The organism is Zoogloea sp. LCSB751 (assembly GCF_002028455.1).
Classification (GTDB): domain Bacteria; phylum Pseudomonadota; class Gammaproteobacteria; order Burkholderiales; family Rhodocyclaceae; genus Zoogloea.
Genome location: NZ_MWUM01000034.1, coordinates 1 through 48,412, shown reverse-complemented (window position 1 = coordinate 48,412; position 48,412 = coordinate 1). Strand labels below are relative to the sequence as shown.

Genomic DNA, 48,412 nt, shown 5'->3' with positions numbered 1-48,412 from the left:
CGGGGAGATGCTACCCCATCGCTGGAGGCCGGATTCAGCCTGACGCTCGGTCAAGAGGGGATCGCCGGGTGCTTACCCTGCTCAGGTGTTAGCCTTGAAAGGAACGACACATGAGTACGGCGATGGAAACGTCCCCATCGACAACAACTGGATCGAGAACCAGATCCGGCCGATTGCCATCGGCCGCAAGAACTGGCTCTTTGCCGGCTCGCTGCGCGCCTCAACGGGCACGAACCGTGCGCTTATCTGAAGAACATCCTCACCCGCCTGCCGACTCCGCCGCAGAGTCGGATCGGGGACCTGTTGCCGCATCGGGGCGGCTGGAGTCACCCTGAGGCTCGGTCAAGAGGGGATTACCGGGGGCTTACAATGGAAGTGCACTTCTGTCGAACCAAAGCGCCAGTTCGTCCGGTGCGCGCCAGATTGACCGCGCGACCTCTATCGTCCGAATGAATGTCGTCATCATCCACAAAGAGCCCCCGGTCTGCGAAGCTTTCTATCCCACTGTTACCTGCGGGCCGAACAAAGTACGCCAGCCCTCGCGGTTGCACCGCTGGTGGCCTCGAGCGCTCTGCCCCAAGTGATCTGCGCTTGCCCGGTCGACCAGGCACGGTCGAAGTCGACGCCCGTTACTTTGGCTTCACGGGCCAGGGCATCGAGGGCCTGATTCACGCGCAGAATCTCGGCCTGGATCGTCGCCGTGCTGCGCACGCCCACCACGCCGAAGGCGTTGTTGATCGCACTGCCGGCCGCGCCAACCTCGACGCTGGAGTGTTTGGCCGCTTCGCCGCCTTGGCGTTGGTGACCCCTGCGACGGCCTTGGAAGCATCGGCCGCGATGGTGACCTTGAGTTCGAGATCCCTGGACATCCCGCGCGGTCTTCCTTACGGCGTCTCGGTGAGGGGATCGACGAGGCCGCCGGGGACCCCGATCCGGTCCAGCTCGGCCAAGGCCTCGTTGATCATAAGCAGTTCGTGCTCGTGGCCGGGCTGAAACTCGACCGTCGCTTCGTTGAGCGTCCAGGCGACGCTTTTGACACACTGGACCTTGCCGAGCGCCACACGGCACACTTCGAGGGCGGTGCGGATTTTCTGGAGGTTCGCGCTCATAGTGCAGGCGGTCCTGGTCATTCGGGCAGGGTGTTCACGATTCGCTCGATGCTGCGGTCCGACAGGCTGTATTCGCGGCTGAGGAGGAACACGGCCTTTCTGAAGGACAGCGCGTCCTTCGCGGTCAGCTCGTCAAAGCGGGCGCGGGTTGTCCTGGGATCCAGTGGAGTCGTTCAGGGGGGGTGATCTTGAAGCTCGCGAACATCTGGATGGACAAGGCCAGAATTGACATCATAGCCATACTTGCCAGTTCGCTGCCGCCAGACAAGTTGCAACCTATATTAATGGAGCTATCACGGCAGATCCGAAAATAAGCTGAACTGCTATGATCGGCTTGATCACTGGTTGTGCTATACGAGCCACGTTGTTCTTTGCCATGACAAGGCTTGGAGAGGTGATTTAAGGCGTCGAGCGCTCCCTTTCGTACTGCATTGCGGTAGTTCCCCATGACTATCCGATGGCGGCTACCGCTGGGCGCACGACTCGATAGCGCCAAAGGGCGCCTATGAGCACACCGCCTTCAGCTTAGCAGCATCGGTTACGAGTGGATTCCCGCTCCCCTGCCAACGCACGATCCGGGCGTTCCGCTCTCGCTCCCAGGCGTCCACCGGGTAGGTCTTGGCCCAGGCGCACATCAGCTTCTTGTCCGCGGCACTCATCTTGAGACCATAGGCCTGGTACATGTAGAGCGTGATCCGGGCAGCCCGGCCCCGCACTTCCTCGCGAGGCTGAACACGCTTGCCCTTGAAGTCGACAATGGTCTGGCAGGCGCCGTACATCGTGGAACGCTCCCGCGTCCAGGCGCTGTACGCGAAGTTGTTCCGGTCGCCATTCACCTCGCCCACCGCCGGCACAAGGTTATTCAAATCGCCCTCAGCCTTCTGGAAAACCGGGTCGGTGTCGGTGCAGTTCTTGCGGCCACCGTCCTGCCAGCACTGCCGCTGGTGCCCCAGCACCCACGCCGGGACCACGTGCTCCCATTCGATCCGGCCCGCCCGTAGCGCATTCTTGCGGGGGGTATAGCCACAGCTGTCGAAGCTCACCACCGTGCGGACATAGCGGCAGCCACAGTAGAAGTCCTCCTCCAGCCCCTCGAAAACTTGCGGTAGAACCTTCTTGGCATTGGCAAAATCCCGATGACCAACGGCACGCGTGTTGTTGACCAGGGCGGGCGCCTGCGACGCCGGGGCTTCCTGGGCCGTGACCGGGGTCGGACTGGACGTAACGGACGGGGAACGAGAAGTGGTGTTGGCTGCATGGCAGCCGGCCAGCACGCTGGCGATCAACAAGGCGAAATGACGCATCACCGAGAGTTTAACCGCAGCGTGCCCAATATCGCCCTGGCGTCGTCGTCGCGGCCATAGACGAGACGAAGCAAGGCCGGAAGCCAAGGTGACATGCTGCGTCCCTGCTCATAACGGCTTCCGCCTGACTGCGTCATGAACACATTACCCCAGAACGCTCGCTGGCTGATCCCCAGGCGCTCCCTGAACGTTCTCAGTAACGGGCCGTCGGACACCCCAAACGTTGGCAACGCGCCCTGCCCGTCCTGCTCCGGGAAGGTCCGCAGGTAGGTCAGGAGTTCGTCGGCCTCAACGTCTGACCCGTAGCCCAGGTGCAGCAGGATGCGGACGACATCGGGGATGGTGCGCCCCGATTCATAGCGACTACTGACGGCCTGCGAGACTGAAACGACATGCCAGAACTTCGGCTGGGATAAGCCCAGGCGCTTTCGGAGTGCTTTGGCCTGGGCGCCGTTTTCAATCAACAGCGGTGGCAACGGGCGGACGATGTCGTCCTCCTGGATCTCCTCGCCCACGAACTCGGCCAGTTCATCGAGCGAAACCACATCGTCCGCCGAGTCCGCCTCAAGCAGTTCAACGTCGTCCGCGCAGTAGGCCGGCACGCAGCAGCAGAGTAATTGGAGTGAGTGGAGACGATGGGCCTCGACGTAATGCGCCGTGCCCGCTGGCACGCCGATCGTGTCACCTCGTTGGACCTGGATTCGATCCTCGTCGATCATCATCCAGCCCCGTCCCTCGGTGACGTGATAAACCTTCTCGGCCCGCTGGTGGCGATGCCGGAGGGTGCGTTTGCCTGACGGGATGAGGATACCGACCAAGCTCTGGGATTGAATGCCGTGCGCGACCGGGTGCATCAGTTCACGAACCAGCGCGCCATCCTTGGTCCGGTAACCTGGGCTCCCTTCGTAGTCTTGCGCCAGTGGAAGCGTTTTGGCCGCTCTGCCCCTGCCACGCCGCGTCATACCCTGTTCGCTCCCCATTGAAGTCTCTACTCACCAATGCAAATCGGCACACAGGGTATTCCGTTATCGTAACTGACTCAATGCGAAAGACCACCCCATATCCTTCCGCGGGCTCCAGCGAAGTCGCTTCCTTCGGAGCGAGTGCCACACATAGCCTCAAGCAACTTAGCTTGAACCCAGTTCCTTCAACGCAGTCGATCCCTAGGGAACGAGTGTCACCCTGCTTTCCGAGGTGACCGTGAAACCGATGGAGATGCTTCAACGAAGTCGCTCCCTCCAGAGCGAGCGTCACGCAAACGTCTGCACACGTCCGCCGTGCCATGAAGAGCTTCAACGAAGTCGCTCCTTACGCAGCGTAGTGTCACGCTCATGCCCCAGGCCCCGCCCGCGAAACTCGGGGCTTCAACGAAGTCGCTCCCTACGGAGCGAGTGTCTCGACACTGGCTCGGGCTTCCAATCGCTTGGTTTACCCCCTTCAACGAAGTCGCTCTCGCTCCCTTCGGAGCGAGTGTCACACGCTGGCCTTCATTTCCTCGGCCTTGTCCGCATTGCTTCAACGAAGTCGCTCCCTTCGGAGCGAGTGTCACCTGTTCAGGCCTCTAACTACGACTTCGACACCAAGCTTCAACGAAGTCGCTCCCTCCGGAGCGAATATCACGCGGCTTGGCGCGCCAGTTGAAGCTGCTGCCACTTCCTTCAACGAAGTCACTCCCTCCGGAGCAAGCCTCACGGCGGCACCCAGACGCAAACCAATCCGTATTTCACGCTTCAACGAAGTCGCTCCCTCCGGAGCGAGTGCCACAAAAGCCGGCTCGGCTGTCTCGCTTCCTTGGGCTGCTTCAACGAAGTCGCTCCCCCCGGAGCGAATGCCACGCCAGGAGTATGTGCGCATCGTCGATCGCAAGCCTCTTCAACGAAGTCGCTCCCTCCGGAGCGAGTGTCATACGCCCAAGCAAACGCTGGCGTCGTGCCTACGGATACTTCAACGAAGTATGCTCCGTACGGAACAAGTGTCACGTAATTCAGTGCCTGGCCGACCCATGCGTCAAAGCTTCAATGAGGTCGCTCCCACCGGAGCGAGTGCTATGACACTGAGGCGGGCTGCCAATCGTTTGGTTTACCCCCTTTAACGAAGTCGCTCCCTGCGGAGCGAGTGTCACGGAGACGCAGTCGGTCCTCGGGAAGTATTACTGGCTACTTCAACGAGGTCGCGCCCTTCGGAGCGAATGCCACATACGTCACGGGACTTCTGCGCGTGCAACTCGTCGCTTCAACGAAGTCACTCCCGTCGGAGCGAGTGCCCCAACACCGGATCGAGCTGCCAATCGTTTGTCTTACCCCCTTCAACGAAGTCGCCTCTCCGGAGCGAGTGTCACCAAACGGAGTCTTGGGCTTGAGGTACGCGGGCTTGCTTCAACGAAGTCGCCCCCTCCGGAACGAGTGCCGCACGGAATTGCCGAATTTTTCGAGCTGCAGCGTATTCCTTCAACGAAGTCGCTTCCTTCGGAGCGAGTGTCACCCGCAGCGCGGCGCCTACCGTCCCATCGCTCTTCTTGCTTCAACGAAGTCGCTCCCTTCGGAGCGAGTGTCACCCGCCAAGCAATGGCTCGATATCGCGGATATCGGCCCTTCAACGAAGTCACTCCCTTCGGAGCGAGTGCCACAGGACCGCAGTGGCTTCTTCGATTTGCTTGGCGTTGCTTCAACGAAGTCGCTCCCTTCGGAGCGAGTGCCACGGGCATCACTTTAGTAACTGCACAACTCGTCGGATGCTTCAACGAAGTCGCTCCCTTCGGAGCGAGTGCCACAACGATGCGCTACTCTGATCGCCATCCATAAAAAGCTTCAACGAAGTCGCTCCCTTCGGAGCGAGTGCCACAACGATGCGCTACTCTGATCGCCATCCATAAAAAGCTTCAACGAAGTCGCTCCCTTCGGAGCGAGTGCCACAACGATGCGCTACTCTGATCGCCATCCATAAAAAGCTTCAACGAAGTCGCTCCCTTCGGAGCGAGTGCCACCAGCAATTCAACACCACGTCCGCGAACGACATGGCGCTTCAACGAAGTCGCTCCCTTCGGAGCGAGTGCCACGCTCGGCTACGACGGCGGGCCAGCGGGCGACAAGCTGCTTCAACGAAGTCGCTCCCTTCGGAGCGAGTGCCACCGCTACCGATGTTGTTCACGTTGTTGTACACGTCCAAGCTTCAACGAAGTCGCTCCCTTCGGAGCGAGTGCCACGAGATCCCGCCGGCCAGGCCAGCCAGAAATCAGCGCTTCAACGAAGTCGCTCCCTTCGGAGCGAGTGCCACCAGCACGTCAGGCGGCGATATCACGCTGACGACCGGCTTCAACGAAGTCGCTCCCTTCGGAGCGAGTGCCACCTTTCGAAGCGCAGCAGTTCAACGCCAAGCAAATCGCTTCAACGAAGTCGCTCCCTTCGGAGCGAGTGCCACTCTGACGGCGGACGTGGAGGTGCCCTGGGTCGGTGCTTCAACGAAGTCGCTCCCTTCGGAGCGAGTGCCACACCGGGCCAGCTTGGCCAGGGCGTAGCGCAGAAGGCTTCAACGAAGTCGCTCCCTTCGGAGCGAGTGCCACAGGGCAAAGATGTTTCCGTGATCGATTACGGCAAGGCTTCAACGAAGTCGCTCCCTTCGGAGCGAGTGCCACGACGTTCAAATTGACTTTTACGGAGCGCAAGCGGGCGCTTCAACGAAGTCGCTCCCTTCGGAGCGAGTGCCACCCCGCGTGGTCTTTTCGTTCGCCGTGTCCATGGTGCTTCAACGAAGTCGCTCCCTTCGGAGCGAGTGCCACCGGCATGCGAATGCCTGTTCATCAAATGCTTCGATGGCTTCAACGAAGTCGCTCCCTTCGGAGCGAGTGCCACCGCTGCCGTGACCAGGGTATTCACCTGGTCGGATCGCTTCAACGAAGTCGCTCCCTTCGGAGCGAGTGCCACCACTTCGTCCACGATCATCTGCGCCAATTCGCCGGCTTCAACGAAGTCGCTCCCTTCGGAGCGAGTGCCACCCATTTTTTCCCCGTGCACGAGGCACTGACACATGCTTCAACGAAGTCGCTCCCTTCGGAGCGAGTGCCACCTTGTCGAGCTGGCATTTGACATTGGCGCAAAGGGCTTCAACGAAGTCGCTCCCTTCGGAGCGAGTGCCACGGGAATTGTTGGCCCGGATGGGCGAGACAACTATGCTTCAACGAAGTCGCTCCCTTCGGAGCGAGTGCCACGGGCGTTTCAGGAGTATCTGAAGCTGACCAAGAAGCTTCAACGAAGTCGCTCCCTTCGGAGCGAGTGCCACGGGCGTTTCAGGAGTATCTGAAGCTGACCAAGAAGCTTCAACGAAGTCGCTCCCTTCGGAGCGAGTGCCACGGGCGTTTCAGGAGTATCTGAAGCTGACCAAGAAGCTTCAACGAAGTCGCTCCCTTCGGAGCGAGTGCCACAGGTGAAGGACTGGCGCTGTGCCTAGAGACCTGCCGCTTCAACGAAGTCGCTCCCTTCGGAGCGAGTGCCACCAAGACCAGGTCGCGCGGGCGCTACATCACAGACGCTTCAACGAAGTCGCTCCCTTCGGAGCGAGTGCCACTTTTGTTCTGAAGGTTGCGAGTTCGCCCACTACATGCTTCAACGAAGTCGCTCCCTTCGGAGCGAGTGCCACCTGTAGTCATCACCAAGCAAGCCGCCGGCTTCGCGCTTCAACGAAGTCGCTCCCTTCGGAGCGAGTGCCACGTGTTTGACGTCCAGAACGAGGATGACGAATTCGCGCTTCAACGAAGTCGCTCCCTTCGGAGCGAGTGCCACACGAGATGGTGCGTTCTGGTCATCCGGGAATGGAAGGCTTCAACGAAGTCGCTCCCTTCGGAGCGAGTGCCACGATTGCCGAGGCCGGTGTCGTTCAGCAGCTTGGTGCTTCAACGAAGTCGCTCCCTTCGGAGCGAGTGCCACGGTGCGGGGCGACGTTCATACCAAGGGACCGGGCGCAGCTTCAACGAAGTCGCTCCCTTCGGAGCGAGTGCCACCGGGTTCTGGAGATGGATACGTTGCCGGCCTGGTGGCTTCAACGAAGTCGCTCCCTTCGGAGCGAGTGCCACAAGCGCTCACGTCCAGCCTGTCCACTGCGCTGGCGCTTCAACGAAGTCGCTCCCTTCGGAGCGAGTGCCACCGCTCACCTTGCGAATTGCCGTCAGTCGAGAGATTTTGCTTCAACGAAGTCGCTCCCTTCGGAGCGAGTGCCACACTTCAGCCATACCCGATTGATTCCCCTGCCGGATTTCCCTGCACCGCGCGAACCCCTCGCAGACGTTCATCGCTTTCACGATCCCGCTCCAACCACACCCGTAGAATCAATGCGCGGCCCCCGCGCGAACCTCCCGGCCTCGCGCCGTCCACTTGGGGTTCGCGCAAGCTCAAACCAGCTTGCTTTCCAACGCCCCCGATTGTCAGCCCTTTCGGTGCCCTCCGGAATCCCCTTTCACCCCGGAAACCGCTGCCTCGACCTTCCGCCGCACTCTTCACCCACCGTCTGAACGCAGACAGCCCCACAGACCCCGTTACTACCCCGTTACTTTCCACGATCGGAGGGCCGGATGCCCACAGGGTGCCCCCACCCCGCAAAATCGCGCCACGACCCTGTATTCACATTTTGACATTCTGGGGGCTGAAGAGAGTCCACATTGTTCCGCGTCGGGACTATACTCATTTCGGGTATACGAATCGATTATGCGGAGCCATTAATGCTGGACGCACTGTTTCGCGCACTGTTTGACGCCCCACCCAACGCCTGGCAACGGGCGGCCTACACGTCCTTCGTCGCCGGCACCGTGCCCCCGTTCATCAAGGTGCCAACCGCCGGCGGCAAGACCGCCGTGCTGGCGATCTTCCTGGCGGCGCTGGCCACTCAGGCCCAGCGGGGCGCCGTCACGCTGCCCCGTCGTCTCGTCCTGGTCGTAAACCGCCGCGCGCTTGTCGATCAGGCGAGCGGGCTGGCCGAACGCCTGGCCGAGCTCGTGGCGGCCGATGCTGTCCCCGGCCTCCGCGAGGCCTTGGCCGGCCTGTCGTCCCGCGGCACACCGCTGGCCGTATCCACCTTGCGCGGTGCCTTCGCCGATAACGGCGACTGGAGTCTCGACCCAGCCACCCCCGCCCTGATCCTCGGCACGCCGGACATGATCGGCAGCCGCCTGCTGTTCCGTGGGTATGGTCTCGGCCGCTCGCGCGCAGCCACGCACGCGGGGCTACTCGGCGTCGATTCGCTGATCGTGCATGACGAGGCCCACCTGGCGCCGGCCTTCTCCGGCGTGCTGCGGGAGATTGAGGCGCTGGCCCGGCCCAGCGCCGTGGCCGTCGGGCGGCCGCCGCTGCAGGTCATCGAGATGACGGCCACCTTGCCCCCGCATATGGACCATTCACAGGCCCTGGTCGGCTCGGTGGCGGACGACCCCGTACTGGCCCAGCGCATGGGGGCCGCGAAGTGGCTGACGCTCCAGGCCGTGACGGTTGTCGCCAAGGGCAAGCCCGCCTCCCTGGTGGTCCAGGCCCTGGTGGAACGTGCCCTCACCTATAGCAACGCATCCAGGGCGGTGGCCCTCTTCGTCAGTCGGCCGGACGACGCGGCCCGGCTCGCCGAGCGCCTGGTCCAGGGCGGCGTACCGGTCGCACGGATCGCGCTGCTGACCGGCACACTGCGGGCCTGGGAGCGGGAGCAGCTGACCCGCTCCGATGCCTTCCAGCGCTTCTCGCCGGCGCGGACCGAGGAGACGGGCCCCACGGCCTATTTCATTTGCACGTCGGCCGGCGAGATCGGGCTCGACATCGATGCGGATGTGGGCCTGATGGATCTCACCACGCTGGACCGGTTCATCCAGCGGGCCGGCCGCGTGAATCGCCGAGGCCTGCACGTCGGGGAGCTGGTGCTCGTTCATGCGGGCGGCGCCGAGTGGGGCGAACCGCTCCAAGCCCGCTGTGCCCGGACGCTGTCCCTGCTGGAGGAACTGGACGTCCAGGCGGCCGGCCGCGACGCGAGCCCCCTGGCCTTGTCCCGCCTCACCGACGATCCACGCTACGCGGAAGCCGTGCCCCCCGCACCGCCGCGCCGTTCCCTGGAGCCGGCCATCCTCACCCAATGGGCCATGACGTCCCTGCGCCTCGACGCACTGCGCGTACCGGCACCGGATCTCTTTCTACATGGCCTCGACGACGAGGACCGGGACGTGGAGCTCGTGTGGCGCCAGTTCCCCGGTGATGCCGCACGGCTGGCCGATTGGTTCGAAGCCTGGCCGGTATTGCGCCAGGAGCGCGCCCGGCTCCCGATCTACCAAGCGCGGGAACTGGTCGAGGTGCTGTGGCAGCGTGCCCAGGTGGGCAAGGAGGCACGGCCGGCCTTCGTGCTGCTGGATGGCCAGGGCCGCCTGATCGACGACGGGGTGTTCAGCACGCAGGATGCGCTGCGCGCCATCGAGCGGAGCGTTCAGCCCGGGCGCACCCTGGTCCTCCGTCCGGACCTGGGCGGGCTGTCCGTCACAGGACTCCCCGATGCGACGCAATCGGCCGTCGTGGCAGATGTCTCGGCCGAGGGCCGTGGACAGGTGCTCACCGCTCGGTTCAGCGCGGAGGTCTCGACCGGAGAGACGACCTGGTCGTCTGGGGACGACTCGGCGGCGGATCTGGCCGGCCTGGTGGCGCGCTGCGCGCCGGGACACAAGGTGGTCTTCGTCGAGGCGGTCGCGCTGCCGGCAGCGGATCTGGTGGGCGAGGATGCCATCGTGACCCGGAGCGTCCGGGTCTGGCTGCAGGCCCGCGAGATCGACGGGCCGGACGCCGGTGATCCCGCTTCGCTGGGCCGCTGCGATCGGTTGTTGTCCGTGCACCTGGATCTAGCCCGCTGGGCCGCCCAGCGGCTCACCCGGGCCTTGGGTCTTGATGCGCCGGTGGCGCAAACCGTCGAAGCGTCGGCGGGGGGGCACGATGCGGGGAAGGACGACGCGCGCTGGCAGACGGCGCTGGGGAATCCAGATCCCGCCGTGCCCCTTGCCAAGAGCCGACGCACAGCTTTTGACACACGGCTCAATGATGGGTATCGCCATGAGCTGGGGTCGGTGATCCGGCTCCAGGATCAATTGAGCCCGCTCGCCCGCCACCTCGTCGCGGCACACCACGGCTGGGCCCGGCCCACGTTCTCGGACAAGGCCCGGGAGAAGCCGGGGGCGGGACCCGAGGCCGACCGGATCGCGACGGCCTTCCCCCAGTTGAATGCCCAATACGGTCTGTGGGGGCTCGCCTACCTGGAGGCCCTCGTCAAGAGTGCGGATGTGCTGGCGGAGCTGGATGCGGAAGCCCTGATTCCGTCGCCCGGCAGCGAACCCGTGCAGGCCGCGGCGCCAGTCGTCATCGAGTCCGGGTCCGAACCCGACAGCGTGATCGACATCCCGGCCGATCCGCGCAACTTCGGCGAGTACCTGGCCGCCTTCGGACTCCTGAGCCTGCTCGAGCCGGCTCATCCAGCGCTGAGGGCGCAGTGGACGCCGTCCGGCTTCCGTCTGGTGGGGGTCGATGACGCGGCAGTGCTGGGCGCACTGGATGCGTTCCTCACCTTCGAGGTGCGCCTCGACGATGCGGCGCTGCGCCCCGCCCTGGCCGAGGAGAAGTTTCCGCCGGTGCGGCTGCATTTCGCGGACGGGCGCCCGCCCATCCTGATCAACAATTGGCTGCGGCCCGACTTCGAGGAGAAGTCCCACTGGAAGCTGAGCGCCGGCCAGACGGAAGCGGTCGGCATCCTGCGCGGCCTGCAGGCGGCCGCTCGGCAGCTGCGGCCGTCGCTGACGAGTCCCGCCGATCTGCTGCAGGTTGGCACGACGATGAAGGAGCGCTTCCGCTTCGACGCCGGGACCAGCTGGTCGGCCCTCGATGCGGGCTTCACGCTCAACGAGGACGAGCGCTTCAGCACCGTGCGGGTGTTTCTCGAACTGCTGTCGATTCTCGGCGTGCAGTTCGCCTTCGCCCCGCCGGCCGACCAGGAGCCCTTCCGTTATTCGACCTGGTCAGAGCCCCTGCCCATCAGTCTGTGCCTGCTGGCCGCCAAGGGTCTGCTCCCCGCGGCCGACCAGCACCTGATCCCCCGCCGGGTGCCGTCCGGCCAAATGAAAGACGTCTTCACTTCCGAACTCACGCTCGCTCACGAGGTACGCCCATGTCTGCCGAAGTATTTGATCGTCTGAACGCCCTCCTCCTCAACCACCAGGCGGTGGCCATCGTCTGCAAACAAGCACTCGAATCCGTGGAGGGGCCGGCGGGCGCGATCTTCCCGCCGAGCTACCCGGGCAAGGGCCAGGACGACGGGCCCACCTACAACATCAGCACCTTCGCGGACGGGCGCAACGTGTGCACGATCGATTCGGTGCAGTCCCAAGCCAACCGCATCGAGGCGGCGTTTCTGCAGGCGCCTTACCGGGCCCTGGTGCGTGCGGTCTCCGTGAAGGCGCAGTTGGCCGATGGTGAGGTGAAGGACATCGATGTGCTGCAGGCCCCGCACCGGCTTGCCGATGCGACGTTGCGTTTCTCCGATCTGCGGGAGGAAGCAGAAGCGGCTTTCAAGGCCTTCCGCTCGGCGCCGGCCGGTATCGCCAAGCTCTCCCCGATGTCGCTGCTGCTCGGGGCCTGGGACTCCCGTGGCACGCAGAGCAAGATCCCGCGTGCCTTCACGTCCCGGATCGACGCCTACAACGTGCATCCCCTGCAGCGCCATGCCTTGTATTCAGCGGCCCTCACCAGCAAGGAAATCGGAAACGAAGAGAACAGCGGCACGCTCTCGAAGGTGGGCCTGGACAGCGCACCGTCGGGGCCATCCCCGGCCGGCGTGGTCGCTGACGGGGGCGTCCGGCGGGATTCGGTGCTGAACCTCATCGCGCTGCGCCAGAACTGCCAGACCGATCTGGCCGCTGCTGCGCCGGACGCCCTGTCGGCCTATATCTTCGGGCTCGGCTTGGTGGCGCTGACGCTGCAGCCCGAGGCCTTCCTGCGCCAGGGTTGCCTGCTGGTCGCCGCGAGCCCTGTCGAGGCCGTGGTCCGCACGCGGGACGGCAGCCAGACGGTGTTTGCGCTGACGGCCGACGAGGCGCTGACCTACGCCCAGGCGGCGGCCGAGCGGTTTGGTGTGGCCGAGCTCGCACCGATCACCGCTCAGTTCCAGCCGGAGTTGATCGTCGAGAAGGAGAAGAAGGGCAAAGCCAAAAAGAGCGCCAAGGAGAGCGCGGGTGCCTGATCGCTGGCTGGTCCTTGAAGCCCGGTTTCACACGGGCCTGTACCGCGGGTCGGAGTGGCCGCCCTCCCCGTTCCGCCTCCTCCAGGCCCTCGTCGCCGGTAACCGTTCGATCGAGGCGCCGGGGCTCACCTGGCTGGAGCAGCAGGCAGCACCGGACATCTTTGCGCCGGCGGAAGTGCCGGAGAGCCGTTACACGATCTATGTCCCGAACAACACGGATCGGCGTAAGCCCAAGGGACAGACCACCGACCGGGACGTGGTCGAGCGGCGGGTGTCGGGCCCGGTCCGGTATGTGTATCCACTGCGTTCTGAGGCCGATCTCGCCGAAGCCACTCAGTTGATCGGCACGGCCAGCCAGCTCCACACGCTGGGCTCGGGCCAGGATCAGGCGAGCCTGGCCGGGCGCATCGAAGGGGTGCAGCCAACGAGTGCCGAGTCGGAACACCATTACGCACCGTCCCACGCCAGCTGGGTGATGCCGCTGCGCAGTGATATCGACGTGCAGCTGCGCGTCCCGGTCGCGGGGTCTCTCGCCGCCCTGGAGGAGCGATTCCAAGCCAGCCAGGCACGCCTCAGCAAGGACAAGGGCTGGTTCTCGCCAGTGCTCGCACCGGCCGTGCACGAGGTGATGGCGTACTCGCCCGCCGGGCAGGCGGCGCGGGTGGCGATGTTGCCATTGCACCTGAGAAAGCCCGAGCAGGCGCAGGCGTTCCGTCCCTTCGATGCCCGCAATGCGGTGGTGGTGGCGGCGCTGCTGCGCGGGGCCGTCATGCGGCGTACCGAGACGTCGCGTCTCGCCGATTTCGCGGCGGGTTATGGGCCGGAGGCCGAGCCGGACCACCGGCTGTCGTGGGTGCCCCTGCCCTCCCTGGGTCATGCCCATACCGATGGATTGATCCGACGGGCGCTGCTGATGGCGCCGATCGAATGCCTGCCGCAGGTGGCCGAATTGGCGGGGGTGCTGGCCCAGGATGCCCTGCAGATGGCCAACGAGGACAGCGGCGAGTGTGTCGCCCAGGCGGTACTGGCCGATCCCGACGACGGGGTCTTCAACGCGTATCGGCGGGAGAGCACCCAGTGGACCAGCATCACGCCGGTGATCCTGCCCGGCGATCACGCCGACTCACCGCGCCTGGTGCGCAACCTGATCCTGAAGGCGCTGCGCCATGCCGGCATCGACACCGGGCTCCTGGCCGACTTCTCGACGAGCCGGGTGCCGTTCCTGCCCCAGTCCCACCCGGTCGGGGACTACCGGCTCAAGGCCTGGAAGGCGACGCGGCTGATTCCACTTCACGTGCGGCTGCGGTTTCACCAGCCGTTACGGGGGCCGTTACTGCTCGGGCGCGGGCGGCACTTCGGGTTGGGGGTGTTTTGCGGGGCGCGTCAGTAGCGCCTATACCCCCTAATCGGGAGCACCCCCCTCACACAAAGGGCGCAATTCAGATATCAATCATCTCATTGCGCTCCCATGCTGACGCATTCATCTTATGAGGGCTTGCGAGATTGAAGAAAGCGGCGGTGGTGCGACCGACCGGTTAATCATCACTTGTTCGTCTCAAACTGACCGACAAGTCCACGCCTAGTACAACAGAAATCCGATGAAGAATCAGCAACGAGGGATTGGCGACCCCACGCTCCAGTTGCGAGACGTAGGTCCGGTCTACCTCGGCCTGCAAGGCTAGTGCCTCTTGAGATAGCCCTAGCTGCTTTCGAGATTGCTTGATCTCGGCGGCAAGGTCGGCACGGAGTTCGTCGAAAGATTTGACCACCGGCGAACGATGCCGGTGGCGAGATTATCAATCCACGGAATATAATCTACATTCCATTCAATGGATTCCCCTCACCTGTTCTAATCCCATCACCTGACCAGTCGAACCGTTTCAGCGGCGCGATGGCTTTTTGTTGCTATGAGAGAGTCTGATGTTCCTCACCGATAATGCCGCACGTCATCCATTTGCCAGCCAAATTTATGGTGATGGAATGACTGTCTGGCGGGCAGCCACCTTGGCTACGCTGGATGAGTGGTTCTACGTGAATTGCTTGGTCAAATCGCCGGAAGGCGAATTTCCAGAGATCATTCTGATCTCCCATCCCTCCCATGATCTGCTTTCGTTCATTGACCAGCGGAAGGATGACGTCACCGTGATCGATGTCCAACTCGTCAGCCCGCCATATATGAATGGCACGCGGCAATGGAAGATGGAGCCGCTGGTTCGGATTTGGAGGAATCCGTCGAACGCCTGGTCTCACCGATACGAGGTCGCTAATGGCAGCTGGTACCACTCTGTCAGCAACGATCAGGACAGCACCGAATTTGAGCTTTGTCGGGAATTCGCCGCGGTCGACACGACCGAGTCCACGCCTGCATAGACGGCTGGTTCCTGTAGGACGGCCTGTTTAGTCTTACAGGCTGACTCTGTGTCGATCCGTTCCTTTGCACGCGAGCCGTGCGTTCATGGCCCTTGCGTTTTCTTGCGCCGCTCGGTGACCAGCTCGGCAACATCTCCCTGAATGCGCTCAATGACCGCCTCCTGAGCCGCTGCGGTCGCCCTGGAGGTCGCCAGTTCCAGGCTCAATTGCTGAATACGCTCCTCCAATGCAGCACGACCGGCTTCGAGACCCTGATTTCGTTCAAGGAGCTCACCTATGCGCGCGCCGCGCTCAAGGGCGCGCTGCTCGACCTCATGTAATCGTTGCTGGGCAAAGATCAGTTCATCCCGCTCCTTCTTGAGCGATCGATTCTCTGCCTTTGCCTGGCGCAAGCTGGTGCTGGATCCCGCCAGTTCGCTTGCCAAGCGCGAGCATTCCTGGTGGGCGTGAATGAGCTCATGCTGCTTCTTGTTGCCGACCTCCTGCAGGGAGCGGATCTCTCCCTGCAGGTAGGCTACTTGCTGATCATGCTGGCGCAGCTCCTGATCCCGTTGCTCTTTCACTGACTGTCTGAAATGCGCCAAGGCTTCACGGGAATGCTGGTGTTTCTCCTCCAGCGATTGCCGGTGCTCTTCCTCGGCCGCCAGACGCTCTTGAAGATCCGAAACCTGTTGAGCAACTTGTGTTCGGGCCAAGGTCTCTTCGCGCAACGCCTTTTGCGTATCCTTGTGTGCCTCCCGCTCGCGCACAAGAGCGAGCTGGCATTCCTCTAGTTGCTGACGAAAGGACTCCGCCTCTTCAGTCGCTGCCTTTGATTGCGCCTGGGCATCTTGAAGGCGTTTGCTGTGCCGTGTCTCGGCCTCGGACACTCTGGCATTGGCCTCTCCATGGAGGCGTTCGGCCAATCGCCCCACCAGATCCAGCAGGGATTCGCTGACGGCCACCTTGCTGCCTGTGACCGCACCGTCCTCCTCCTCGATCTCCTTCAGGTAGCGACTGATGGTCGTCCGCGACCCCGTATTGCCCAGCTCTACCCGTATGGCATCAATCGATGGGTGCTTGCCGAGGGCGATCAGTTTGTCCCGTGCTCGCACCACTTCGGATTTGTAGATGCCTGCCCTGGCCATGGTCTGCATGTAATTTCATACTGTAATACGTATTATGATAATACATGCTGAATTTTTGGTTTGATGTTTCATTTTTCAATGACATCTAACATTCAATAATAGGGGGTTATTCAATGTTGGAAGTCTCAGAGAGGCTAACGGGCTTGTATCTGGTGTACAACGGGCTCTGAACCGATAGAAATAGCGCGCCAACGCACACCTTCGTCACTGACTCTATGCCGCAGGCAAGTGCGGCCTGGACATGCGGCCCCGAGGCGCTGTCCCGTCCGAGCTATACTGAGAAATCAAATGAGTAGGTGCGATCATGGAATTCATTGCGAAAACACCACGTCCCAAGAGGGGGCGCACGGCGCAAGCCAAGGAGCGCGTAACCTCTGGCATCGAGTGGATCAGCACCAGTAAGAATTCCCAAAGTAAGGTAATCAAGAAGCGTGCAGGCACCACTCATGCTCGCGTCGGCGTGCTCGCTTACGCCAAGAGTCTCTACCAAGCCTCCCCAGCCGAGTTTACCGGCGTGATTCGGGGAAAGGTTCCCGCCACCCACGTGGACCTGATCGTCGATCTGACGTCCGTCCCTAGGGATCGTATTGTCCGTATCCTCGACCTGCGGCGAGCCACCATTGCACGAAAAATACGTGAAGGCGAAATGCTTTCGACCGATCAGTCAGAACGGGTGCTGGGACTGGAGCGTTTGATCGGTCAAGTCGCAATCATGGTAGGAGACTCTGGTGATGCGACAGGCTTCGATGCGGCTAGGTGGGTCGGTGATTGGCTTGAACAGCCCATTCCTGCGTTGGGAGGTGCGAAGCCGGCGGACTACATGGACACAACAGACGGCCAAGAACTGGTCTCTCGTCTACTTGTGCAGACCCAGGCTGGGGTTTTTGCCTGATGCGCGCATGGCGGATTGCAAGCGACACACCGAACTATACGGCAGATGACCTGACGGGAGCCGGAGCGAAGATCGCAGGCGGACGTTGGAATCGCTAAGGGCTGCCGATGCTCTATTGCGCATCGTCCGTGTCACTGGCATGCCTGGAAACGATGGTCCACCTTGGTGTAGGAGGCCTGCCCCTCAATCGTTACCTCGTTGAGATTGAGAGTAAGCGCCCATTTCTACCCGTAACGCAGATTCATCTTGCCTCCGGCGGTACCATCCGCGCCTGTTGGTCGTCTAGTAATACTGCCGTATATAGCTGTAAGCCTTCTCAAACAGTTCCTCATCAGCATGCAGCTTGTATTTGAACAGAGCTTTGCGTAGTGCCTTCTTGACCTCCCGTTCACCGGCCTGCGTACCTTGCCAGCCGGGGAATCGTACGAAGCGGACGATTTCATCAATGTCTGCGACCACCCGTTCGACCATGATGGGTGTCTCCGCCGTTTTGACCTCGTTGAACAGTTCTGTCAACGCAGCCTTGCCACGGTCCTCGTCTTCTTCAGGGGGCACTTCCTTCTCAGCCTGCAGCGTTTCCTTGGCAATCTCCAAGAGCTGCTTCAAAAACTCGACGCTGTTGATCTGACCTGATTCAAAACGGTCCTTCAGTGCATCCAACCGCTCTGACAGTTGTTTGAACTTCGGATTGCCCGCATGTGTGCGCATGCGTCGGTTCAGCTTGATCTCGATCTCCTTGGCCTTTTTGGGGTCAGGATTGGAGAGCACTGCTTCCAGCAGGTCGGCATCCAGCACCAGGGTGTCGAGGTCATCGCGCACCGCATCCACATGTACGTTTTGGTGGATCAGCTCTATGGTCTTGGCGCCCAGCGAATGCCAGATCAGCTTGCCATGTCCGCTGGACGGCTGTACCGACTGGTAGACCTGCGACAGCCACTTGTAGTCCTTTTCGAACGGACCCAGCACGGTGTCCGGTGAAAGCGCCTCCCAGATGCGGCCAAGCACGCTGAACTCGGCGGCAAAGTTATCTCGCACCTGTCCGCGCCGATTGGCGACGCGCGATGACGAATGGGGCTCTAGAGGCTCGTCCCGCAAGGATCAGACGCAGGAGGTTAGGCGGCCACCTACCTGATCGAACTGACCGCCGAACTCTACATGAACCTCATGGACGATGACCGACGGACCTGCGCTTCAATACGTCAGGTACTGCTGGAGGCCTTCATGCCGCACATTACCGCCTGGGACCGCACGGTCATACTGAACCACCACACTGTAGCTTCATGAGCGAAGTGTGCTCGCTGCTGGATAGTATCCATTGCGCACCTTCTCTTTTTTGATCTAGTATTCGAATGCCTTCCCATCGCGTGGAAGGCATTCTTACGTACTGTGCCTTTACCATGAAACACTCTGCCCGCAGCCTTCTTATGAAGAAACACGCTTCGTCCCTCAAGGCGAAGAAGCGGCTTGTCGTGTCCGTGGAGTCTGTCCGGCCGACTCAGGCTGTTCAGGAGCGCGCGGTACATCTGGCCGCTGCGGCTCAGCGCGCCAAAGAGGCTCACTTCCTCGACAAATACCGGATCACGCTGCCGGGCTGATGCTGTCCGAAGCGGGCTACGGTTACCTCCCGATCACGGAGGTGAATCCGACGACCCTTGAGAGATTCTCCTGTGGAAAGCCCCGGCTGGACGAGTTCCTGGCGACGCAGGCGCTGGCCTTGCATGAAGCCAGGCTGGGCTTCACCAACGTGGTTTTTCATCAGCAGTTCGAAGGCCCGGTTGGGTATTTCACCCTCGCCAACGATGCGATCAAGCTCAATACTTCAGAGAAGTTCGACTTGGGGGTCGATGAACACGTCGAACTTGCTGCCTTTCCCGCGGTGAAGATTGGACGACTTGCGGTCCATCAGGACCTCCAGCGTACGGGTGTGGGTGCCGCCTTGATGGCGCTCCTGCTCGGCGACATTCTCAATACGGCAGGCTTGTCCGCCGCACGATTGATCGTTGTCGATGCGGACAACGATGATGCGGTGCTCGGTTTCTACAAAAAGCTTGGGTTCGAGACCAGCCTGTGGGCGGAAGACATGGCCAGGAACCACACCAAGAAGCGCGTTCGGCCCGCTACGATCAAGATGCACCGGGACGTCTTCAAGGGCCTCTGAGTGCATCAGCTGCGGCCGACCGGCTGCCCCTTCCCGTGAAAAACCTCCAGGTAAGCTGACCATACGCCATTGAGGAGCTGCCGGTAGCGATGTATGTCGCCCGGACGGACGAAAAGGTCTTGCCCGAAGAGCGGTGTGCCGATATCCGGTTTATGAACAATGACCGTCGGGTCATCGAGCGCATCCTGCTCCCAGTCATTGAGAAAAAGGTGAGGTGCCACGGCATAGAGCTCTTTGGCCGAAGTACCGTCCCCGTGTTTGACGGTATTGGCCAGCAGGCGGAGTTCATCCAGGCCAGAACGTTGGTCTGTGGTCAGGACGGGATCCAGGGACATCTTGTCCCACGCGTGCAGTACGTCGGGCCCAAATTTGAGCGGCTTTTGCCGCAGGACTCGAACGTGAAAAGTCCGGACTTGCTGCTCAAACAAGTGGTAGAGACTGACCGCAAACATGTTCTGAAGCCCCTGGCGGAGATCGAGCACGATGTCGAAATGCTCCACTGAGGCCTCCAAAACAGCATCATGGGCCATTTGCGGATCGAGCCAATTGCCGTCGTTGGCGCACTCAAGACTCGCTCGATACGCCTCCTGTTGAATCGCCTCGACTTCCTCGTGTACGGAGTCGAACGTCGGCAGGAGCCGCGCCGTCAAGGTATCGACAAGCCGGTCGATCTGATTGCGGTACAGCTGTCGATAATGTTCCAGCTCCCAGTGGGTCAGCATCGCCGACATGTCCTTTTTATCCCTTTTGGGAAGGACATACTAAGCGCTTTCGGCTAAGCGTCGTTCATCTCGGCTTAGGCGCCTGAAGCTGTTTGCTCCGCGGTGGATTTGTCATACCCTTGTCCTCGATGAACCGCCTCGACCAATACCTTGACGCCGCCCAGCGGGAAAACACCCGTCTGAGCTACGAATCGGCCTTGCGACACTTCGAGGTTGAGTGGGGAGGTTTTTTGCCGGCTACGACCGACTCGGTTGCCCGTTATCTGGCCGACTACGGCGGTAAGCTTGCGTCCAGCACGCTACGCCATCGATTGGCCGCACTGTCCCGGTGGCATGCCGATCACGGTTTTGTCGATCCGACCAAAGCCCCCCTGATTCGCCAGGTTCTCAAGGGTATCCGGGCGCTCCACCCCAGTCAGGAGAAGCAGGCCAAGCCCCTTGAGCTTGACCATTTGCAGCGCGTTGTCGATTGGCTTGAACGCGGGATCGCCCTTGCACAGGTATCTGGCGATCAACAGGCGCTCCTGCGACATACCCGTGATCGAGCACTGGTTCTCATCGGCTTCTGGCGGGGCTTCAGAGCCGACGAACTCTCCAGTCTGCGCATTGAGTATATCGACGTTGTTCCCGGCGAAGGCTTGACCTGCTATCTCCCGCGAAGCAAAGGAGACCGGGCGTTTGCGGGACGGCGCTTTCAATGTCCGGCCTTGTCGAGACTTTGTCCCGTGACCGCATACTCGACATGGATCGCAAGCTCGGGGCTCGTTGAAGGTGAGGTTTTTCGGAAAATTGGGCGATGGGGAAACCTCGCGCCGACGGGTCTTCATCCCGGAAGTCTGATCCCGCTGCTGCGGGATATCTTTGCCGCGGCGGGGATCGAAGAATCGGGAGACTATAGTAGTCACTCACTGCGCCGAGGATTTGCAGGTTGGGCACGGGCCAGCGGCTGGGATGTGAAGGACTTGATGGCCTATGTCGGCTGGAAGGACATCAAGTCGGCCATGCGATACATCGATGCGGTGGATTCCGGACTGCAGGCGCGCTTCGAGAAGGGATTGGTTTTACGGGAGGCGCCTGCCGAACACAAAGCTGCGCCAGCGGAAGCACGCCTTGCGCCTGAGACTGCCACTGTCCGCGTAAAACTCACGCTGATCCGTCTGAGCGAGTCAATGCGCGGGATGACCCGGGCCCGCCAAGCCATTGAACAGCGCTGCTTCGGGCCCTTGAACATGCGCCGTCTCAACCCGGACGGCTCCGAGTACGAACTGGCGATTCCCCTTGTGTCCAGAGCGGCACTGGACGAAACGATCTACGAGCTGATCGACGCGATCTACCAGATTGCGGATGACAATCACTGCGGGCTCGAAACGAGCTTCCACGAACCTTCTACCAACACCACCTGGGATTGATTCATATGGATAACGATTTGGGCTCATTCCTCGTTTTTCGGGAACTGACGGTTCGCGGCCTTTATCCGGCCCTGGAGCGTTTGGGAGAGGCAATCCAGGAACACTTGCCCGCCCACTGGCGACGCGACAAAGCTAAGGAGCAGGAAAACGCCTCCATGTTCGGCGATAGATCACTGCTTGTCTTCGAACGGGATGGCTCAGGCGGGCTACCCGCTTCCGGGGTGGCCATGCTGACTGAAGGCGAGAAAGCGGAAGTCATCAACATCGTTCCGCTCGAAAAGAGCCAGTTGTCTGCCCAGGAGTACAACGCCGTCCTGGTTGAACTGACCAAGAGCGCGATACAACCTGCAGCTGTTGCACTGGGAATCAAATGCGAGCTCACCGATGACCAGAAGCCTTTTACGGTATGGGTCAGCCCCGCGGCAGGTGAGGCCTTGCAGCGATTCAGTATTCTGGCCAACCATGGGACGGGTTCAGCCCACCCGTTAGACAGGGAGCGCTGGTTCGCCTTTCTGCTTCAGTGCCATCGAGACCGTTGCGAACTGGACACGGACATGCTCCGGCGATGGCTGATGGAGCAAGGAGGTTGGACCTTTGAGCGCGCAAGCGATCTGGTCATCGAGTATGAATTCGGGCGCGGCCTGCTGAAGTTCGCCGAGCAGAACGCATGAGTGCCAGCGATGAGGGCATTGGTCGGCCCTGGATCTTCATTCTCGATACCTGTGTGCTGCTGGATATCGTTCGAGCCCCGGTTCGGCGCGAATTCTCTACCGAGAATGCACGGGCGCTCGTTGACGTGGCGAACGGGGTACGCACTGGCGCTCAGGATATCCGCATCGTCATTCCATCGTTGGTTCGCGAGGAGTTCGAACTGAATTTCCCCAAAGTTCAGAGTGATGCTGTTCAGGAGCTTTCCCGTACGCTATCGAATCTTGCTCATGCGCACCAGACGCTGGACATTCTTTCTGCTCGAACACCGAGCCCTTCGACTCTGGACGCGGCCCAATGGATCGCGGGTTGCGAAAGCTTTGCGCGAGACCTGATCGATACCGCCCAAGAACTCCCGACATCCGACGAAGATGTCCGACGGGCGGGCCGGCGCTCCTTGAAGGCGGTTGCACCCGCGAAGCGGGGGAAATCCAGCTTGCCGGATTGCGTCATTACCGAATTCGCGCTGCGTATCGCCCGGGAAAATGTTCAGAACGCCAGCCCATCCTCAGTTCTTTTCATCAGCTCCAACGATGCCGACTACTGCGACGGCCGACGCCTGATTGCATCGCTACAAACTGAGTTCGATGCTGCGGGACTGGATTTCTGCAGGAACTGGGCGGAGTCTCGCGGAAGCATCATGCGTAGGTAGGTGAAGACCTATGCCAGTCAATCCTCCACGTGCGGTTCAAGATCCGCGAGTGGCTGAATCACGGCGGCAATGTCGTAGCAGGCTCTGGCCACAGATTGAAGCTCTTCTACCAGTGCCGCTGCGGCCTCCCACAAATCCTCCTGGTATGGCTCACTGAGCGGAGCACCGTTGATCACCGTGTGGGCCATACGGTGAAGACGCAGGATGTCGTCTCGAATCCCATTGCTCCGCTTGAGCCGCCGCATGATCGGCTCCAGATGTTCGACCTGCCTCAGCAACTCAATTGTGTCGTAGCCGAGTTGCAAGTCGTCAAGTTTCGCGGCGTTCACATCGCCGTAAGGCGTTGTCAAAAAGTTCGGTGGGGGGATTTTCACTTCGGCGAGTCCTTGGTCTTTGCCTGCCGCGCATACTGGACGGAGGCCGCAGCCTCTTTGAACGCGGTATCGCCAATCCAGGCTTCGGGCTTGCGGTTGAGCTTCAGGCTGTAGACTCCGAAACGCTTCACACGCGCCACCTGATACGGGCTCAGGAAGGACACCTCGTCGTCCGAAATCTGCCACCCCTCTCGCTTCATGCGTTGAAGCGTGCGGATCATGTCGACGGTGTTCTGGAGAATCAAGGCTGAGGCCACGAGATCGTTGTAGCGCAACCGCTTTTGCTGCTCGTCCGGTTCATTGACCGCGATGACATCCCCACCGAATGAAACCCATTTTGCAAATCCGTTGTAGGACTCGACCTTGTTGGTATTGGCCGTGATCTCCTGACGCATCTCCCGATTTCCAATCCATTCGAGGAGGAAGATCGTCCGAACGACATTCCCCAGTTCCTGGGCGGCGAAGAAAAGGCGATTCTTGCGGCTGCTGGACCCCAGCTTGCGGAGCAGTGTCGCGGAAGAAATCCGGCCGGCGTAGATGGACAGCGCCACTTGCATTAAATCCTTCCAGTGGCGCTCGATCAACTCCCAGTTCACAACACCGGAGAACAGGCGGTTGATGTGTTCGTACTTTGCAGCCTTGTCAGGTCGGTAGAGCGTCAGGTTCTTCCAGTTGCGAATTCTGGGCATCAACTTGATGCCCAGAAGGTGGGTAAAGGCAAAAACAGTCGAAGACTGCCCCTGTGTGTCGGAATGCACCGTGTCGGATTCGACGGACAAGCCTGCCTTGAGCAACCCTTCGATGACGTAGATGGCCTCCCAGATGCCAGGCGCAATGAAGTGCCGGAACACTGCGATGTAGTTATTGGCGACGTGGCGGTAAGCCACGGCGCCCATCTTGCGATACCGAAAATGGTATCCGGCCAGCAGATTCTCGTCGAAGAAGTCGTATTGCGTTCCATCAGCAGCAACGGTCTTGCCATCGCCCCAAATCTTGGGCAGATCCAGCCGAAGATAGACCTCGTTGAGTTCGCGCTGCGCGGCTTCGAGACTTTCGACCGACAAGTGGCGCCGATTCACGAAAGAGAGCATGTGCGGCGTGATGCCGTTATTGCTTAGATGCCTTGCGGCTTGGCTGGGGCCAAGATTGCAGCCCATGGCAAAGATGGTCAGTAGGTAACGTTCGGCAGGCTGCTTGATCTTGGCCATGTTGCCGGAGAGCGGGCCGAAATGTCGCGTGAATCCCACCCATTGCTCGATGTTTCCCAGAACGTCGAGGATGTGCCGTGGAGGCATGCGTTCCGTCAGCGCATTCTGCAGCGCCACCGCGGATTGAGGGATCTCCCGGGCAGTCGTCTTGCGCAGTACCGGCTCTCCGAAGGCATTCAGTATCACGTCACCGTGGCACTCGGGAAACCTCTCGTCCAACGTCCGCGCAGTTGTGCTGAGTGCGTCACGTAGTCCCTTCACAAAGTCGTCGGCCTTGAGCGGAAGTCCGATTTTTTCGCAGTAGGCGGGAAGGAGTGCCAGGCATTCGTCCCAAGGGATCAACTGATCACGGTAATCCGCGAACTCCTCTGAACCGGCGATACTGAGATCTCCCGCACGCAGATCCTCCGCCAGGGGTGAGAACACACAGATTTCCAGGTGATGACGGCTGATTCCCGCATGGATGCCGGCTGTATCACCGGTACGCAGAATACAGGCCCCGCTGGGCCTCGTAAGACAGCGGCCCCAGCCCACTCATCGCCTGGCCGTTGTAGTCCAGCTCCGTGGTGTCCTGCAGGCACAGCACCACCGCATGTTCCTGGATCCGCGCCTGGCTGGCTTGTGCATGCGCCGTCAGGATTTCCTCCTAGCCAACCTGATCATGGCTCAGGAAGCGATACGCCGCCGTCTTCGCCCAGTTTCCACAGGCTCCGGGGATGCTCGCTCCAGGTTGCTGACCCCGCCGCTCGGCCAGCAGAACCTCTCGCTTGTTCAACCGCCGATCGCCCAGCTGTTTCGTCCCGAACTCGTCTCTCGCTCAACTCATCAGTTGGCCCATTCAGTTATTTGGCATGAAGCATACAGGCTGGAGAGTTGTGTGTAAGGGGATGGGTCTAGGGTGTTCTTCCGCTCGGGAAATCATTTGACTAATCGTCAAACGGAAACCGCCTTGGAGTTCACCTTCACGAGTTCCACTCTACCCCTTGATGCTATGGTCTTTCCGCGGGGGCAGCCCGCCATTTCACCAAGAGAAAATAATCGGAGAGACAAGAGTGATGAGAAGTCCTTACCGCATTATCGTCTGGGGCCCAGGCCGCATGGGTAGCTTGTGCATTTGGGAGATCGCCCATTCCCCTGCTTTTGAGTTGGTCGGTGTACGTGCGTACAGTGAAAGCAAATGCGGCATCGATGCCGGAGATCTCGTGGGTATCGCCCCTCTGGGTATTGCGCTTACAAGTGACGTCGAGGCGCTCCTGAATATTGATTGCGACTGTATCGTCTATACCGCTCACGATGAAGGTCGTTACCACACCGACGACGAGATCCTAATGCTTCTTGCGGCGGGGAAGAATGTTGTTACGCCGCTGCCCTACCAAAACGCCCACCTGTTTCGCGAACAGGCATTCGTTATTAGACTCAGAGCCGCCTGCGCCAAGGGCAATTCTGTCTTCCACGCAGGTGGTATCGATCCAGACTTGATCAGCGATCGCATACTTCTCGGGCTGACCGGAGCCTGTGCCGATGTGCGCTCGATCAAGCTGCAGGAGAATTGGGACTGCAGCCTCACAGCACCCGGTCCGTTGAAACACGTAGGGTTTGGCATGCTTCCCGCCGATGCAGAGAAGATCGAAATCACTCGGACTATCGCGTCAAACTTCACCAAGGCTGTTGTATACACCGCCGAAAAGGTGCTCGGGGTGAAGTATGACCGAGTGCTCGAGAGTCATGACTACGTCCCGAGCACAGTTGATATCGAAACCCCCTTCCTCATAAAGGCCGGGACTGTCGGGCGCATCACCCACCGGATGGAAGGTTTCGTCGATACTATTGGCCCAGAGGCCCTGTTCACGATCGAATACCACTGGCTGATGGGAAACGGCATGCTCCCTGAGGGGATCCAGCCTGGTCAATACTATGTAGCAACCATCGAAGGCCGCCCGTCGATGCGGATGACGCTCGACATCAAGGTCTCCAACAGAAACGACGATCGGACCTTCAAGCTCGGAAATATGAACATTGAGCCGAGTTATGTCGCCACCCTGACGCCCTGTCTGCAGGCCGTCCCTTACATTGTCGCAGCCAAGCCCGGCATCCTCCCCTCTTTTGGTCCCAGCCTACACTGGATGCAGGACCTCCGCGATAGCGTCGGTCACCCCTGACCCCTCGCTGCAAGGCGGGCCCCGCTTGCTTCCATGGCGGCTCGCCGCGACTTCTTGATGCCAGCAGTGGCCCGCTCATTCCTGCTCGTTTCATTGCCTCCGTACAAATTCAAGGCTCGTTGACCTAAGTCAAATCGACCCTGATGAAGGGAGGGGATACTCGCGACAAGTTGAACAATTTATCAAAAAGTGTTCACTTTAACGAGGCAGATTCCCAAAGGAGGAGAAGGCAATGCAGAAAAATTCACAGCGCACGCTGGCTGACGGAACCCGAATTTCGGACTTAATCAATCTGGAAACTCGGGAAGTTGCCATGCGGACTTTGTCGGACCCGGAGTTGTATGAACTGGAGATGGAGCGGATCTTCGCCAAAACCTGGGTCTTCCTCGGCCACGAAACCGAGATCCCCAAGCCCGGCGACTTCATGATCCGTGACCTCGGCTCGGACTCCGTGTTGGTGGCCAGGGACAAGGACGGGGTGCATGTATCCCTAAACGTCTGCCCGCACCGGGGCATGAAGATCTCAACGCTCGACTGCGGTAACACCCCGGCTCATGTGTGCATTTACCATGGCTGGGCCTTCAAGCCGAACGGAGACTTCATCGGCGCCCCGGTCGAGAAGGAGTCTATGCACGGCAAACTGCTTAGCAAGGAGCAACTAGGTCTAAAGAAAGCCCGCGTGGCCATTTATGGTGGCCTCATCTTCGCCACCTGGAACATCGAAGGTCCGAGCTTTGAAGAGTTCCTCGGCGATGCCAAATGGTATTTCGACACACTGTGGTGTCGCACCGACAAGGGCATGGAAGTTCTCGGCCCGCCCCAGCGCTTCACCATTCGGGCCAACTGGAAGACCGCCTGCGAGCAGTCCGCCTCCGACGGCTTCCATGTGCTGACCCTGCACCGCTGGTTGTCCGAAGTTGGCCCCTACCGCAAGCCGGGCAGTGAAGGCGGCGGCGGCGATCTAACCCCGGAAATGTACGGATCCGAAGTGTACACCGCCCACGCCCACACCATGCGATGCATCGAGTTGGACAGGAAGATCCGGCGACTTACTGGCAAGGACCCGTCCGAACTGTCGGTAAAGGAGAAACTTGAAGCCCTGCCACCGCCGGGTGTCACTCAGGAAATGATCCCGGAATTGCTCCGCAACCTGAGTGAAGACCAGTTGAAGATCATCACTTGGCGTCCGCCGCAAGTCGGCAACTTCTTTCCGAACGGGCTGTTCGAGTTTGTCTATATCCCGACGCCGGATGGCGTCGTCGGCGTGATGGCGCTGCATGCCTACGTACCCAAGGGGCCGGATAAGCTGGAGTTTGTGAACTGGATACTCGCCGAGAAGGACACGCCACCGGAACTTAAGGCAACCATGTTGCGTCTCGGCGTCCAGTTGCTGGGTACCTCCGGGATGGTCGAGCAGGACGACTCCGACACTTGGCCACACCAGACCATCGCCGCCAAGGGCGCGGTGAGCAAGCACATAACCCTCAAATACCAAGCCATTTACGAGACCGGCAAGCCTGAAGGCTGGCCTGGCCCTGGCGACGTGGGAGATGGCTTCACCAAGGACGACACCCAGTGGCGCTGGTGGCAGTACTGGCACGAACTGATGACGGCCGAAAGCTGATCGACGCGCCAATCCAACCAGACAACATTCGGGAGACATACATGCTGCAGAACCTTCTTGAACCCACCCCGCTGCCCCCGTCCGTGCGCGCCAATCGCGTTGCCATCGGTAGCCCGGAGTACAACGAGATCCTCGACTTTCTCTATGACGAAGCTGAGATGCTCGACAACCTTCGCCTCGCTGAATGGGGCGAACTGCTAACCCAGGATCTGGAATACAACGCCCCGCTGCGTCACACCCGGTCAACCGCCCAGTTCGACCAGACCTACATTCGCACCGTTCAGCACCTCCATGAGAGCTACGGCTCGATGATGATGCGGGTCAAGCGCATCACTGACACTAAGAGCGCCTGGGGCGAAGATCCCCCATCCCGTGTCAAGCGCATGGTCAGCAATGTTCGCGTTTACAAGACCGACAAGGCCGACGAATTCAAGGTTGAAAGCTACCTGCTGGTCACCCGCAGCCGTTTCGACTTTGACTACTTCGATTTGATCCCCTGCGTCCGCTACGACATCCTGCGCCGGGTTCAGGGCAGCCTGAAGCTGGCCCGCCGGGAAATCCTGCTTGATCAGGTGGTCATTGGCACCCCAAATCTGGGCATCATTCTCTGATCACTGAATCAACAAGAAAACTACATACGCCGTTCCTCCCTCGAATTGGAGCGACGGTCAGGAGACAAGACATGAAACTCGAAGACCTCATCCTCGTCAGTATTGACGATCACGCCATCGAACCCCCCAACGCCTTTGCACGCCACATGCCGGCTAAGTTCAAGGGCCGGGAACCCCATATTGAAAGCCGCGGTGGCCGGGACGTCTGGGTGTTTGAAGGACGCGCCACCGGCTACATGGGCCTTAATTCGGTGGTCGGCAGGCCCAAGGAAGAGTACGGCATGGAGCCCCTGGGTTACGAACACATGCGCCGCGGCACCTGGGACATCCAAGCCCGCGTGGACGACATGAACGCCAACGGCGTGCTCGGCTCCATCTGCTTCCCGACCTTCCCCGGCTTTGCCGGCCAGCGTTTCCAGACCCACCCGGACCGGGAAGTTGCCCTCGCCGCGATCCAGGCTTATAACGACTGGCACCTGCATGACTGGTGCAACGCGGCTCCCGGCCGCTTCATACCACTGGCGATCGTACCCTGGTGGGACCCGGTCGCCGCCGCGGCCGAAATCAACCGCATGGCCAAGCTTGGCGTACACGCCATCACCTTCTCCGATAACCCTGCCCTGCACGGTTTTCCGTCCATCCACGACCCGTACTGGGATCCGATGTGGAAAGCCTGCGCCGACAACAGTGTGGTGATCAACTGCCACATAGGCACAGGCGCCAAGGCCGACCACGCCTCTGATCTATCACCCATCGATGCCTGGATTACCTCGATGCCGATCTCCATCGCCAATTCGGCGGCTGATTGGATCTGGGCCCCCATGTGGAAGAAGTACCCGAACCTGAAGATGGCCCTGTCTGAGGGCGGAATCGGCTGGATTCCTTACCTGCTCGAGCGGGCGGACTTTACCCACCTCCACCACAAGGCCTGGACCAACGCTGACTTCGGCGGTCTCAAGCCAAGCGAGGTATTCAAGAAGCACATCATCACCTGCTTCATCGAAGACGACTTCGGCCTGCAAAACCTCAAGCACATCGGCGAGGATATGGTCGGCTGGGAATGCGACTATCCCCACTCCGACTGCACTTGGCCCAACTCCCCGGAAGTGGTGTGGGAGAGCTTCAAGCACTTGTCGGATGAGACCATCAATAAGGTCACTCACCTAAACGTGATGCGCGAGTTCAACTACAACCCCTTGCAGTTGCTCGGTCGCGAAAACTGCACCGTCGGCGCTTTGCGCGCTCAGGCTAAGGCTAAGGGGGTGAACACCGCACCGGCCCTCGGCATGGGCGGCGCCGCGCCGAAGCGTGAAACCGGCAAGCCGGTCACCTCGGGCGATATTAACGCCATGTTCAAGCAGGCCGACGCCGAAACAGCGCTCTAAGCCCCACCTCCGCAAGCCGCAGCCTCTTCATGCCATCGGCGTCCAGCCGTGGCAGGGGCCGGCTTGCGCCCACGAATTGACCCGGGAGATCCCCAATCATGAGCGAAAAATTCGACATCGTCGTGGCCGGTGGCGGCCATAACGGACTGGTTGCCGCCTGCTACCTGCAAAAGGCCGGTCTCAAGGTGTGTGTTGTAGAGAAGAATGACAAGGTCGGCGGCGGCGTGATGACCCGCGAACTGACCGTTCCGGGCTTCAAGCACGACGTCTGCTCGGTGGCCCACACCCTGCTACAGGCCAACCCGCTGCTGCGCAATGACGAACTGGAACTCAAATCGAAGTTCGGGCTGAAATACATCAACCCGGACAAGATGACCGCCATCTTTTACGACGATGGCACCACCCTCGAGTTCTATACCGACCTGGAACGCACCTGCCAGGCCATCGCCAAGTTCTCGATGAAGGACGCCGAAGCCTACCGGCGCTTCAACCATCAGGTTTTCCAGAACCTCGACATGATGGTCATGGGCATGTTCCATTCCCCCCCCAGCTCCAGTACCCAGGCTGTGATGATGGAGCAGAGTGTGGTAGGCCAGGAGCTGATGCGCACCCAGGCCATGAGTGCATGGGACTTCATCTGCGAATGGTTCGAGAACGATAAGGTCAAGATCGCCCTTGCCCGCTACGCTTCTGAAGCCATGATGAACCCGTTCAACAACGGGACCGGCTTCGGGTTTTACATTATCCTGCCCTTTATGCACCGCTACGGCGTGGGCATTCCGGTAGGCGGCTCAGGCGCCTTCGCCGATGCCCTACGTGCATGCTTCGAATCCCATGGGGGCGTGGTGCGTACGTCGGCCCCGGTCAAACAGATGCTCATGGAAGGCAGCAAGGCCGCCGGCGTGGTGCTGGAATCCGGCGAGGAAATCATTGCCAGCCGTGCAGTCATCTCGACGATGCATGTCAAGCAGGTTTTTCCCCATATGGTACCCGGCGCGAGCCTGCCGGAAGGCTTCGAGCCACGCATCCGCGGCCTCAAGCACAATAGCTTCCAGCCTTTCAACCTGCATTTGGCACTGCACGAGGCACCCCAGTACAAGGTTGGCCCAACGGTGGATGACTTCTTCTGGGTCGAGCGTTCCCACTCTAATTGGGAAGACTTCGCTCGAGCGTTCTCTGACCTCGAGTACGGAATCCCCCGCCGCGACTTCATCGCCTACGTAATGCAGGACGTATACGACAAGACCCGTGCACCGGATGGTAAGCGTGTGCTCAACATGTACGCCTTTGCCCCCTACAACGTTAAGGGTGGCCCGCAGAAGTGGGACGAGATCGGCAAGGAGGTTGCCCACGGCTTCCTCGATGACCTGCGCAAGCTCACCACTAATATGGACGACAACAACATCATCGGCTTCTCGTGGATGACACCGCTGGACATTGAGCGCCACAACAACGCCATGATTGGCGCCGATATCCTGCACTTCGGCTCCTACAACTGGCAAATCGGCGGCAACCGCCCGGCTCCAGGCTACGGCCAGTACAAGTCGCCGGTGGATGGACTCTACATGGCCGGTGCCAGCACCCACCCAGGCGGTGGCGTCACCGCATCATCGGGCCGCAACGTGGCCCGAGTGCTGATGGAGGAGTTCAACATGGATTTCGACAAATTGGTCGATGCCTGACCAGCAAGGAGCGGCCAGACCATGAAGATGTTCAGCAGGGAGGGGGTCGAGATGATGGAAGTCAAATCGATTAAGCAGGATGGAGACAATCTCGTCATGAAAGGCAAGGTTATGGGCTCGATGTCCACCGTGATCCTCATCAAGCCGGAGGATTGCTGGCAGGCCTTAAAACTGCTCGGCTGGCGAACACTGCTGCGCATGCCGGTGATTCTGTTCAAAGGCTATTGGCAGTCGAAAAGATCGGCTGAAGGCAAGATTGCCAAGGCCTGATTGATCCTGCGCTGCTGGCGAAACGCCCCCTCACCTGGAGAGTCGTACTGCCAGCAGCACACCAAGCCCGGCGCACAGGCATAAGCCGGCGGCGCCGAGCGCAAGGCTCAGCAGTGAGCCCCACAATAGTGGAGCCAGCACGGCGGCGATGATGGCATTGAAGGCCGTCTGCAAGAATAACTGCACCGACGAGGCCATGCCCCGGCGTCCCGGCACGCAATCGAGCCCACGCACGGTCAGGGTTGGGATGGCCAGCGACATGCCAAGGTTGAACATAAAAATGTGGATCACATACCAGGTGACACCGGCAGGGGCAATGACACACACGACGATGTCGTAGCACATCGCACACGCCATGATCAGAAAGGCGCACTTGAGGGTCGTGGGCAGAGACCAGCGCTGGGCAACCCGTCCGGCCAGTGCAGAACCCAGCATCAAACCCACGGTAGCCGGGCCGAACAGCCATAGGAAATCCGTCTCGCCGAGGCCCAGATGTTGCATCAGGAACACCGGTGCCGACAGTACATACAGAAAAAAACCACCGAACATGCAGGCGTAAGCCAGTGCCCAAGTCATGAAAGGCAGGTTACAGAAGACCCCCGCGTAGTCCCGCGCCAGCGCAGAAAAATTGAAAGGCTGGCGGCTATTCGGCGGTAGCGTTTCGGGCAGTCGCACGGCCACTGCCGTGAAGAGGCTGAGGGCCAGCAGGCACAAAAAGACAAACACCGAACGCCAGCCAAAAGCTGCCTGCAGCCAGCCTCCGACCAGCGGTGCGATGGCCGGTGCCAACCCGAACATCATCACCACGTGCGACATCATGCGCTGGGCCAGCGGCCCCTCGTGCAGGTCACGCACTATGGCGCGGCCGATGACAATGCCGGCCCCCGCCGAGAAGCCCTGGAAGGCGCGCAGCACCCACAATTGCTCGACACGGGTGGCCAGAGCGCAGCCGAGGGACGCCAGCGCATACACGGCGAGCCCGACCAACACCACCCGGCGGCGCCCTAGCGAATCGGAAATCGAGCCGTGCCACAGGGCCATGAAGGCGAAGGACGCGAAATATATCGACACCGTCTGCTGAAGGGCGGTCTGGTCGGTGCTCAGCACCGCCGCCATCTCGCCGAAGGACGGCAGATAGGTATTGATCGAGAACGGACCGACCATGGCCAACCCGGCCAGAATCACCGTGGTACCAAGATAGCCCCCCCTGGAAGGATGCCGCTGTGACAGAAGCTTAGCCATCCATGCCGAGCACAGCCGAAATATCGACACTCGGGTCGCCGTCGGCCGCATAGCTGAAATCACCCCGACGCTGCCGTTCAGCAAGGCGCCTCATCACTAGCCGATAGCGGTTACCGGGGGCATCGAAGCGGGAGCTCAGGTCCCGCCGCCTGTCGGCGTCGAAGTAACGCTCGTTTTGCGGGCGCAGCACAGCGTTATCCTGAGGCTGGATCACGTAAGAAATACGCGGCATCAGCCAACGGAATGGGGCTGGTGCGGCCACCGTATAGTTGGTCTGGTCTACCCGCGAACGGTGACGCCCGACCGGCACGAAGGGCTGCACGTTGGGAATCGCATAGCCTGGGCTGAAGCTGGGATAGGAGATGGCGAGATTGTTGCGGAGATGCACGTGAAGCACCGCCCGCAAGTCCTGGTATTTGGCACGCACCCCGCCGATCCAGCGCATCACCGGCGCCACCGACTTGCGGGTGACGATACGGGTGCGAGTAACTGTCTCCGAGGTCGATTGCACCTCGACGATGTCCGACTCGCTGCGTCCGTCGCCAATGGCTTTGGCGTGCAGGAAATCTGCATGGGTCAGGTCGATTAGGTTTTCCACCGACAGCGGCGAGGCCGCATCGAAGCGCACTGTGCGCTGGGTGTAACGGGGAATGTTGCTCCCATCAACCGGCAGGAAGGGGATGCTGGGAATCAGCGCCGGGTCGGCATTGTCCGGGTTGCCGTACCAAGCCCAAACGTAGCCGTAGCGCTCGGTGACCGGATAGTGGCCCGTGCCGCCGGTAAAGGCGGTGGCCGAACGGCGTAACTCCTCAAGCTGATCCGGGCGAAACTCGGCAGCGCGAATCCGGCCCCGGTCGCGCCACAGGTAATAGGCCTGGGCATGCACGATGCGACGCACAGCCTGAGTGCCGATATCGGCGCTGAAGGCCACTGGAAACCAAGTGTCGCGCAAGTCGAAATGGATCGGTACCCAGTCGGCTAGGCGCGAGTTTTCGTAACCATCGGCGGCGCCCGCTTTGGCAATCGCAATGTCATTCATCGTGGGTTCCTACACTCTGCTTCATGCCGCGTGCGACTTGTAAGATTAAGGGATGGGGCGACCCGCAAGGCAGCTATTGACGCGCCCTTTACCTCAGCAAGAACTTCAAATGGCGCCCGTCCGGCAGCCCTCCGAAGCTGCCACGCAAGGGGGGCGCTGGGGATTTTGTGAGCATGCCGGAAGCCTCGCCAGTTGAGGCTGGTGGTTCCGCGCCGGTTCGCTGTCGAAGCAATGAATATCGTCACCAGCGGCACCTCGGCAGCCGTCAGCAGCTCGACGAAAATCGCACCACCGACCAACGGTACTCGGGTCCGCAGCACTAGCGGATGATCCCGCACAAACGCGGGGCCGATACCCTTCCCCTTCCACACGCCGCCGTGGTCGAGGACCAGATGCTTGTCGTCCCGTCGAGGCTCGCCGAGGAAAAAGTCGGTGATTGTCACGCAGGGGAACGCTAGCAGGCATTCCGGGCCGTCGAGCATGGTTTCTAGATAGTTGCAGTGGGCCATGTTGACCACAGCCGAACCACTGTACTCGCGGCCTGCCGGCCGGTAGGCCGCGCTCGGCAGCACACCAGTGGGTGCGCCGCTCCCACGCCAGACGTGGATGAACCCATCGGCCTCAGCCACCAGAAAAGCCTTGGCGGCATGGCGGGCCGGGACGCGCTCATCCGCGTGGAGGTTCGGGATCTCTCTGCACACCCCGCTGGCACCGTCGAACGTCCACCCGTGATACGGACACTGCAGCCCGCCCGGCGTCAGCACGCCAGGCGAAAGCGGTACCCGCCGATGGGGGCAGCGATCCTCCAGAGCAAAAGCCTGGCCGGCTGCGTTGCGAAACAACACCAACTCCTCGCCCTCGCACACGACCGGGAGCGGCTTCTCGCTGCTTACCGCTTCGGTGAGCGCCACCGCCCACCACTGACCTTCAGCCATCTCCCCTGCCTCCGGAATTGTGTCGATCAGTCGCGGATGCGGGCCGTGATCTTGGCGTGGGGGCCATCCATTTGGGCAGCCCATGCATCGGCGGCCCGGTCGAGGCTATAGTCCAGGTAATCGACGACGATGTTCTGTTCAAGGGCAATGCCCAGCAGACGCTCCCAGATGGCCCGGCGATCGGCCGGCGGACGTTGGCCGGTGCCGACGCAAGACAGCGTGCGGAATAACAAATCAGCGATATCGAGATTCACCTGTCGGCCCGCTCCGGTGCCAATGGTCAGGATGCGCGCACCCCAGCGGGTGGCCTTGAGGGCGTTGAGCATGGGTTGGCCACACACCAGATCGAGCACCACGTCGAAGCCGTCGCCGGAAGCAGCTTTGAGGGCGGCCACGTCGTCATCGCCACCTAGTTGCACCGTCGCATCGGCGATACCGCGCTCGGCTAATCGGGCCAGCGCCGTGCCATTGCGGGCCGCGGCGACTACCCGGCCGGCACCCAGATAGCGAGTCAGTTGTAAGGCGATCTGACCGAGGGTCCCAGTGGCCCCGAGGATCAGTACGCTCTCGCCCGGCTTGATGCTGGCCTGTTCCAGCGGAACCAGCGCACCGGTGGCGGCGATGCCCATCGAAATCGCCGTCCGGTCGTCTACGCTGTCGGGCACATCCCACACCTCTTCGGCTGGCACCAGTGTCTGTTCGGCCCAGGCGCCATAGGGCAGCACTGAGCGCTCGCCGAAGTAAACCCGGCGTCCGTCCGGCGCCCGGCCGACACCTTCACCACGAATCACGCAGGGGTATTCCACCCCCAGACGATAGGCTCCGAGCACATCCCAGCCGCCCAGGCCAGCGGTGTCAACATCGATCAGAATGCACCCCTCACGAGCCTGGGGCGCCGGAAAATCTCGGATGACAGGGGCAGCACCCCGTTCCGTAATCACAGCTGCACGCATGCCCCCCCCTTACATCTTGTTGCTGCCAGACTGAGCGAATAGCGCTTTCATGCCGACCATCGACGGCGTATGGCTTGCGAAACCGCCATCGGCGACGATGGTCGTGCCGGTAATGAAGGACGACTCGTCCGAAGCCAGAAAGGCCACCACGTCAGCTATCTGCCGCGGGGAGCCGAGTTCCGGTGTCAGGTGGTTCTCGCGGATGATGTCGAGTAGCGCAGCCGGCATCGTCTCGTGAGCGTTTTCCGCCGGAGCGAGGCCAATCTGCAGCGCGTTCGAGCGCACGCCCTGCTTGCCATACTGGGCCGCAATGGACTTGGCCAGCATCATAAGCCCCGCCTTGGAGGCTGCGTAGGCCGACAGGGTGACGTCGCCCTGGGCACCGAGGCCGGAGGTCGCAAAAATCACCGATCCCCGGCCGAGTTTGAGCATCTCGGGGATAGCATGCTTACAGCACAACATGGCGCCGCGCAGATTCACGGCCATTGCCCGGTCCCAGGCGTCCACGTCCATATTGATGACGTCCCGGTCCTTCTGGCGTTGTTCAATATTGAGGATGGCCGCGTTGTTGTGCAGCACGTCGATGCGCCCAAAGTGGGTCACAACGGCCTCGACCATTGCCTTGACGTCGGGCTCCTGCGATACGTCGGTGCTAATGCCAATCGCTTTGCCGCCGCTCGCCCGGATGCTCTCGGCCACGGCTGCGGCAGCCGCGCCATTAATGTCCACCACTGCCACACTGGCGCCGTGGATAGCCAGCACGCGAGCGCACTCGGCGCCGAGGCCACCGCCTGCACCGGTAATGATTGCTACGCGCCCCTCAAGTTTTCCTGTCATGGTTGTTCTCCGTCCAATCCTGTTGTGATGAATACCCTCGGGCCTCAGTGGCCGGAGAAACGGGGTTCGCGTTTTTCGCGGAAGGCTTGGGCGGCCTCCTTTACGTCCGACGTCGGGGCCAGCATCGCAAATAGGTCCAGCTCCAGGTCGAGGCCCTTCTTTAGCTCCAGCTCCAGCGCCGCCCGGGCTGCCCGCTTCGCGTAGAGCGTAGCCAGCGGCGGTTTCACGGCGATCCGCTTGGCGAACTCGGCGACTTCCTCCAGCAGCGTTTCATCGCTGATCGCAATACGTGTTACCAGGCCGATGCTTTGTGCCTGTTCGGCGGTATAACGCTCGCCGGTGAGTAGTGCATCCATGGCCCTCCCCGGCCCAATCACCCGGGCCAGACGCTGGGTTCCGCCGCCGCCTGGAATCAAGCCAAGGCCGGTCTCCGGTAGCGCAAAAATGGCTTGCGGCGAGGCAAAGCGGATGTCGCAAGCCAATGCCAGCTCCATACCGCCTCCCATGCAGTAGCCGTGGAGTGCGGCAATGACGGGTTTCTCGGTCCTGTCGAGGGCCTCGATCCACCGCGCCCGCTCCATGCGCCTGCGCACCTCGATTGATGACTCAGGGCCCCGTGACTCCTTAATGTCGGCCCCGGCGCAAAAGCCACGCGAGCCTTCTCCGCGCAAGACGATCACGCGGATCAGAGGATCGGCATCAAGGGTCGCCAGGGCCATCGGCACTCCACTGCGGATGTCGTCGTTGATGGCGTTGATTTGCCCCGGCCGGTTGAGCACCACCCAGCCAATCCCGCCGTCGCGCACCAAGGTGACAGCGGAGTTGATCATCTCCGTCACGGCGGAGCCCACTTCAGTTGCCTCGCCCATTTCAGCACTCCTCGAATTCGAAGACCTGGCCGTTCAGTTCGGCTGGGTCGATCTTGATCAGCGAACCGCCGCCAACTGCTTCAGACTCCTGCACCCAGGTGAATTTCACACCGCGCGCGCGCAGGTCTTCTGCCTTGGCGGCGAGGCCGTTCACGGCAATCCGGATGTAGTAAGGGCCAGGACCCCAGCTATTCAGATAGAGGCCAGCCTCGCTATCCCAGCGGGTTGCCTCGATCACATCAAGGGAAGCGCTGTTCTGCAGGGTCAGACCCATGGTGGCGCGGCGACAACCTTCTCGGTGCAAGGCCTCAACTTCGCCGACTGGTTCCCAGTCCAGGTTGCTGGAGCAGCAACGCAGTGTGTGGTCCAGGTCGCGAACCAAGAAGCCGCGGGCCGTCACGCGGATCATGTCACCCGGCTTCGGATCGCGGGGCTGTGGAGCCGGAGTCGCGAAGGTGTCGGCTGGCATCTGCAGTGGCTCCATTGGCATCACCTCGATGCATAAGCCGCCGTCCACCACCGGGCGGTAGTGAGGGTCTTCCGGCGTCACGCCAAGCCACAGGCGGTCGAAGGGCATCTCTGGGGTGCGTTGGGCCATGCGGAACGGCAGGCGGCGGCGCATCAGCTTGTCGACCAAGGCATCGAACTTGGGGCCTTGGCAGGCCAGCACGATGGAGTGCGTCAGCATCGGGCGATGCCGGCCCTGGTACGCCATCAGGCTTTCGAGGAAGTCGTGGAACAGCGGGTCGCCGGGGTTCGGGCGGTCGAGGTGCCACTGGGGTTCAATCCGTGTCGGCGACACCGCCAAGGACTTGTGCACCCGCAGGAAGTGGGCGATGTAAGGGTGATTGTCGAAGGCCTGGCGCCAGTTCGGGTGGGAATGGATGCCCAGCTTTTTGACCAGCAGATCCGTCATCGCATCGGGATCCGGAACCATCATATCGGCGCTCATCAACAGGTCGAACATTGCTTTTGTCTCCTTCAAATTGCGCGCACCAATCCCTGGCCGGAACGAATCCGGCCAGTCGGCGTGCTTATCGGTAATCGGGTTGTGAGGTCGTCTGAGCGACGCGCCTCAGGCGGTGGCCAGGGCGGTAACCTGGGGCTTTGGGTTGAGCAGGAAATGCGACAGGGCCGGGATCAGTACCAGGGCACCGAGCATGTTCCACAGGAACATGAAGGTCAGCAGAATGCCCATGTCGGCCTGGAATTTGATTGGCGACCAGGCCCATGTGATCACCCCCGCGGCCATCGTCATGCCCACCAGGGCGACGACCTTGCCGGTGAAATCCAGCGAGCGTCGGTAGGCCGTGCGCAGGGAGTCGCCGCGGCGCTGTACGGCGATCTGCACCGATAGCAGGTAGAGGGCGTAATCGACCCCTACCCCCACACCGACGGCAATCACTGGCAGGGTGGCGACTTTCAGGCCGATACCCAGCCACACCATCAGCGCCTTGCAGATGATGGTGGTCATCACTAGTGGAATCAGCGCGACGATTGTGGCGCGAATGCTCCTGAAGGTGATAAGGCACAACAGCGCCGTGGCCCCGTAAACAGCCAGATACATGGTGACGATGCTCTTCTGAACTTCGATGTTGGTAGCGGCCTCGATGCCGGCGCTACCCGCTGCGAGCAGGAATTCGACGGGCTGCCCGGAACTGCCCGGAGTGGCCTGCTGCAGCTTGAAGTCCTCGGCGATCTTCAGCACCCGGCTCAGGGTGTCGGCTTTGTGGTCGGCTAAATAGGCCACCAGCGGCGTCACGGAGCAGCCCTGATTGGTAATGTCCGGGGCCGCAATCATCGCGGCGGACACCGATGCATCAATGATTGCCTGATTGCGGCTCAGGGCCAGCCACTTTGGGCTACCTTCGAACATCGCCGACGACACCGAACGGACCGATTCGGCCAGCGAGGTGGTGGTTTGCACGGCCGGATCCTGCCGTAATGCCCAGGTCAGATCGTCCATCTGGCGAAGCGAGTCATACAGTCGGCAGCCCTCTGCCCCTGTCTTCATGATGACCACGAACTGGTCGCTGGACAGACCGTAGTTGGCAGTGATGTAAGCGTTGTCCTGGTTATAGCGGGACTCGGGGCGCAGTTCGGGGGCGCCGGAATCCAGGTCGCCGATTCGCAGATCCTTCATAACCACGGTGCTGACGGCAGTGATCAACACGGCCACGGAGATCATGCCGATAGCCCACTTGCGCTCGGTCAGCACGTCGAGCCGCGCCCACAGGCGGCCGATCACGGTGCGCGGCGCCTGCGTGCCCGATTCTTCCTCGATAGCCCGACGAGCGGCCGATTCGCTGACGCCGATGTAGGACAGAGTCACCGGGATCAGAACCAGCTTGGTGAACACCAGCACCGATACGCCAACGCAGGTGGTGATCGCCAGATCACGAATCACGGGAATGTCGATGATGACCAGCACCGCAAAGCCGACGATGTTGGCCAGCAGCGCGGTTAGACCGGCCATGAACAGGCGCCGAAAGGTGTAGCGGGCCGCCACGTATTTATGGGTGCCACGGCCGATGTCCTGGATGATGCCGTTCATCTTCTGAGCCCCGTGGGACAGGCCGATTGCGAAGATCAGAAAAGGTACCAGGATTGAATACGGATCAAGTTCGTAGCCCAGCAACTGCATCAGGCCGAGTAACCAGACCACGCCGATGACAGCCACCGTCACCAGCAGCACGGTGCTACGCAGGCAACGGGTGTAGAGGTAGACAAAGACAGCCGCCACGGCAACCGATACGGCGAAGAACATCATCACCTCGCGCAGCCCAGCGATCAGGTCGCCAACCACCTTGGCGAAACCGACGATATGAATGCCAACCTTGTCGCTCTCGAAGGCACGAATCTTCTGCTCCAGGTCATCGGCAAAGGCGCCGTAGCTCAGCGGCTCGCCGGTCTGGGGATTTACATCCAGCATGGGGGTGACGATCATGCTCGAGCGCAGATCGTTGGACACCAACTTTCCGACGATGCCGGCACGGGCCACGTTAGTACGCAGCGCCTCGACCGTAGCCGGCGTCCCATCGTAGTTAGCGGGCATCACAGCCCCGCCGGTAATCCCATCTTCGGTGACCTCCCGCCAGCGGACGATGGGCATCCACAGAGACTTCATCCACGAACGATCGACACCGGGAATCAGGTAGAGGGTGTCATTGACCTTGCGGAGTACCTCCAGGTACTCGGGGTCGTAGATGTCGCCAGTCTTGTTCTCCACGACGATACGAATCGTGTTGCCCAGCCCCGGCAGCTCCTTCTTGTTCTCCAGATAGTTCAGGATGTAGGGACTGCCGATCGGGATCATCCGTTCGAAACTGGCGTTGACGTGGATGCGGGTAGCCGCAAACCCGAGCAGCAGGGTGGCAATCAGACAGGCCACCAGAAAGATCGCCCGGTTATTGAAAATAAAACGTTCGAGGATGTTCCCGGACCGCCGATTGAAATCGGCCACATCCCGGACCACGGGCATTGCGCTGTTCTCTTTATGGCCGGCCATGGTTGTCTCTTGTCGTTGTTGTTGGCTGGGAAATTACTGAGCGGCTGGCAGCGTAAGCACGCTAACACCGCCATGACGCGTCAGCGCCAGCTGTTTTTCGCCCACCATCGTGGCAGCAAGCACTTCGCCTTGACGGGGCACCTGCAATGCCGCCAAGCTCCGGCCGCCATCCTTGGTGGAAAATACGTGCCCGGCTTGTGAGACGAGGATCAAACGTGCACCGCCTGCCGGCAATGCGGCAATAATGCTGGCCTCGACGCCAGTCTCGATCTTGCGCCAGGTCGCGCCGTCGTCTTCGCTTGCCCAAGCATTGCCACGCAGTCCATGGGCGACGAGCAGTCCGCGGGCTGCATATACGCCGAAGAAGGTGCCGTTGTAGGGCGTCGGAATTGCCGTGAAGTGATCGGCGCCCTTGTCCAGACGACACAGCAGCCCCTGTTCGCCAGCGAAGAAAAGCGTACTGCCGTCGCTGGCGGCACCGTAGAAGTGCAGGCGGCGATCGTTGTCGGCCCGCTCTATCCACGGTTCCCAGCTCTTGCCCCCATCGAGGGTACGCAGGACTAGTCCGAAGGCGCCCACCACGAAACCTTCACGGGCATCGCTGAAGATGACGTCGAGAAAGGGGTTCGGCATCACGTCAGAGCTGGCCGATTGGGCCATCAGACGATCAATCTCGCTCTTGATGCGAACCGCTGCCGCATCGCCCGCTTCAGCACGCGCTTGGTAGCTCTGTTCCAGAAGGGTGCGCACGGAACGTCCGTCGAGCACCTTGATCCAGTCTGCGCCGCCGTTTTCGGTTCGCAGGACTAAACCGTCGTGCCCCACGGCCCATCCCAGGCGTGCGTCGAGCATCCGTACAGCGGTGAGATCGGCACGAACCGGCACGTTCGCCTGGCGCCACAGCCTGCCGCCATCAGCAGAGATAAGGATGTGCCCCCGCGGTCCCACGCCAACGAGATGTGGGCCGACGCTGGTGATGTTAACCAGCGGACTACGGAAGGCCAGCGGCGTGACCTGGGCAGCACTGGTAAGGACGTCAGCTTGAAGGCTCGCGGCAGCAGCACCCGCTGCAAGTAGTACCGCAAGAGAGATCAAACCTACCCGAATCGATCGAATGTTCACAGCAGAATCCCCGTTTGCCGTTGATCGCGATCCTGGCCGAGACGCCATCCGTCCTCACGATGGAAGGCGCCGGCCAGGTACAAGCGCTCCGGACGACCGGGCGTCCGGAGCCTGGCGCAATCAGCGTGCTGTTTCCCGCGCCACGACTGCCTCGGGGTTCATATCCCGATTGAGCATGGGCTTGTCGAGCACACCATAACCGCCTTCCAGGCCATCATTGACAAGGGCGTACATGCCCTTATTGAAGTCATAAATGACATTCTTGACCGTGTAGGGTGCGGTCACGTCATAGAGTTGAACCATGGAATTGAACAGAGAGCGGTACAGCTTGCCACTCTGGTCGTATGCATCGAACATGCCTGCGCCGTAGGTGTCCTCGTCAAGGTAGTAGGTCCGTTTGGTATAGACGTGACGATTGCCCGGCTTGAGCGTGGCTTCTACCACCCACACCCGGTGCAGCTCCCAGCGCCAGCACTGGGGATTAGCGTGGTTGGGCATGAACTGCTCATCGGTCTTGCAACCAAAGTACAGCTTGTAGGCGTTGTAGGGGATGTACATCTCCTTCTTGCCGACCAGTTTGAAGTCGAAACGGTCCTGCATGCCGGAAAACACGAACAGCTCGTCAAACAGGGTGACGCCGCCCATGCTCGACACCGGTGTATCGTAGGAGAACTCAGGCGCCAGCTTTACGCGACGCTGGCCGGGGGTATATCCCCAAGCGCGGCGGGGCTTCTCCGTTGGGTCGAGGAAGTCCACGAGACCGGTCAGTTCGCCCGCCTTGCGCACCGGCGCCTGGGTCAGCGAATGGGTACGCCAGTACATCTGCGGGTCTCGGCCATCCAGCTCGGCGTGGTAGTACGGCGTCTCCTCCAGGGTCTGCTGCTGGGCCGTCATCACGGCCTTGCCCGAAGAGTCCACCACCCACGAACGGGATGACTTGGTAGTTGTGTCGGCCTTGTAACGGAGCAACAGGTTCCACATGACTTCGTTGCCAGTCTTGGGAATCGGGAAAGGCAGTCCGCCACGGCAGGCTGCATCAACCGCCAGGCCGTTCTTCAGCGTCTTGCAGGTCGTCGCATTGCGGACCGTGGCCTCCAGCACCTTAGCCGGAACAGCTGCAGTGCGATGACTGGGATAGACGTCCATGTAGTAGGTCGGGAATTTCTTCAACAGGGCCTTCTGGCCTTCGCTGAGTTTGTCAGCGTACTGGTCCATATTCTTGCCGTCGATGCGCAGGATCGCCTTCTCATCCTTAAATGGATCAGCCCAGAAGCCACTCTTGGGCTTGAAATCGGAGGGCGCCTTGGTTAAGCCTCCGGTGTATTCGGGAATCGTGCCTTCCTTATTACCGGCCTTGATCGCGCCATACTTGGTCAACGACTTGCCCAGCTCCTTGGCCTCGTCCGAAGTGACTGCCGCCACGCTATGCGTCGAGACGATGGCCAGACTCAACAGTGCAATTGCTGTGTGCTTCTTCATGTTCCTAGTCTCCTGATTGCAGCCTTTAGAAGGCCGTCTTGAAGGTGAAGGTCAGCCAGCCCCGATCCGTGGCGCCAACCGCACTGCTCAAACCATTACCGCCAAGCACTGTCGTCCCGGTGCTGTTGTAGATTGTGGCTGCTGCCATGTCGGCATAACGCAAGGTGAACTCATAGCGTGATGCGTACGTCATTTTGACACCGGCAGACCAACTCATAAGGCGCTCGAAGCCGCCACCGCCGCTCGGAGCGTTGCCGCTCAGACCATAGTTGATCGTTAGCGGGATATCCATGTCCCAGGACGGAAAAACGTTAAGGTACTGGGGCGTGAAATTGATGGCGATCTGGGCAAAATCGTCCGTGGAACAACCATCCAGCTTGTTACCGAGCTTGTTGCCCGCAGGTCCCCCGACTTTCGCGCAGTTATAACCCACGGCCTTGTAAAGTTCGGGGTTTTTGGTGACTCTGTCGAGACGGCTATAGGCCAGTTCGGCAACGAGATTGGCAACATCCCAGAACGATGTCTTGGGGAGTGAATACACCCCATTGACGATGGCGTGCCAGGTATCACCGCGGGCACCGGTGCCATTCACCGAGCTGACTCCGGTCGAGTTCAGGTGACCATTCTTGCGCAGGGACAGCTCTGAGCCGAAGCTGACCGGACCTATCACTCGAGCAAAGCTCAGGCCGATCAAACGTACGTCTTCCGGGTAAACAAAGCGGAAGGGGCCCTGTGCCCCCAGGTACTGGACTCCGGTTTCCGGCGCATAGTCGTTGAACTCGCGGTAGTAGGCACCGAAGGTTGATTCGATCTCCTCGATGTTCAGCTTTGCGGCAACGCCCCAGTTACCGGTGCCACCAGGCTTCTTCGACTCGGCGCGGGCCCAGCCGTTGGGCAAGCGATCCACGGTCGGTGCGGTGTCGGCGCCCATCAGGTAGGTGCCAGAGTGTGGAACGCGGGTGGGCTCCCATTCGTAGAAGTATTGGCCGGCGATGGACAGGCGGTCCGTCACCTGGGCCTTCGCGGATACTTGGCCAATGGGCAGAAAGACCTCCTTCGTCTCAATACCCGGGCTGGTCACCGCCTTGACGCCATCGACCGGCGACTGGGAATAGGAAATGGCATGGGCACCGATCAGCAGTCCCTCACCCCAGATATTGGTGTGGCGGCCAACCTTTACGTTCAGGGGCACGGCGCCGATGTCCATGTTGGCCCACACGAAGGCGTCGAGCAGTTCGCCAGACGGACCATTTACATAACGTTTGACGGTCGAGTTGTACTCGTTGTTGTAATAGCTTGTGAAGGCGCCTCCGGGGGCCGTCGTATGCACAGTGTGGTTGTCGTAGGCATTGTCATACCAAGCCGCACCAGTGACACGCGCACCAAACTGTCCCTTGTAACTCAGGTCCAGCTCACTCAGCAGGTCGATCCGGTTGGTCACCACACTACCCTTGCCGAATTTGCTGTCCGACTCATCAAAGTTCGGACTATTCAGGAGTCGGCGGTCCTGCCCCTCAGCCCGCATACCGAGGTTGTAGCGCACGGTATTGTCCCAGCGGATCCGCAGATCCGGATTGTCGGTCTCGATCTCTACGGCCATAGCGCCACTACCCCAGCCGATTGCAAGGGCTGCAGCCACTCCGTGCAGGGGGACCCGTGCACGCTCCAAACCTTTGTTTCTGAACATTTATTGTGTCTCCTCAGATACGACGCTGATGATCACGGCTACCCGCGACCTCGATGTCCCGGCCCCTTTCTAGCGGGGTTCCGCAACACCATCGACTCCTCATCCTTCGAAGCGACGCAGGACTTTTCTATCCCGTCGACGCTTCCTGCATTGTACTGATCATTTTTTTAAAATTCTATAGTACGATTTTGATTCTAATATAAGAATTTAATAATCGTACTCTGTTCCTCAATGCGAGGCCTAGGCGTTGCCTTCTGGATTCGCTAGGTCCCGACGCATCCGTAGGGCTGGAACCACTGCGAGGAGGAAAACCATGCCAACAATCGCAAAGCAGACGTTGAAAGCCCTCTCCATGGATGCGGCCGCAGCAAGTCCGGAATGCAGCCCTCCCGCATTGAGTCGACTAAAGAGGGTCGTCAGCACATTTACGCCGATGGCACCGCCCAACTGACGTATAAAATTGAGCGTTCCCGACGCTTGAGCCAGTTGGGGCGACTCGATGAGTTGAAGTGCGCCGAGATTGAGAGACGGGATCGTCATGCCCAAGCCGACTCTTCCCAGCGCAAGTAACACCGCCAGCACTGCAAAGGAGTCCGCCACGTCCCCTATCGCAATCAGCAGAAGGGACGCTGCAAAAAACAGGAGTCCAGTCACGATCAACTGTTGGGCGGCAAAGCGATCGAGCAGGCGACCTGTCAGGATGATGCTTACTGCCATCGCCAGCCCTCCTGGCATCAGAAGCAAGCCAGAGAGCCCGGCGTCGTAATGAAGGACCGACTGGACGTAGAGCGGCACGAGGTAGGTAGAACCGTACAAACCCAGCCCATAAGCGAAGGCGACGAGCGCAGAGGCCGCAAAATGGGAGTTGTGGAACAGACGGAACTGCAACAATGGATGCGGGAAATGCATCTCCCACCCGACTAAGGCCACCGTCAGAAAGAAGCAGATCGCCAGACGAAACTGGAAGGTCAACGATGTCCAGCCTTCTGCATTCCCCACCGCAAAACCGGTCAACAGAAAGAATATGAACGATCCCATCAGAGCGAGTCCGACCGCGTCGAAGCGCTGAAACGGGATCTCGCAGTCCCGTTCGGGCAGATAGCGCAGACTCAGAAAGACCCCACCCACGCACAAGGGCAGGGTCACGAAGAAAATCGCCCGCCAGCTCACCAGATCCACCAGGTAACCACCCACAGCCGGCCCCAGAGCCGGCGCCAGCACAACGCCCAGGCCGAAGACGGACATCGCCCGCCCCCGTTCGGATGGCGCGAAGACCCGGAATATCACCACCAGCCCCAAGGGCTGGACCAGACCCGATATGGCGCCCTGAGCAACCCGCGCCGCAATCAGCACGGGAATGCTCTCGGCGAGCCCGCCTGCCAGCGAAGCGAGGCTGAATAACACCAGAGCCCCCGCGTAGGTCGTCCGGGGCCCAAAGCGGCGTTCGAACCATGAGGCTAGTAGCATCGTGGTGACCATCGCTCCGAGAAAACCTGCGGACAACCACTGGGCCGCCTCAGGGCCAATGACGAACTCGCGCATGATCGTCGGGATAGCCACGTTGATGATGGTCGCCTCGACCACCATTGCGCCGGTAGCTAGCACAACGGTCAGAATCACCAGCAGGCGATGACGTGCAGATAATTCCGCCGCTCCGGAGAAATGGGCTTGAGTACTCACGTGGGTCGGGCTGCAGAGCGGCGTATAGGTGCCCTTCCCTGCTCATGCCCGTCTCCCTGTTGTCTCAGGCAGCCACGCCGGATGGGGCAGGACTGGTGGACCGGGCCCGGATGGAGGCCTCAAAATCACGCTTCAGTGTCGGATAGTAGGCAATCTGCCCTCCCATACCGCCAGCGATATCGATAGAAGCTGCGCTGATGAAACTGGCGTAATCGCTGGCCAAGAACAGGGCCATACCAGCCACGTCTTCCGGCTTACCGTAGCGACCGACCGGGACCACCTTCATCACCATCGCGTCGAACTCCTCGCGGGTACATCCAGGACCCATTTCCTGGTAGTGACGGTCCCACTGACCGGTGTCGATCCAGCCCATGTTGAGGGTATTGACCAAGATATTCTCCTTAGCCAGCGACATGCCCAAGGACTTAGCCAACGCGATGCACGAAGCCCGGTTAATCACAGACGGAATGCCGTCTGGTGTCGGGATGGTGCCAGCTAGCGCATTGATCTCGATGATCCGCCCCCAGTGCTGCTTGCGCATATATGGCACCACTGCCTGAATGAAACGAAAGTGGCCCATCTGCAAGATGTTGGCGTGCTCCAGAATGGCTTCCGGGGTCAGGGTATCCAGGTTGCCACCTTTGCCTTGTCCGGCGTTGTTCACCAATACGTCCACCCCACCCCATTCGGCGGCAATTTCATCGACGAATTGGCGCACACCTTCGGTGTCGGTAACGTCAACGGCGCGGGCGATCACGGCCTGTGCCGACTTCGCCAACTCAGCGCCAGTTTCCTCCACCGCTGCAGCTGTACGAGCACAGATGGCGACACGTGCCCCTTCGTTTGCAAAAGCCCCGGCAATCGCCTTGCCAATACCCCGGGACGCTCCGGTAACGATAACGCGCTTGCTACTTAGATCAATATTCATGGTCTTTCGCCTTCTCCGAGGGTCATGCTTTTATCTAAAGCCGTTCGATGATGGTTGCGGTGCCCATTCCCCCGGCACAGCAGATTGCCTGCAAGCCGTAACGCGCTTGCCGACGTTCCAGCTCATGCAGCAGCGAGGT

Annotated in this window: 39 protein-coding genes, 3 pseudogenes and 1 CRISPR repeat array; of the genes and pseudogenes, 18 read left to right on the top strand and 24 right to left on the bottom strand. The window is 60.7% G+C overall.

Annotated features, from left to right (window positions below; genetic code table 11):
• Window positions 1-121 precede the first annotated feature (121 nt).
• A pseudogene (locus B4920_RS23750) lies at window positions 122-315 on the top strand (transposase); the annotation flags it as partial.
• 569 nt (window positions 316-884) lie between these two features.
• Here B4920_RS23750 and B4920_RS23740 read toward each other — a convergent pair.
• From B4920_RS23740 to B4920_RS29605, 3 genes are all read right to left on the bottom strand, one after another.
• Complete coding sequence (locus B4920_RS23740) at window positions 885-1,109, bottom strand: hypothetical protein (RefSeq protein WP_079437180.1); 225 nt, start codon at window positions 1,107-1,109, stop codon at window positions 885-887.
• Between the two features lie 503 nt (window positions 1,110-1,612).
• Window positions 1,613-2,413: an endonuclease gene (locus B4920_RS23735; protein ID WP_079437178.1), complete on the bottom strand. Its 801-nt coding sequence runs from the start codon at window positions 2,411-2,413 to the stop codon at window positions 1,613-1,615.
• Window positions 2,413-3,393 (bottom strand): cupin domain-containing protein, encoded by a 981-nt coding sequence (locus B4920_RS29605; protein WP_161493382.1) that lies wholly within the window; start codon window positions 3,391-3,393, stop codon window positions 2,413-2,415. Before B4920_RS29605 ends, B4920_RS23735 begins: the two co-directional genes overlap by 1 nt.
• Before the next feature lie 1,033 nt (window positions 3,394-4,426).
• Window positions 4,427-7,623: direct repeats of the CRISPR family, unit length 37 nt; unit sequence GCTTCAACGAAGTCGCTCCCTTCGGAGCGAGTGCCAC.
• 497 nt (window positions 7,624-8,120) lie between these two features.
• Between B4920_RS29605 and cas3u the strand changes: the two genes are divergently transcribed.
• The 3 genes from cas3u to csb2 are packed head-to-tail and all read left to right on the top strand — an operon-like array spanning window position 8,121 to window position 14,033.
• Window positions 8,121-11,600: a type I-U CRISPR-associated helicase/endonuclease Cas3 gene (gene cas3u / locus B4920_RS23725; RefSeq protein WP_079437176.1), complete on the top strand. Its 3,480-nt coding sequence runs from the start codon at window positions 8,121-8,123 to the stop codon at window positions 11,598-11,600.
• Complete coding sequence (cas7u, locus tag B4920_RS23720) at window positions 11,573-12,643, top strand: type I-U CRISPR-associated RAMP protein Csb1/Cas7u (protein ID WP_079437174.1); 1,071 nt, start codon at window positions 11,573-11,575, stop codon at window positions 12,641-12,643. Before cas3u ends, cas7u begins: the two co-directional genes overlap by 28 nt.
• Window positions 12,636-14,033, top strand: a complete 1,398-nt coding sequence (gene csb2 / locus B4920_RS23715; RefSeq protein WP_079437172.1) for a type I-U CRISPR-associated protein Csb2 — start codon at window positions 12,636-12,638, stop codon at window positions 14,031-14,033. The genes cas7u and csb2 overlap by 8 nt, the downstream gene beginning before the upstream one ends.
• Before the next feature lie 145 nt (window positions 14,034-14,178).
• On the opposite strand, the gene B4920_RS23710 is transcribed toward csb2, so the two are convergent.
• Entirely contained in the window at window positions 14,179-14,412 is a 234-nt protein-coding gene (locus B4920_RS23710) for a helix-turn-helix domain-containing protein (RefSeq protein ID WP_079437170.1), read from the bottom strand.
• A 151-nt stretch (window positions 14,413-14,563) separates the two neighbouring features.
• Here B4920_RS23710 and B4920_RS23705 point away from each other — a divergent pair, with 151 nt between their 5' ends.
• Complete coding sequence (locus tag B4920_RS23705; RefSeq protein ID WP_079437168.1) at window positions 14,564-15,013, top strand: hypothetical protein; 450 nt, start codon at window positions 14,564-14,566, stop codon at window positions 15,011-15,013.
• Between the two features lie 83 nt (window positions 15,014-15,096).
• Here the strand turns inward: B4920_RS23705 and B4920_RS23700 are convergent, their stop codons facing one another.
• Complete coding sequence (locus B4920_RS23700) at window positions 15,097-16,149, bottom strand: DNA-binding protein (RefSeq protein WP_079437167.1); 1,053 nt, start codon at window positions 16,147-16,149, stop codon at window positions 15,097-15,099.
• A 295-nt stretch (window positions 16,150-16,444) separates the two neighbouring features.
• Between B4920_RS23700 and B4920_RS30620 the strand changes: the two genes are divergently transcribed.
• Together B4920_RS30620 and B4920_RS31055 are read left to right on the top strand one after the other, a co-directional pair.
• On the top strand, window positions 16,445-17,032 hold the full coding sequence (locus tag B4920_RS30620; RefSeq protein ID WP_254051040.1) for an antitoxin Xre/MbcA/ParS toxin-binding domain-containing protein: 588 nt from the start codon (window positions 16,445-16,447) through the stop codon (window positions 17,030-17,032).
• Between the two features lie 107 nt (window positions 17,033-17,139).
• Window positions 17,140-17,385, top strand: coding sequence for a hypothetical protein (locus tag B4920_RS31055; protein WP_368664737.1), 246 nt, complete (start codon window positions 17,140-17,142; stop codon window positions 17,383-17,385).
• Here the strand turns inward: B4920_RS31055 and B4920_RS23685 are convergent.
• Window positions 17,315-18,037, bottom strand: a complete 723-nt coding sequence (locus B4920_RS23685) for a DUF3387 domain-containing protein (RefSeq protein WP_254051039.1) — start codon at window positions 18,035-18,037, stop codon at window positions 17,315-17,317. The genes B4920_RS31055 and B4920_RS23685 overlap by 71 nt on opposite strands.
• A gap of 419 nt (window positions 18,038-18,456) precedes the next feature.
• Here B4920_RS23685 and B4920_RS29600 point away from each other — a divergent pair, with 419 nt between their 5' ends.
• Window positions 18,457-18,627, top strand: a complete 171-nt coding sequence (locus tag B4920_RS29600; RefSeq protein WP_161493381.1) for a hypothetical protein — start codon at window positions 18,457-18,459, stop codon at window positions 18,625-18,627.
• Window positions 18,627-19,190, top strand: coding sequence for an N-acetyltransferase (locus tag B4920_RS23680; RefSeq protein WP_079437165.1), 564 nt, complete (start codon window positions 18,627-18,629; stop codon window positions 19,188-19,190). The genes B4920_RS29600 and B4920_RS23680 overlap by 1 nt, the downstream gene beginning before the upstream one ends.
• A gap of 5 nt (window positions 19,191-19,195) precedes the next feature.
• Here the strand turns inward: B4920_RS23680 and B4920_RS23675 are convergent, their stop codons facing one another.
• Complete coding sequence (locus tag B4920_RS23675; RefSeq protein WP_079437163.1) at window positions 19,196-19,921, bottom strand: hypothetical protein; 726 nt, start codon at window positions 19,919-19,921, stop codon at window positions 19,196-19,198.
• A gap of 119 nt (window positions 19,922-20,040) precedes the next feature.
• On the opposite strand from B4920_RS23675, the gene B4920_RS23670 reads away from it, so the two are divergent.
• The 3 genes from B4920_RS23670 to B4920_RS23660 are packed head-to-tail and all read left to right on the top strand — an operon-like array spanning window position 20,041 to window position 22,681.
• Window positions 20,041-21,321, top strand: coding sequence for a site-specific integrase (locus B4920_RS23670; protein ID WP_079437162.1), 1,281 nt, complete (start codon window positions 20,041-20,043; stop codon window positions 21,319-21,321).
• 5 nt (window positions 21,322-21,326) lie between these two features.
• Window positions 21,327-21,992: a hypothetical protein gene (locus B4920_RS23665; RefSeq protein ID WP_079437160.1), complete on the top strand. Its 666-nt coding sequence runs from the start codon at window positions 21,327-21,329 to the stop codon at window positions 21,990-21,992.
• Window positions 21,989-22,681, top strand: coding sequence for a PIN domain-containing protein (locus tag B4920_RS23660; protein WP_079437158.1), 693 nt, complete (start codon window positions 21,989-21,991; stop codon window positions 22,679-22,681). The genes B4920_RS23665 and B4920_RS23660 overlap by 4 nt, the downstream gene beginning before the upstream one ends.
• Window positions 22,682-22,698: 17 nt before the next feature.
• On the opposite strand, the gene tnpC is transcribed toward B4920_RS23660, so the two are convergent.
• From tnpC to B4920_RS31050, 3 genes and pseudogenes are all read right to left on the bottom strand, one after another.
• Entirely contained in the window at window positions 22,699-23,055 is a 357-nt protein-coding gene (gene tnpC, locus B4920_RS23655) for a Tn3 family transposase post-transcriptional regulator TnpC (protein ID WP_079437157.1), read from the bottom strand.
• Window positions 23,052-24,713 (bottom strand): annotated as a pseudogene (locus tag B4920_RS23650) (Tn3 family transposase); the annotation flags it as partial. The pseudogene B4920_RS23650 and the gene tnpC, both read right to left, overlap by 4 nt.
• A gap of 196 nt (window positions 24,714-24,909) precedes the next feature.
• Window positions 24,910-25,068, bottom strand: a pseudogene (locus B4920_RS31050) (transposase); the annotation flags it as partial.
• A 250-nt stretch (window positions 25,069-25,318) separates the two neighbouring features.
• On the opposite strand from B4920_RS31050, the gene B4920_RS23640 reads away from it, so the two are divergent.
• From B4920_RS23640 to B4920_RS23615, 6 genes are all read left to right on the top strand, one after another.
• Window positions 25,319-26,422, top strand: coding sequence for a hypothetical protein (locus tag B4920_RS23640; RefSeq protein ID WP_079437155.1), 1,104 nt, complete (start codon window positions 25,319-25,321; stop codon window positions 26,420-26,422).
• A gap of 313 nt (window positions 26,423-26,735) precedes the next feature.
• Window positions 26,736-28,046 carry an aromatic ring-hydroxylating dioxygenase subunit alpha gene (locus B4920_RS23635; RefSeq protein WP_254051038.1) on the top strand — a complete coding sequence of 437 codons (1,311 nt, stop codon included), beginning with the start codon at window positions 26,736-26,738 and terminating at the stop codon, window positions 28,044-28,046.
• A 41-nt stretch (window positions 28,047-28,087) separates the two neighbouring features.
• Window positions 28,088-28,657 (top strand): aromatic-ring-hydroxylating dioxygenase subunit beta, encoded by a 570-nt coding sequence (locus tag B4920_RS23630; RefSeq protein WP_079437152.1) that lies wholly within the window; start codon window positions 28,088-28,090, stop codon window positions 28,655-28,657.
• Between the two features lie 71 nt (window positions 28,658-28,728).
• A complete protein-coding gene (locus B4920_RS23625; RefSeq protein WP_079437150.1) occupies window positions 28,729-30,042 on the top strand; it encodes an amidohydrolase family protein in 1,314 nt (437 codons plus the stop codon).
• A 98-nt stretch (window positions 30,043-30,140) separates the two neighbouring features.
• Window positions 30,141-31,724, top strand: a complete 1,584-nt coding sequence (locus B4920_RS23620) for an NAD(P)/FAD-dependent oxidoreductase (RefSeq protein ID WP_079437148.1) — start codon at window positions 30,141-30,143, stop codon at window positions 31,722-31,724.
• Between the two features lie 21 nt (window positions 31,725-31,745).
• Window positions 31,746-31,994 carry a hypothetical protein gene (locus tag B4920_RS23615; protein WP_079437147.1) on the top strand — a complete coding sequence of 83 codons (249 nt, stop codon included), beginning with the start codon at window positions 31,746-31,748 and terminating at the stop codon, window positions 31,992-31,994.
• A gap of 30 nt (window positions 31,995-32,024) precedes the next feature.
• Here the strand turns inward: B4920_RS23615 and B4920_RS23610 are convergent, their stop codons facing one another.
• The 14 genes from B4920_RS23610 to B4920_RS31045 all read right to left on the bottom strand — a co-directional run.
• Complete coding sequence (locus tag B4920_RS23610) at window positions 32,025-33,236, bottom strand: multidrug effflux MFS transporter (RefSeq protein ID WP_173862696.1); 1,212 nt, start codon at window positions 33,234-33,236, stop codon at window positions 32,025-32,027.
• Window positions 33,229-34,275, bottom strand: coding sequence for an aromatic ring-hydroxylating dioxygenase subunit alpha (locus B4920_RS23605; protein WP_216819998.1), 1,047 nt, complete (start codon window positions 34,273-34,275; stop codon window positions 33,229-33,231). The genes B4920_RS23610 and B4920_RS23605 overlap by 8 nt, the downstream gene beginning before the upstream one ends.
• Window positions 34,272-35,210 (bottom strand): Rieske 2Fe-2S domain-containing protein, encoded by a 939-nt coding sequence (locus B4920_RS23600; protein WP_079437144.1) that lies wholly within the window; start codon window positions 35,208-35,210, stop codon window positions 34,272-34,274. The genes B4920_RS23605 and B4920_RS23600 overlap by 4 nt, the downstream gene beginning before the upstream one ends.
• Window positions 35,211-35,236: 26 nt before the next feature.
• Window positions 35,237-36,001 (bottom strand): zinc-binding dehydrogenase, encoded by a 765-nt coding sequence (locus tag B4920_RS23595; RefSeq protein ID WP_254051036.1) that lies wholly within the window; start codon window positions 35,999-36,001, stop codon window positions 35,237-35,239.
• Window positions 36,002-36,172: 171 nt separating this feature from the next.
• On the bottom strand, window positions 36,173-37,000 hold the full coding sequence (locus B4920_RS23590) for an SDR family NAD(P)-dependent oxidoreductase (RefSeq protein ID WP_079437141.1): 828 nt from the start codon (window positions 36,998-37,000) through the stop codon (window positions 36,173-36,175).
• A gap of 44 nt (window positions 37,001-37,044) precedes the next feature.
• A complete protein-coding gene (locus B4920_RS23585) occupies window positions 37,045-37,869 on the bottom strand; it encodes an enoyl-CoA hydratase/isomerase family protein (RefSeq protein ID WP_079437139.1) in 825 nt (274 codons plus the stop codon).
• A gap of 1 nt (window position 37,870) precedes the next feature.
• Complete coding sequence (locus B4920_RS23580) at window positions 37,871-38,836, bottom strand: lactoylglutathione lyase (protein ID WP_079437137.1); 966 nt, start codon at window positions 38,834-38,836, stop codon at window positions 37,871-37,873.
• Between the two features lie 108 nt (window positions 38,837-38,944).
• On the bottom strand, window positions 38,945-41,377 hold the full coding sequence (locus B4920_RS23575; protein WP_079437135.1) for an RND family transporter: 2,433 nt from the start codon (window positions 41,375-41,377) through the stop codon (window positions 38,945-38,947).
• A gap of 33 nt (window positions 41,378-41,410) precedes the next feature.
• Window positions 41,411-42,499: a YCF48-related protein gene (locus tag B4920_RS23570; protein WP_161493380.1), complete on the bottom strand. Its 1,089-nt coding sequence runs from the start codon at window positions 42,497-42,499 to the stop codon at window positions 41,411-41,413.
• 120 nt (window positions 42,500-42,619) lie between these two features.
• Entirely contained in the window at window positions 42,620-43,978 is a 1,359-nt protein-coding gene (locus tag B4920_RS23565) for a DUF1329 domain-containing protein (RefSeq protein ID WP_079437133.1), read from the bottom strand.
• Window positions 43,979-44,003: 25 nt separating this feature from the next.
• Window positions 44,004-45,665, bottom strand: coding sequence for a DUF1302 domain-containing protein (locus B4920_RS23560; RefSeq protein ID WP_079437131.1), 1,662 nt, complete (start codon window positions 45,663-45,665; stop codon window positions 44,004-44,006).
• A gap of 240 nt (window positions 45,666-45,905) precedes the next feature.
• Complete coding sequence (locus tag B4920_RS23555) at window positions 45,906-47,345, bottom strand: DHA2 family efflux MFS transporter permease subunit (protein WP_139379614.1); 1,440 nt, start codon at window positions 47,343-47,345, stop codon at window positions 45,906-45,908.
• A 64-nt stretch (window positions 47,346-47,409) separates the two neighbouring features.
• On the bottom strand, window positions 47,410-48,273 hold the full coding sequence (locus B4920_RS23550) for an SDR family oxidoreductase (RefSeq protein ID WP_079437129.1): 864 nt from the start codon (window positions 48,271-48,273) through the stop codon (window positions 47,410-47,412).
• Window positions 48,274-48,307: 34 nt separating this feature from the next.
• The coding region (locus B4920_RS31045; RefSeq protein ID WP_139379613.1) for a hypothetical protein at window positions 48,308-48,412 on the bottom strand (105 nt) is incomplete at its 5' end.

Bases quoted from the DNA above. Each gene is read 5' to 3' on its own strand.
- B4920_RS23670 (WP_079437162.1), top strand. From the start codon at position 20,041: ATGAACCGCCTCGACCAATACCTTGACGCCGCCCAGCGGGAAAACACC.
- B4920_RS23610 (WP_173862696.1), bottom strand. From the start codon at position 33,236: ATGGCTAAGCTTCTGTCACAGCGGCATCCTTCCAGGGGGGGCTATCTT.
- B4920_RS23630 (WP_079437152.1), top strand. From the start codon at position 28,088: ATGCTGCAGAACCTTCTTGAACCCACCCCGCTGCCCCCGTCCGTGCGC.
- B4920_RS23600 (WP_079437144.1), bottom strand. From the start codon at position 35,210: ATGGCTGAAGGTCAGTGGTGGGCGGTGGCGCTCACCGAAGCGGTAAGC.
- B4920_RS23705 (WP_079437168.1), top strand. From the start codon at position 14,564: ATGTTCCTCACCGATAATGCCGCACGTCATCCATTTGCCAGCCAAATT.
- B4920_RS23565 (WP_079437133.1), bottom strand. From the start codon at position 43,978: ATGAAGAAGCACACAGCAATTGCACTGTTGAGTCTGGCCATCGTCTCG.
- B4920_RS23665 (WP_079437160.1), top strand. From the start codon at position 21,327: ATGGATAACGATTTGGGCTCATTCCTCGTTTTTCGGGAACTGACGGTT.
- B4920_RS23560 (WP_079437131.1), bottom strand. From the start codon at position 45,665: ATGTTCAGAAACAAAGGTTTGGAGCGTGCACGGGTCCCCCTGCACGGA.
- B4920_RS29600 (WP_161493381.1), top strand. From the start codon at position 18,457: ATGAAGAAACACGCTTCGTCCCTCAAGGCGAAGAAGCGGCTTGTCGTG.
- B4920_RS23740 (WP_079437180.1), bottom strand. From the start codon at position 1,109: ATGAGCGCGAACCTCCAGAAAATCCGCACCGCCCTCGAAGTGTGCCGT.
- B4920_RS23675 (WP_079437163.1), bottom strand. From the start codon at position 19,921: ATGTCGGCGATGCTGACCCACTGGGAGCTGGAACATTATCGACAGCTG.
- B4920_RS23700 (WP_079437167.1), bottom strand. From the start codon at position 16,149: ATGCAGACCATGGCCAGGGCAGGCATCTACAAATCCGAAGTGGTGCGA.
- B4920_RS23660 (WP_079437158.1), top strand. From the start codon at position 21,989: ATGAGTGCCAGCGATGAGGGCATTGGTCGGCCCTGGATCTTCATTCTC.
- B4920_RS23580 (WP_079437137.1), bottom strand. From the start codon at position 38,836: ATGTTCGACCTGTTGATGAGCGCCGATATGATGGTTCCGGATCCCGAT.
- B4920_RS23550 (WP_079437129.1), bottom strand. From the start codon at position 48,273: ATGAATATTGATCTAAGTAGCAAGCGCGTTATCGTTACCGGAGCGTCC.
- B4920_RS23620 (WP_079437148.1), top strand. From the start codon at position 30,141: ATGAGCGAAAAATTCGACATCGTCGTGGCCGGTGGCGGCCATAACGGA.
- B4920_RS30620 (WP_254051040.1), top strand. From the start codon at position 16,445: ATGGAATTCATTGCGAAAACACCACGTCCCAAGAGGGGGCGCACGGCG.
- B4920_RS23680 (WP_079437165.1), top strand. From the start codon at position 18,627: ATGCTGTCCGAAGCGGGCTACGGTTACCTCCCGATCACGGAGGTGAAT.
- B4920_RS23735 (WP_079437178.1), bottom strand. From the start codon at position 2,413: ATGCGTCATTTCGCCTTGTTGATCGCCAGCGTGCTGGCCGGCTGCCAT.
- B4920_RS23615 (WP_079437147.1), top strand. From the start codon at position 31,746: ATGAAGATGTTCAGCAGGGAGGGGGTCGAGATGATGGAAGTCAAATCG.
- B4920_RS23625 (WP_079437150.1), top strand. From the start codon at position 28,729: ATGAAACTCGAAGACCTCATCCTCGTCAGTATTGACGATCACGCCATC.
- B4920_RS23585 (WP_079437139.1), bottom strand. From the start codon at position 37,869: ATGGGCGAGGCAACTGAAGTGGGCTCCGCCGTGACGGAGATGATCAAC.
- B4920_RS23635 (WP_254051038.1), top strand. From the start codon at position 26,736: ATGCGGACTTTGTCGGACCCGGAGTTGTATGAACTGGAGATGGAGCGG.
- B4920_RS23640 (WP_079437155.1), top strand. From the start codon at position 25,319: ATGAGAAGTCCTTACCGCATTATCGTCTGGGGCCCAGGCCGCATGGGT.
- cas3u (WP_079437176.1), top strand. From the start codon at position 8,121: ATGCTGGACGCACTGTTTCGCGCACTGTTTGACGCCCCACCCAACGCC.
- B4920_RS31055 (WP_368664737.1), top strand. From the start codon at position 17,140: ATGCTCTATTGCGCATCGTCCGTGTCACTGGCATGCCTGGAAACGATG.
- B4920_RS23605 (WP_216819998.1), bottom strand. From the start codon at position 34,275: ATGAATGACATTGCGATTGCCAAAGCGGGCGCCGCCGATGGTTACGAA.
- B4920_RS23590 (WP_079437141.1), bottom strand. From the start codon at position 37,000: ATGACAGGAAAACTTGAGGGGCGCGTAGCAATCATTACCGGTGCAGGC.
- B4920_RS29605 (WP_161493382.1), bottom strand. From the start codon at position 3,393: ATGGGGAGCGAACAGGGTATGACGCGGCGTGGCAGGGGCAGAGCGGCC.
- cas7u (WP_079437174.1), top strand. From the start codon at position 11,573: ATGTCTGCCGAAGTATTTGATCGTCTGAACGCCCTCCTCCTCAACCAC.
- B4920_RS23575 (WP_079437135.1), bottom strand. From the start codon at position 41,377: ATGGCCGGCCATAAAGAGAACAGCGCAATGCCCGTGGTCCGGGATGTG.